The organism is Streptomyces sp. NPDC051561 (genome assembly GCF_044454195.1).
In the GTDB taxonomy this organism is placed as follows: Bacteria; Actinomycetota; Actinomycetes; order Streptomycetales; family Streptomycetaceae; genus Streptomyces.
Window position 1 is genome coordinate 1 of record NZ_JBITDM010000024.1, and the last position, 57,671, is coordinate 57,671.

At 70.3% G+C, this 57,671-nt stretch carries 45 protein-coding genes, 1 tRNA gene, 1 rRNA gene and 1 pseudogene (1 of these 48 running past the window's edge); 28 read left to right on the forward strand and 20 right to left on the reverse strand.

The window, feature by feature from the left end; translation table 11 throughout:
* Window positions 1–81: ribosomal RNA gene (gene rrf, locus ACIA73_RS34650) — 5S ribosomal RNA — on the forward strand; the annotation flags it as partial.
* A gap of 70 nt (window positions 82–151) precedes the next feature.
* Here the strand turns inward: rrf and ACIA73_RS34655 are convergent.
* Window positions 152–1,081 (reverse strand): alpha/beta hydrolase family esterase, encoded by a 930-nt coding sequence (locus tag ACIA73_RS34655; protein WP_399442910.1) that lies wholly within the window; start codon window positions 1,079–1,081, stop codon window positions 152–154.
* A 116-nt stretch (window positions 1,082–1,197) separates the two neighbouring features.
* Here ACIA73_RS34655 and ACIA73_RS34660 point away from each other — a divergent pair.
* Window positions 1,198–1,270: transfer RNA gene (locus ACIA73_RS34660), tRNA-Thr, on the forward strand.
* 94 nt (window positions 1,271–1,364) lie between these two features.
* Here the strand turns inward: ACIA73_RS34660 and ACIA73_RS34665 are convergent.
* Entirely contained in the window at window positions 1,365–4,004 is a 2,640-nt protein-coding gene (locus ACIA73_RS34665) for a SpoIIE family protein phosphatase (protein WP_399442911.1), read from the reverse strand.
* Window positions 4,005–4,389: 385 nt separating this feature from the next.
* Between ACIA73_RS34665 and ACIA73_RS34670 the strand changes: the two genes are divergently transcribed.
* From ACIA73_RS34670 to ACIA73_RS34710, 9 genes are all read left to right on the forward strand, one after another.
* A complete protein-coding gene (locus tag ACIA73_RS34670; protein ID WP_399442912.1) occupies window positions 4,390–9,795 on the forward strand; it encodes a HAMP domain-containing protein in 5,406 nt (1,801 codons plus the stop codon).
* A gap of 285 nt (window positions 9,796–10,080) precedes the next feature.
* A complete protein-coding gene (locus tag ACIA73_RS34675; RefSeq protein WP_399442913.1) occupies window positions 10,081–10,764 on the forward strand; it encodes a two-component system response regulator in 684 nt (227 codons plus the stop codon).
* Window positions 10,765–10,967: 203 nt separating this feature from the next.
* On the forward strand, window positions 10,968–13,820 hold the full coding sequence (locus ACIA73_RS34680) for a DNA translocase FtsK (RefSeq protein WP_399442914.1): 2,853 nt from the start codon (window positions 10,968–10,970) through the stop codon (window positions 13,818–13,820).
* 242 nt (window positions 13,821–14,062) lie between these two features.
* Window positions 14,063–14,932, forward strand: a complete 870-nt coding sequence (locus tag ACIA73_RS34685) for a helix-turn-helix domain-containing protein (RefSeq protein ID WP_399442915.1) — start codon at window positions 14,063–14,065, stop codon at window positions 14,930–14,932.
* 147 nt (window positions 14,933–15,079) lie between these two features.
* The gene (gene rimO / locus ACIA73_RS34690; protein ID WP_399442916.1) at window positions 15,080–16,588 is read left to right on the forward strand and encodes a 30S ribosomal protein S12 methylthiotransferase RimO; all 1,509 of its coding nucleotides are present in this window, start codon (window positions 15,080–15,082) and stop codon (window positions 16,586–16,588) included.
* On the forward strand, window positions 16,585–17,262 hold the full coding sequence (gene pgsA / locus ACIA73_RS34695) for a CDP-diacylglycerol--glycerol-3-phosphate 3-phosphatidyltransferase (protein WP_399442917.1): 678 nt from the start codon (window positions 16,585–16,587) through the stop codon (window positions 17,260–17,262). The genes rimO and pgsA overlap by 4 nt, the downstream gene beginning before the upstream one ends.
* An 83-nt stretch (window positions 17,263–17,345) precedes the next feature.
* Window positions 17,346–17,891 carry a CinA family protein gene (locus ACIA73_RS34700; RefSeq protein ID WP_399442918.1) on the forward strand — a complete coding sequence of 182 codons (546 nt, stop codon included), beginning with the start codon at window positions 17,346–17,348 and terminating at the stop codon, window positions 17,889–17,891.
* Window positions 17,892–18,000: 109 nt separating this feature from the next.
* Window positions 18,001–18,396 carry a helix-turn-helix domain-containing protein gene (locus ACIA73_RS34705; RefSeq protein WP_399442919.1) on the forward strand — a complete coding sequence of 132 codons (396 nt, stop codon included), beginning with the start codon at window positions 18,001–18,003 and terminating at the stop codon, window positions 18,394–18,396.
* Between the two features lie 219 nt (window positions 18,397–18,615).
* The gene (locus ACIA73_RS34710; protein ID WP_399442920.1) at window positions 18,616–19,086 is read left to right on the forward strand and encodes a Dps family protein; all 471 of its coding nucleotides are present in this window, start codon (window positions 18,616–18,618) and stop codon (window positions 19,084–19,086) included.
* 437 nt (window positions 19,087–19,523) lie between these two features.
* On the opposite strand, the gene ACIA73_RS34715 is transcribed toward ACIA73_RS34710, so the two are convergent.
* The 3 genes from ACIA73_RS34715 to ACIA73_RS34725 all read right to left on the reverse strand — a co-directional run bounded on the left by ACIA73_RS34715 (window position 19,524) and on the right by ACIA73_RS34725 (window position 26,603).
* Entirely contained in the window at window positions 19,524–20,444 is a 921-nt protein-coding gene (locus tag ACIA73_RS34715) for an SDR family NAD(P)-dependent oxidoreductase (protein WP_399442921.1), read from the reverse strand.
* Window positions 20,445–20,476: 32 nt separating this feature from the next.
* Window positions 20,477–21,346, reverse strand: a complete 870-nt coding sequence (locus ACIA73_RS34720; protein ID WP_399442922.1) for a DNA-formamidopyrimidine glycosylase family protein — start codon at window positions 21,344–21,346, stop codon at window positions 20,477–20,479.
* A 547-nt stretch (window positions 21,347–21,893) separates the two neighbouring features.
* The gene (locus tag ACIA73_RS34725; protein WP_399442923.1) at window positions 21,894–26,603 is read right to left on the reverse strand and encodes a DEAD/DEAH box helicase; all 4,710 of its coding nucleotides are present in this window, start codon (window positions 26,601–26,603) and stop codon (window positions 21,894–21,896) included.
* An 89-nt stretch (window positions 26,604–26,692) separates the two neighbouring features.
* On the opposite strand from ACIA73_RS34725, the gene ACIA73_RS34730 reads away from it, so the two are divergent.
* From ACIA73_RS34730 to ACIA73_RS34740, 3 genes are read left to right on the forward strand one after another with little or no spacing between them, the layout of a single operon-like run.
* Complete coding sequence (locus tag ACIA73_RS34730; RefSeq protein ID WP_399442924.1) at window positions 26,693–27,595, forward strand: AraC family transcriptional regulator; 903 nt, start codon at window positions 26,693–26,695, stop codon at window positions 27,593–27,595.
* Between the two features lie 10 nt (window positions 27,596–27,605).
* Entirely contained in the window at window positions 27,606–28,388 is a 783-nt protein-coding gene (locus ACIA73_RS34735; protein ID WP_399442925.1) for an AzlC family ABC transporter permease, read from the forward strand.
* The gene (locus tag ACIA73_RS34740; protein ID WP_399442926.1) at window positions 28,385–28,693 is read left to right on the forward strand and encodes an AzlD domain-containing protein; all 309 of its coding nucleotides are present in this window, start codon (window positions 28,385–28,387) and stop codon (window positions 28,691–28,693) included. The genes ACIA73_RS34735 and ACIA73_RS34740 overlap by 4 nt, the downstream gene beginning before the upstream one ends.
* A 72-nt stretch (window positions 28,694–28,765) precedes the next feature.
* On the opposite strand, the gene ACIA73_RS34745 is transcribed toward ACIA73_RS34740, so the two are convergent.
* The gene (locus ACIA73_RS34745) at window positions 28,766–29,704 is read right to left on the reverse strand and encodes a hypothetical protein (protein WP_399442927.1); all 939 of its coding nucleotides are present in this window, start codon (window positions 29,702–29,704) and stop codon (window positions 28,766–28,768) included.
* Between the two features lie 79 nt (window positions 29,705–29,783).
* Here ACIA73_RS34745 and ACIA73_RS34750 point away from each other — a divergent pair, with 79 nt between their 5' ends.
* On the forward strand, window positions 29,784–29,978 hold the full coding sequence (locus tag ACIA73_RS34750; protein ID WP_399442928.1) for a DUF3046 domain-containing protein: 195 nt from the start codon (window positions 29,784–29,786) through the stop codon (window positions 29,976–29,978).
* A gap of 191 nt (window positions 29,979–30,169) precedes the next feature.
* Complete coding sequence (locus ACIA73_RS34755) at window positions 30,170–31,318, forward strand: AI-2E family transporter (RefSeq protein WP_399443000.1); 1,149 nt, start codon at window positions 30,170–30,172, stop codon at window positions 31,316–31,318.
* Between the two features lie 69 nt (window positions 31,319–31,387).
* On the opposite strand, the pseudogene ACIA73_RS34760 reads toward ACIA73_RS34755, so the two are convergent.
* A pseudogene (locus ACIA73_RS34760) lies at window positions 31,388–31,630 on the reverse strand (MMPL family transporter); the annotation flags it as partial.
* A 668-nt stretch (window positions 31,631–32,298) separates the two neighbouring features.
* Between ACIA73_RS34760 and recA the strand changes: the two are divergent.
* Both recA and recX read left to right on the forward strand, forming a co-directional pair.
* Complete coding sequence (gene recA / locus ACIA73_RS34765) at window positions 32,299–33,429, forward strand: recombinase RecA (RefSeq protein ID WP_399442929.1); 1,131 nt, start codon at window positions 32,299–32,301, stop codon at window positions 33,427–33,429.
* Between the two features lie 3 nt (window positions 33,430–33,432).
* Window positions 33,433–34,338 (forward strand): recombination regulator RecX, encoded by a 906-nt coding sequence (gene recX, locus ACIA73_RS34770; protein ID WP_399442930.1) that lies wholly within the window; start codon window positions 33,433–33,435, stop codon window positions 34,336–34,338.
* Between the two features lie 165 nt (window positions 34,339–34,503).
* Here the strand turns inward: recX and ACIA73_RS34775 are convergent, their stop codons facing one another.
* The 9 genes from ACIA73_RS34775 to ACIA73_RS34815 all read right to left on the reverse strand — a co-directional run bounded on the left by ACIA73_RS34775 (window position 34,504) and on the right by ACIA73_RS34815 (window position 42,279).
* Entirely contained in the window at window positions 34,504–34,908 is a 405-nt protein-coding gene (locus tag ACIA73_RS34775) for a rhodanese-like domain-containing protein (RefSeq protein WP_399442931.1), read from the reverse strand.
* Window positions 34,905–35,444: a cysteine dioxygenase gene (locus tag ACIA73_RS34780; protein ID WP_399442932.1), complete on the reverse strand. Its 540-nt coding sequence runs from the start codon at window positions 35,442–35,444 to the stop codon at window positions 34,905–34,907. Before ACIA73_RS34780 ends, ACIA73_RS34775 begins: the two co-directional genes overlap by 4 nt.
* A 109-nt stretch (window positions 35,445–35,553) precedes the next feature.
* Window positions 35,554–35,640, reverse strand: a complete 87-nt coding sequence (locus ACIA73_RS34785; protein ID WP_399443001.1) for a putative leader peptide — start codon at window positions 35,638–35,640, stop codon at window positions 35,554–35,556.
* 32 nt (window positions 35,641–35,672) lie between these two features.
* Complete coding sequence (locus tag ACIA73_RS34790) at window positions 35,673–37,325, reverse strand: FAD-dependent monooxygenase (protein WP_399442933.1); 1,653 nt, start codon at window positions 37,323–37,325, stop codon at window positions 35,673–35,675.
* Window positions 37,326–37,562: 237 nt separating this feature from the next.
* Window positions 37,563–38,483, reverse strand: a complete 921-nt coding sequence (locus ACIA73_RS34795; RefSeq protein WP_399442934.1) for a glutamate ABC transporter substrate-binding protein — start codon at window positions 38,481–38,483, stop codon at window positions 37,563–37,565.
* A gap of 463 nt (window positions 38,484–38,946) precedes the next feature.
* Complete coding sequence (locus ACIA73_RS34800; RefSeq protein ID WP_399442935.1) at window positions 38,947–39,825, reverse strand: amino acid ABC transporter permease; 879 nt, start codon at window positions 39,823–39,825, stop codon at window positions 38,947–38,949.
* Entirely contained in the window at window positions 39,822–40,496 is a 675-nt protein-coding gene (locus ACIA73_RS34805) for an amino acid ABC transporter permease (protein ID WP_399442936.1), read from the reverse strand. The genes ACIA73_RS34800 and ACIA73_RS34805 overlap by 4 nt, the downstream gene beginning before the upstream one ends.
* Before the next feature lie 78 nt (window positions 40,497–40,574).
* The gene (locus tag ACIA73_RS34810; protein ID WP_399442937.1) at window positions 40,575–41,399 is read right to left on the reverse strand and encodes a glutamate ABC transporter substrate-binding protein; all 825 of its coding nucleotides are present in this window, start codon (window positions 41,397–41,399) and stop codon (window positions 40,575–40,577) included.
* Window positions 41,400–41,493: 94 nt separating this feature from the next.
* A complete protein-coding gene (locus ACIA73_RS34815) occupies window positions 41,494–42,279 on the reverse strand; it encodes an amino acid ABC transporter ATP-binding protein (RefSeq protein ID WP_399442938.1) in 786 nt (261 codons plus the stop codon).
* A 294-nt stretch (window positions 42,280–42,573) separates the two neighbouring features.
* Here ACIA73_RS34815 and ACIA73_RS34820 point away from each other — a divergent pair, with 294 nt between their 5' ends.
* Window positions 42,574–43,320, forward strand: coding sequence for a response regulator transcription factor (locus ACIA73_RS34820; RefSeq protein WP_399442939.1), 747 nt, complete (start codon window positions 42,574–42,576; stop codon window positions 43,318–43,320).
* A gap of 6 nt (window positions 43,321–43,326) precedes the next feature.
* A complete protein-coding gene (locus tag ACIA73_RS34825; protein WP_399442940.1) occupies window positions 43,327–44,718 on the forward strand; it encodes a sensor histidine kinase in 1,392 nt (463 codons plus the stop codon).
* Window positions 44,719–44,761: 43 nt separating this feature from the next.
* On the opposite strand, the gene ACIA73_RS34830 is transcribed toward ACIA73_RS34825, so the two are convergent.
* Window positions 44,762–45,760 carry a TAXI family TRAP transporter solute-binding subunit gene (locus ACIA73_RS34830; protein WP_399442941.1) on the reverse strand — a complete coding sequence of 333 codons (999 nt, stop codon included), beginning with the start codon at window positions 45,758–45,760 and terminating at the stop codon, window positions 44,762–44,764.
* A gap of 103 nt (window positions 45,761–45,863) precedes the next feature.
* On the opposite strand from ACIA73_RS34830, the gene miaB reads away from it, so the two are divergent.
* Entirely contained in the window at window positions 45,864–47,348 is a 1,485-nt protein-coding gene (gene miaB, locus ACIA73_RS34835; RefSeq protein WP_399442942.1) for a tRNA (N6-isopentenyl adenosine(37)-C2)-methylthiotransferase MiaB, read from the forward strand.
* 209 nt (window positions 47,349–47,557) lie between these two features.
* A complete protein-coding gene (locus tag ACIA73_RS34840) occupies window positions 47,558–48,271 on the forward strand; it encodes a hypothetical protein (RefSeq protein WP_399442943.1) in 714 nt (237 codons plus the stop codon).
* A gap of 177 nt (window positions 48,272–48,448) precedes the next feature.
* Here the strand turns inward: ACIA73_RS34840 and ACIA73_RS34845 are convergent, their stop codons facing one another.
* Both ACIA73_RS34845 and ACIA73_RS34850 read right to left on the reverse strand, forming a co-directional pair.
* Entirely contained in the window at window positions 48,449–48,697 is a 249-nt protein-coding gene (locus tag ACIA73_RS34845; protein ID WP_399442944.1) for an antitoxin, read from the reverse strand.
* 54 nt (window positions 48,698–48,751) lie between these two features.
* A complete protein-coding gene (locus ACIA73_RS34850; RefSeq protein ID WP_399442945.1) occupies window positions 48,752–49,063 on the reverse strand; it encodes a hypothetical protein in 312 nt (103 codons plus the stop codon).
* A 182-nt stretch (window positions 49,064–49,245) separates the two neighbouring features.
* Between ACIA73_RS34850 and miaA the strand changes: the two genes are divergently transcribed.
* From miaA to hflX, 6 genes are all read left to right on the forward strand, one after another.
* Window positions 49,246–50,184, forward strand: a complete 939-nt coding sequence (gene miaA, locus ACIA73_RS34855) for a tRNA (adenosine(37)-N6)-dimethylallyltransferase MiaA (RefSeq protein WP_399442946.1) — start codon at window positions 49,246–49,248, stop codon at window positions 50,182–50,184.
* Window positions 50,185–50,291: 107 nt separating this feature from the next.
* Window positions 50,292–50,831 (forward strand): hypothetical protein, encoded by a 540-nt coding sequence (locus tag ACIA73_RS34860; RefSeq protein ID WP_399443002.1) that lies wholly within the window; start codon window positions 50,292–50,294, stop codon window positions 50,829–50,831.
* A 167-nt stretch (window positions 50,832–50,998) separates the two neighbouring features.
* Entirely contained in the window at window positions 50,999–51,895 is an 897-nt protein-coding gene (gene dapF / locus ACIA73_RS34865; protein WP_399442947.1) for a diaminopimelate epimerase, read from the forward strand.
* Window positions 51,896–52,058: 163 nt separating this feature from the next.
* On the forward strand, window positions 52,059–54,206 hold the full coding sequence (locus ACIA73_RS34870) for a RelA/SpoT family protein (protein WP_399442948.1): 2,148 nt from the start codon (window positions 52,059–52,061) through the stop codon (window positions 54,204–54,206).
* Window positions 54,207–54,315: 109 nt separating this feature from the next.
* A complete protein-coding gene (locus tag ACIA73_RS34875) occupies window positions 54,316–55,794 on the forward strand; it encodes a M1 family metallopeptidase (RefSeq protein ID WP_399442949.1) in 1,479 nt (492 codons plus the stop codon).
* Between the two features lie 199 nt (window positions 55,795–55,993).
* The gene (hflX, locus tag ACIA73_RS34880) at window positions 55,994–57,472 is read left to right on the forward strand and encodes a GTPase HflX (protein ID WP_399442950.1); all 1,479 of its coding nucleotides are present in this window, start codon (window positions 55,994–55,996) and stop codon (window positions 57,470–57,472) included.
* 155 nt (window positions 57,473–57,627) lie between these two features.
* Here hflX and ACIA73_RS34885 read toward each other — a convergent pair whose 3' ends face one another.
* A protein-coding gene (locus ACIA73_RS34885) for a trypsin-like serine peptidase (RefSeq protein WP_399442951.1) crosses the window boundary here: on the reverse strand, window positions 57,628–57,671 show its 3' end. Its footprint extends 1,150 nt past the window's final position; 44 of the gene's 1,194 nt are visible here — the last part of the coding sequence; its start codon lies off the right edge, out of view — the gene reads right to left on this strand; it ends in the stop codon at window positions 57,628–57,630.

A 57,671-nucleotide genomic window follows, 5' to 3' on the forward strand; every position in this document is an offset into this window, starting at 1 on the left:
ATTCCGAACCCGGAAGCTAAGCCTTTCAGCGCCGATGGTACTGCAGGGGGGACCCTGTGGGAGAGTAGGACGCCGCCGAACAATTATTGTGGGAATGCCCCGCACCAGGTAACTGGTGCGGGGCTTTTCTGCGTTTACAGGGTTTAGGGTTTTACGGCTTCTTCTTGGAGTGGGCGGCGAAGAAGTCCCACATGAGGTCGGTGGCGCTGACGCCTGCTTCGGGGTCGCCCATTCCGCCGGCCCCACCGGGCCAGGCGTGGCCCATTTCGGGGATGCGGTAGGCGACGAAATCGGAGTTGTCGCGGCACTTGGCGGCGGTCCTCGTGATGCTGTTCCTGAGCTTCTGCGGCTTGGAGGGCTTACAGCTCAGGCGGTCCTGCCAGTACGTCACCCCCTCTTCCGCAGGCCCCTGGACATCGTCCTTGCCGCCGATGAACGTCATGACGGAGACAGGGGACTTGGGAGCGTAGGCCGGGGTGGCCGGGTCCGAGCCGGCGAAGGCGCCGCTCACCGGGGCCACCGCGGCGAACCTGTCGTGGAGTTCGACGGCGACCTTGAAGGACATGTCGGCGCCGTTGGAGATGCCCGTCGCGTAGATGCGGTTCGGGTCGGCCTTCCACGTGGTGGTGATGCGGTCCAGGACGAGGCGCAGGAAGCCGATGTCGTCCTCGGCGCCGCAGCAGGTGAGGGCGTTGAAGCCGCCGCTGAAGCCCTCGGGGTAGACGGCGAGGAAGTTCTTGGCGTCGGCCTTCTTGTCGAGGTCGCTCAGGTTGGCGATGGCGTCCGCGGTACCCGGGAACATATGCATTGCCACGACCACGGGGAGCTGCTGGCCCGCGGTGAAGCCGGGAGGGGCGTGGACGGCGTAGGTGCGCTGCTTGCCTTTCCAGGTCAGGGTGACCCTCTGGTCACCGGGGCGGGGCACCTCGGGAGGTGCGGGGGTGGCTGTGGGCGTCGACGGCTGCTTCGCCGGCGGGGACTTGTCGGCGTCCCCGCCGCAGCCGGTGGCAGCCACCAGCAGGGCCGCCGCGAGTAACGGGCCGAGTGTGCGGGTCAGGGCCTTTCCGGGGCGAGTTGGCATGCGCGCATGGTGGCAGGGGGGATCCGGCCGGTCCAGAGGAATGGGCGGTTCGGAGTTCCGCGATTTTGTGGGTATGATCTACCTTGTTGCAGCCGAGCACAGCGAAGCGCAACAAGGCCCCTATAGCTCAGTCGGTAGAGCGTCTCCATGGTAAGGAGAAGGTCTGCGGTTCGATTCCGCATGGGGGCTCAGGAAGAAGGACGAAAGGCCCCCCGCCTACTGGCGGGGGGCCTTTCGCATGTCCGGGGAAGGAAGGCCCGAAGGGGCCCTCCCCGTGCGGGAGTTACTGCTGGAGAGGCTCGGGGACGCGCATCACGAGAATGGCCATGTCGTCGGAGGCGGGCTCGGCGGCGAAGCGTTCGACGGCGCGCAGGACACGGGCGGCGACCGCGCCGGCCGTCAGGCCCGTACAACCGGAGAGGACCTCGGCGAGGCCGTCGTCGCCGAGCATGCGGGTGCCCTCGCGGCGTTCGGTGATGCCGTCGGTGACGCAGAGCAGGACGTCGCCCGGGTCGAGGGTGATGGTCTCCTCGTAGAGCTCCAGGTCGTCCATCACGCCGAGGAGGGGCTGGGGTTCGGCGGCGGGGGTGACCGTGCCGTCCTGGCGGAGGCGGAGCGGGAGCGGATGGCCCGCGCAGACGATCTTGAGGATGGAGCTGCCGTCCTCCTGGGGCCACAACTCGCCGTAGAGGAGGGTCAGGAAGCGGCTGCGTTCGCCCTCGTCGAGGATGGCGGCGTTGAGGCGCTCCAGGACGGCGGGGCCGCCGAAGCCCTCGCGGGCGAGGAGGCGCAGGGCGTGCCGGGCGAGGCCGGTGACGGCGGCTGCCTGGGGACCCGTACCGCAGACGTCTCCGATGGCGAAGCCGTAGGCGCCGTCGCGGATGGGGAAGAGGTCGTAGAAGTCGCCGCCCACCTCGTTGCCCTCGCCGGCGGCGCGGTAGATGACCTCGACCTCGACGTTGGGGACGTGCGGGAGCTCCGGGGGGAGCAGGCTGCGCTGGAGGGACTGGCTGATGGCCATGCGCTCGGAGTAGAGACGGGCGTTGTCCAGGGCGAGGGCGGCGCGGCGGGAGAGGTCCTCGGCGAGTTCGAGGATTTCCTGCCGGAAGTGGTCGTCGGTGGGCTTGCCGAGGGTGAGCATCCCGATGACGCGGTTGCGGGCGACCAGCGGGAGGACGACCGTCTCGCCGCCGACTGCGGCGGCGGTGGCGAGGGTGGTGCCGATTCCCGAGGTCAGGTGGGGGGTTGAGCTGAGGCCGAGGCTGCGCATCGAGGTGCGCAGGGCGGCCTGGTGGGCGGCCTCGCTGGGGGCGTTCCAGATGCGGGCGCCGGGGGTGGGGACCGGGTCCGGCGGGCTGATACGGGCGAGGAGGGCCTTGAGGCCGTCGATGCGTTCCTCGTCCTCGTGCAGGACGTAGGAGAGATAGGGGTCGGAGGCCTGGTCGGCGATGGTGTAGACGGCGCACCAGGTGGCCAGGGTGGGCACCGTCATCTGCGCCATCAGGGCGAGGGTCTGGTCCCGGTCCAGGGTGCCGGCCAGCAGGTCGGAGGCTTCGACGAGGAAGGAGAGGGAACCCCGGCGGAGGCGTTCGAGTTCGCCGAGGCGGGCGGACTCGACGGCGAGCGCGATGCGGTCGGCGGCGAACTGGAGACGCAGGGCCTCCTCGTTGGTGTAGCGGCCGGAGGCTTCGGCGGCGACGCCGAGGGAGCCGGTGAGGCGGCCCTCGACCTTGAGGGGGACGGTGACCACCGAGCGCATTCCGGTGCCGTTGAGGAGGGGGACGGCGCCGGGGACGGCGGTCAGGTCCTCGTGGACGGCGGGCATCCTGGCCGAGCCGTATCTGCCGGTGCCGGCTTCGACCGGGACGCGGGCGAAGCGCTGGCGGGCGGAGGGAAGGCCGGTGGTGGCGCGGACTTCGAGTTCGGTCTCGTCGTCGGTGGCGAGCAGGAGGAACGCGGAGTCGGCGTCGAGCATGTCGCGGGCGCGCTCGACCGTGCGCTGGAGGAGGCCGTCGAGGTCGTCGGGGGCGGGGGAGCCGATGAAGACTTCGAAGGGGTCGGTGGCGCGTCCGTCACCCGAGGTGCCGGAGGGGGAGTCGACGGAGGGCTGGCGCTGCGGTGTCTGGAGTACGGCGCGGTCGACGTCCCGTACCAGCAGACAGATGGTGGAGGGCTCGCCCTCGTTGTCCCGTACGCGCAGGTGGGAGGCGTAGACCGGGATGACGCGGCCGTCCTTGCCCTGGATGCCGTAACTGCCCTCCCAGCGGGACATCTGGAGGGCCTCGGCGATGCCGGTGCCGATGCCGGGGGTCTGTGGCCAGGCCGTGAAGTCGGTGAGGGGTTTGCCGGTGACCTGCTCGGCGGCGTAACCGAAGAGGTCCTCGGCGTCCTCGTTCCAGGAGGCGATGGCGCCGGTGCGGTCTATCTGGACGACGGCCACGCGGATGCGGCCGTCGGCGACCGGAAGGAGGCCGTCCGGGAGGACCGGGCCCGCGACGCGGGTGCCGACGGGGCGCTGGGGGAGATCGAGTTGGAACCAGACCTGCTTGAGGGTGGGGGTGTACTCGACGCCCCACTTGGAGGCCAGGGCCGCGCACAGGAGCAGTCCGCGGCCGCCCTCGCGGTCGGGACCGCCCAGGTTCATCCCGGTGCCCTGGAGCGGCACCTCGCGTTCCGGGTAGCGGTCGCCGACCTCGACGCGGATGCCGTCCTCGGTGCGCAGGCACAGCACGTCGGCCTGGGTGCCGGCGTGGACGACGGCGTTGGTGACCAGTTCGCTGGTGAGGACGACAGCGTCGTCCACCAGCTCGGAATGGCCCCAGCCCTGGAGGGTGTCCCGGACGAACGCGCGGGCAGTCGCGACCGACCGCCCGACAGGGTCGAAAGTGGCAGCCGCCCGCGCCGTGATCACAGCACTCCCCATGTGGTGTTCGTCGCTTCCCCGAGTCCTGTGCCCGTTTCTCGCGGCTTCGATACGCCCTGCCAGGCTAGACCGTCGGCGGTCGTGATGTGCCACTGCGTCCGGGGTAGGTACGAGGCGGGCATGCGAGGGGGAGGTCGCGGCGCCTTGGCTGTACCCTTCAACGATTTGACGCCGGGGGCGTCACGCCTTGACTGTCGGACACAGCGGTGCGTCAAGGTGGAAGACTGGGAAAGCTTCCAGCGAAGACCTGGGAAGTACGGTCGATCCCTGCGGGAGGGACACGGTGGAGTCTGGCGTGGCGGCGCGGGGCAAGAGCACGCGCACAAAAGGCGGACGGTCCCGGAGCAATGGGACCACCGAGGTCGACACAGCTGCGTTGAACCGCATGCTGACGGCCTTGGTGTCGATGCGGGACGGCAACTTCAGGAAGCGGCTGACGGTCTCCGGGGACGGAGTGATGTCGGAGATCGCCGCTGTTTTCAATGAGGTTGCCGATCGGAACCTGCATCTGACGGGAGAACTGGCGCGGGTACGGCGCATGGTCGGCCGCGAGGGAAAGCTCGCGGAGCGACTGGAGACCGGGGCCTGCGAGGGGTCGTGGGCGGCGGCGATCGACGCCTCGAACGCCCTGGTGGAGGATCTCGTACGACCGGTTTCCGAGGTTGGCAGGGTGCTGTCCGCGATGGCGGAGGGCGACCTGGAGCAGCGGATGGAGCTGCGGTCGCAGGGGGGTGACGGCAACGGGCATCCACTGCGGGGCGAGTTCCTCAAGGTCGGCCGTACGGTCAACAACCTGGTCGACCAGCTGTCCGCGTTCACCGACGAAGTGACGCGGGTCGCACTGGAGGTCGGTACCGAGGGCAAGCTGGGCGGGCAGGCCCAGGTGCGCGGTATGTCCGGTTCGTGGAAGGACCTCACGGACTCGGTCAATACGATGGCGTACCGGCTGACCGCGCAGGTCCGGGACATCGCGCTGGTGACGACGGCGGTCGCCAAGGGCGATCTGTCGCGCAAGGTCACCGTGCACGTGGCCGGTGAGATGCTCCAGCTGAAGAACACCGTGAACACGATGGTGGACCAGCTGTCGTCGTTCTCCTCCGAAGTGACGCGGGTGGCGCGTGAGGTGGGTACGGAGGGCGCGCTGGGCGGGCAGGCCCAGGTGCCCGGCGTGGCCGGTGTGTGGAAGGACCTGACGGACTCCGTCAATACGATGGCGGGGAATCTCACGTCGCAGGTGCGCGGGATCGCCGAGGTGACGACGGCGGTCGCCAACGGTGATCTGTCGCGGAAGGTCACGGTGAACGCGCGCGGCGAGGTCGCCCAGCTCGCCGAGACCATCAACCAGATGACCGAGACGCTGCGGACCTTCGCGGACGAGGTGACCCGGGTTGCCAGCGAGGTCGGTGGCGAGGGTCAGCTGGGTGGGCAGGCGCAGGTTCCGGGTGCGGCGGGTACCTGGAAGGACCTGACGGACTCGGTCAACACGGCCTTCCGCAACCTCACCGACCAGGTGCGGAATATCGCCCAGGTGACGACCGCGGTCGCCAACGGTGACATGACGCAGAAGGTCACCGTCGATGTGGCCGGCGAGATGCTGGAGCTGAAGAACACCGTCAACACGATGGTGGAGCAGCTCCAGGCCTTCGGTTCCGAAGTGACCAGGGTGGCGCGTGAGGTCGGCGTCGAGGGTCAGCTGGGTGGGCAGGCGCAGGTTCCGGGTGCGGCGGGTACCTGGAAGGACCTGACGGACTCGGTCAACACGGCCTTCCGCAACCTCACCGGGCAGGTGCGGAACATCGCCCAGGTGACGACCGCGGTCGCCAACGGCGATCTCTCGCAGAAGGTCACGGTGGATGTCTCCGGCGAGATGCTGGAGCTGAAGAACACCGTGAACACGATGGTGGACCAGCTGTCCTCGTTCGCCGACCAGGTGACGCGGATGGCTCGTGATGTGGGTACCGAGGGACGGCTCGGCGGCCAGGCGCGGGTGGACGGCGTCAGCGGTACGTGGAAGGAACTGACCGACTCCGTCAACTTCATGGCCGGCAACCTGACTTCACAGGTGCGGCAGATCGCGCAGGTCACGACGGCCGTCGCGCGCGGTGACCTGTCGCAGAAGATCGACGTGGACGCCCGGGGCGAGATCCTGGAGCTGAAGTCGACCATCAACACGATGGTGGATCAGCTGTCGGCGTTCGCGGACCAGGTGACGCGGGTGGCCCGTGAGGTGGGTACCGAGGGGCGGCTCGGCGGCCAGGCCCAGGTGCCCGGCGTGGCCGGTGTGTGGCGGGATCTGACCGATTCGGTGAACGGCATGGCCGGGAACCTCACGGACCAGGTGCGCAACATCGCGCAGGTGGCGACCGCGGTGGCGCGGGGTGACCTGTCGCAGAAGATCGACGTGGACGCCCGGGGCGAGATCCTGGAGCTGAAGAACACCCTGAACACGATGGTGGACCAGCTCTCGAACTTCGCGGAGCAGGTGACCAGGGTGGCCCGCGAGGTGGGCACGGAGGGCATGCTCGGCGGCCAGGCCGAGGTTCAGGGCGTCAGCGGTACCTGGAAGGACCTCACCCAGTCCGTCAACTTCATGGCGAACAACCTGACTTCACAGGTGCGCAACATCGCCGAGGTGACGACTGCCGTCGCCAAGGGTGACCTGTCGAAGAAGATCACGGTGGATGCGAAGGGTGAGATCCTGGATCTCGTCACGACCGTGAACACGATGGTCGACCAGCTCTCCAATTTCGCCGACGAGGTCACCAGGGTGGCCCGTGAGGTGGGTACCGAGGGAATTCTGGGCGGCCAGGCGCGGGTACGCGGGGTCACCGGCATCTGGAAGGACCTCAGCGACAACGTCAATACGATGGCCAACAACCTGACTTCGCAGGTGCGGAACATCTCCCGGGTATCGTCCGCGGTCGCCAACGGTGACCTGACGAAGAAGGTCACCGTCGAGGCGCGCGGCGAGGTCGCGGAGCTGGCCGACACGGTGAACACCATGGTGACGACCCTTTCGTCGTTCGCGGACGAGGTGACCCGGGTGGCCCGTGAGGTGGGCACCCAGGGCGAGTTGGGCGGCCAGGCGCGCGTACCGGGAGTCGCCGGTACGTGGAAGGACCTCACCGAGTCGGTGAACTCGATGGCGTCCAACCTGACCGGCCAGGTGCGGCAGATCGCGGCGGTCACCACCGCCATCGCCAAGGGCGACCTCACCAAGAAGATCGACATCGACGCACGCGGTGAGATCCAGGACCTGAAGGACACCATCAACACGATGGTCGACCAGCTCTCCTCGTTCGCGGACCAGGTCACCAGGGTGGCCCGCGAGGTGGGTACCGACGGTCAGCTGGGCGGCCAGGCGCGGGTGCGGGACGTCGACGGTACGTGGCGCGACCTCACCGAATCCGTGAACGAGATGGCCGGGAACCTCACCCGGCAGGTGCGTGCGATCGCAAAGGTCGCGACCGCGGTGACGCGGGGCGACCTCAATCTGAAGATCGATGTGGATGCCGCCGGAGAGATCCAGGAGCTCCAGGACAACATCAACACGATGATCTCCAACCTGCGTGACACCACCCTCGCCAACGAGGAGCAGGACTGGCTGAAGGGCAACCTGGCCCGGATCTCCGGCCTGATGCAGGGGCGCCGGGACCTGGACGACGTGGCCTCGCTGATCATGAGCGAGCTGACGCCGGTGGTCTCCGCGCAGCAGGGCGCGTTCTTCCTGGCGATGGCGTCGGGGGCGGGCGCGGCCAAGGGCGCGGAGGTCGGCGCCGTGGTGGACAGCCCGTACCAGCTGCGGATGCGCGGGAGTTACGGGTACTCGACGGGCGCCATGCCGACCGTCTTCCGGCCGGGGGAGACCCTGATCGGTACGGCGGCCGAGGAGAAGCGGACCATCCTGGTCAAGGTGCCGCCGGGCTACCTGCGGATCTCCTCCGGGCTCGGGGAGGCGCCGCCGGCGCATGTGATCGTGCTGCCGGTGCTCTTCGAGGGGCAGGTTCTCGGAGTGATCGAACTGGCGTCGTTCCAGCCGTTCACCCACATCCAGAAGGACTTCCTGAACCAGATCGCGGAAATGATCGCGACGAGTGTGAACACGATCAGTGTGAACACCAAGACCGAGGTGCTCCTTGAGCAGTCGCAGGAGCTCACCGAGCAACTGCGGGAACGTTCCGAGGAGTTGGAGAACCGGCAGAAGGCGCTCCAGGAGTCCAACGCGGAGCTGGAGGAGAAGGCCGAGCTGCTGGCCCGGCAGAACCGCGACATCGAGGTGAAGAACACCGAGATCGAGGAGGCCAGGCAGGTCCTGGAGGAGCGTGCCGAGCAGCTCGCGGTCTCCATGCGCTACAAGTCGGAGTTCCTGGCGAACATGTCGCACGAACTGCGCACACCGCTCAACTCCCTTCTGATCCTTGCCAAGTTGCTCGCCGACAACGCCGACGGGAACCTCTCCCCGAAGCAGGTCGAGTTCGCCGAGACCATCCACGGAGCCGGTTCCGACCTGCTCCAGCTGATCAACGACATCCTCGACCTGTCCAAGGTCGAGGCGGGCAAGATGGATGTGTCGCCGACCCGGATCGCCCTGGTCCAGCTCGTCGACTACGTGGAGGCGACCTTCCGGCCGCTCACCGCGGAGAAGGGTCTCGACTTCTCGGTACGGGTCTCCCCGGAGCTGCCCGCCACCCTGCACACCGATGAGCAGCGCCTGCTCCAGGTGCTGCGCAACCTGCTTTCCAACGCGGTGAAGTTCACCGACACCGGCGCCGTCGAGCTGGTGATCCGGCCCGCCAACTCCGACGTACCGCACGCCATCCGGGAGCAGTTGCTCGAAGCGGGGTCGCTGCGGGACGTGGACGGCGACCTGATCGCCTTCTCGGTCACCGACACCGGCATCGGCATCGCGGCCAGCAAGATGAGGGTGATCTTCGAGGCGTTCAAGCAGGCGGACGGGACGACCAGCAGGAAGTACGGCGGTACGGGTCTGGGCCTGTCCATCAGCCGGGAGATCGCGCGGCTGCTCGGCGGCGAGATCCACGCGGCGAGCGAGCCGGGCCGCGGGTCGACCTTCACGCTCTATCTGCCGCTGCACCCGAGCGAGCTGCCGCCGCAGGGCTACCCGCAGTTGGCGCCCGGTGGGATCGAACTGCCGCGCAGGGCGCAGGCGGAGGACCGTTCGGTCGCGGCCGAGGCTCCGCCGACGTACGACATCACCAGCGCACGCGGCGAGTCGCACTCCGGTACCTCCGGGCTGTTCCGGCGCCGTCGCAAGTCGATCGGGGCGACCGAGCAGCGGCCGGCGCTGCCCGGCCAGCCGGTGGCGGCCCCGGCAGCGGCGACGCCGCAGGAGACCTGGGTCGGCCAGCCGGGGCAGGAGAGCGGGCCCGAGGAGCGGCGTTCCTTCGACTTCTCCGGTGAGAAGGTGCTGATCGTCGACGACGACATCCGCAATGTCTTCGCGCTGACCAGCGTCCTGGAGCAGCACGGGCTCTCCGTGCTGTACGCGGAGAACGGGCGCGAGGGCATCGAAGTCCTGGAGCAGCACGACGATGTGACGCTGGTGCTGATGGACATCATGATGCCGGAGATGGACGGGTACGCGACGACGACGGCGATCCGCAGGATGCCGCAGTTCGCCGGGCTGCCGATCATCGCGCTGACCGCCAAGGCGATGAAGGGCGACCGGGAGAAGGCCATCGATTCGGGTGCCTCCGACTATGTGACCAAGCCGGTGGACCCGGACCATCTGCTCGGTGTGATGCAGCAGTGGATGCGCGGCGAGGAGTGAGCCCGGGTGCCGTGCGGACACCGCGGTCACCGTACGGTGGGCGGGTGGCCGTCGGCCGTGGGCAGTCTTGCTGACTGACTGTGGCCGACGGCGTGTGAGAGCACGGTATTCGGGGAACCTTCTGGTCTCCCGATGCGTTTGAGCTACGTGCACAGTGACATCGCGGTGACAGGGTGTGGCGACCGGCGGGGTACGGCTACCATGACCGGCACAAGGACGGGCGACGCAAGGGAGTCGTCCTCCGGGGCGGCGCCCGGTGCACTGCCGGGGCGAGGAGGACGGGCCATGGTGCAGAAGGCCAAGATCCTCCTGGTCGATGACCGGCCGGAGAATCTGTTGGCGCTGGAGGCCATCCTCTCTGCGCTCGATCAGACACTGGTGAGGGCATCGTCAGGGGAGGAAGCGCTCAAAGCACTGCTTACTGATGACTTCGCGGTCATTCTGCTGGATGTGCAGATGCCGGGCATGGACGGTTTCGAAACCGCCGCGCACATCAAGCGGCGGGAGCGGACCCGGGACATCCCGATCATCTTCCTCACCGCGATCAACCACGGTCCGCATCACACCTTCCGGGGTTATGCGGCGGGCGCGGTGGACTACATCTCGAAGCCGTTCGACCCCTGGGTGCTGCGCGCCAAGGTGTCGGTCTTCGTCGAGCTGTACATGAAGAACTGTCAGCTGCGGGAGCAAGCAGCGCTGCTGCGCCTCCAGTTGGAGGGTACGAACCGGGCGGACGCGGGAGCGGTCAAGGAACCGGCGGGTCTCCTTGCCGAACTGTCCGCACGGCTCGCGGCGGTCGAGGAGCAGGCGGAGGCGCTGTCCAAGCAACTGGACGACGACTCGGCGGATGCCGCGGCCGTCGCCACGGCGGCTCATCTGGAGCGCAAGCTCACCGGTCTGCGCCGTGCGCTCGACGCGCTCGAACCCGGCACCGGTGGCGGGACGGGAACGCTTCCGTCGCAGAACTGACCGTCGTACGACTGACGGATCGACAGCCCCGCATCCGATGACACCTCGGGTGCGGGGCTGTCGCATGCCCCGGCCCAGCGGCGCCGGGGCGCGGGGTGGGCGCTGTCGGGGCGTCAATTCGGTGTGGGGCAAAGGGCGACACGGTCGGGTGAAGGGGTGGGCACACGTGTCGGTTGGCGTCTCCACCGGTAACCTCTTGCCCCATGGCCTCACGTACGTCCGGCAAGGGTTCTCAGGGCACGACGGGCACCGCGAAGCCGCGCGCCGGGCGTACTCCGGGCGCTGCGAAGAAAGCGGCGCCCGCCAAGTCCACGGCGAAGCCTCCCGTGAAGAAGACCGTCCCCAAGAAGGCGCCTCCGAAGAAGGCTCCCGCCAAGAAGGCGGTGGCCCGGCCCGCGCCGAAGCCCGCGCCGTCCCCGACCGGGGGCATCTACCGGCTGGTGCGCGGCGCCTATCTCGGCGTCGCACACGCAGTGGGCGCGATGTTCCGCGGCATAGGGCGGGGCGCGAAGGGGCTCGACCCGGCGCATCGCAAGGACGGGCTCGCGCTGCTGCTGCTCGGGCTCGCGCTGATCGTCGCGGCCGGGACTTGGGCGCAGCTGCGCGGTCCGGTCGGCGACCTGGTGGAGCTGCTGGTCACCGGGGCGTTCGGGCGGCTCGACCTGCTGGTGCCGATTCTGCTGGGTGTCATCGGCGTACGGCTGATCCTGCATCCGGAGCGGCCGGAGGCCAACGGACGGATCGTCATCGGGCTCTCCGCGCTGGTGATCGGGGTGCTCGGGCAGGTGCACATCGCGTGCGGTTCGCCGGGGCGCGGTGACGGCGGCGAGGCGATGCAGGACGCGGGCGGGCTGATCGGCTGGGCCGCTTCGGTGCCGCTGACGTTCACGATGGGCGAGGTGCTCGCCGTACCGCTGCTGCTGCTCCTCACGATCTTCGGGCTGCTGGTGGTGACGGCGACACCGGTCAACGCGATCCCGCAGCGGCTTCGGCAGCTCGGTGTCCGGCTCGGTGTCATTGAGCCGAAGCCGGGGGAGCGGGTCGCGAGCGCCGACGGCGCGGCGGGCGACGACGAGCGGTACGACGAACAGTGGCGCGAGGCGCTTCCCGCCGGCGCGCAGCGCCCCTCCGCGCGCCGGAGCGAGGCGCAGGAGTACGACCCGGACGCCGCGGAGGAAGAGGCGCTGGGACAGCGCCGCAGGCCCCGTAGGGCACCTTCCGTGCAGCCCTCGCAGTACGGCAGGCCGCAGGACGCGGTCGATGTGGCGGCCGCCGCTGCCGCCGCGCTCGACGGGGCGGTGATGAACGGGCTGCCGCCGTCGCCGATCGTCGCCGACCTGACCCAGGGCGTCGCCCAGGACCAGCAGGAGCGCACCTCGTCGGTGCCCCCGGCGCGCGAGGAGACGCCGTCGGCCTCGGCCCCGGCCGCTGAGCAGCCCGAGCAGCCCCCCGCGCGGTCCCGTCCGATCGGCGCCCGGCAGTTCGACACCCCGCCGCCGCGCGCGGCCGACCTCACCAAGGCGCCGCCCGAGCCCCCGCAGGTGCTGCCGCCGCGTGCCGAGCAGCTCCAGCTGCGCGGCGACATCACCTACTCGCTGCCCTCGCTGGACCTGCTGGAGCGCGGCGGTCCCGGCAAGACGCGCAGTGCGGCCAATGACGCGGTCGTGGATTCGCTGACCAACGTCTTCATGGAGTTCAAGGTCGACGCGGCCGTCACCGGCTTCACCCGTGGGCCGACGGTCACCCGTTACGAGGTGGAGCTGGGCCCGGCCGTCAAGGTCGAGAAGATCACCGCGCTGGCCAAGAACATCGCGTACGCGGTGGCCTCCCCGGACGTACGGATCATCTCGCCGATCCCCGGCAAGTCCGCCGTCGGCATCGAGATCCCCAACAGCGACCGCGAGATGGTCAACCTGGGCGACGTACTGCGCCTCGCGGACGCGGCCGAGGACGACCATCCGATGCTGGTGGCGCTCGGCAAGAACGTCGAGGGCGGCTACGAGATGGCCAACCTGGCGAAGATGCCGCACGTGCTGGTGGCCGGTGCGACCGGCTCCGGCAAGTCCTCCTGCATCAACTGCCTGATCACCTCGGTGATGGTCCGCGCGACCCCCGAGGACGTACGGATGGTCCTCGTCGACCCCAAGCGCGTCGAGCTGACCGCCTACGAGGGCATCCCGCACCTGATCACCCCGATCATCACCAACCCCAAGCGGGCCGCCGAAGCGCTCCAGTGGGTCGTCCGGGAAATGGATCTGCGCTACGACGACCTGGCGGCCTTCGGCTACCGGCACATCGACGACTTCAACGCGGCCGTGCGCAGCGGGAAGCTCAAGACGCCGGAGGGCAGCGAGCGCGAGCTCCAGGCGTATCCGTATCTGCTGGTGATCGTCGACGAGCTGGCGGACCTGATGATGGTCGCGCCCCGCGACGTGGAGGACTCGATCGTCCGCATCACCCAGTTGGCCCGAGCGGCCGGAATCCATCTGGTGCTCGCCACCCAGCGGCCCTCGGTGGACGTCGTCACCGGTCTGATCAAGGCGAACGTGCCCTCCCGGCTCGCCTTCGCCACCTCCTCGCTCGCCGACAGCCGGGTCATCCTCGACCAGCCGGGCGCCGAGAAGCTGATCGGCAAGGGCGACGGGCTGTTCCTGCCGATGGGGGCCAACAAGCCGACCCGTATGCAGGGCGCCTTCGTCACCGAGGAGGAGGTCGCGGCCGTCGTCCAGCACTGCAAGGACCAGATGGCCCCGGTCTTCCGGGACGACGTGGTGGTCGGCACCAAGCAGAAGAAGGAGATCGACGAGGAGATCGGCGACGACCTGGATCTGCTGTGCCAGGCGGCCGAGCTGGTGGTTTCCACCCAGTTCGGGTCGACGTCGATGCTCCAGCGCAAGCTGCGCGTGGGCTTCGCCAAGGCGGGCAGGCTCATGGACCTGATGGAGTCCCGCGGGATCGTGGGGCCCAGCGAGGGGTCGAAGGCGCGTGACGTCATGGTGAAGCCGGACGAACTCGATGGCGTACTGGACGTGATCCGGGGAGAGTCTCCCTCATAAGGCCTAACGAGACTCACTCGTAAGAGAACACAGGCAACCGTTTCCCTTGCGCGTACGTCCAGTTGAGGGGAGGGAGGCTTTCATGGTCGGGCAGCGATGTTCACGGCTGCGGCGCTGTGGTGCCTTCGGGCTGTCGGGCCCATCCGATGGCGTACAAAGACCGGTCTCCCGATTGCCCCACCCTTTCGCTACCCCCCTAGACTGAACCTCCAGCAGGTGGCTCACGCTCGAAAGGCGCCCCCGTGTCCATCGGCAACTCCCCAGATTCCTCCGGCGGGTCAGACCCCGCCGGCAGCTCGGATGCCCCAGGCAGCCCCGACTCTCCCGAGGACGACCGGCCCACGATCGGTCGCGCCCTCCAGCAGGCCCGGATCGCCGCAGGTCTGACGGTCGACGAAGTCAGTACGTCGACCCGGGTGCGCATCCCGATCGTCCACGCCATCGAGTCGGACGACTTCTCCCGGTGCGGCGGCGACGTGTACGCCCGCGGCCACATCCGCACGCTGGCCGTCGCGGTCGGCCTCGACCCGTCCGCACTGGTCGCGCAGTACGACGGCGCACACGGCGGGCGGCCCGCGCCGACGCCGGCCGCGCCGCTCTTCGAGGCCGAGCGGATCAGGCCCGAGCCGCGCAGGCCCAACTGGACCGCCGCCATGGTGGCGGCGATCGTCGCGGTGGTCGGCTTCGTCGGCTTCACCATGTTCAGCGGCAACGACAAGGAAGCCGGTTCGCGGAGCGTCGCCGAGGGCGCCACCGCCACCGCGCCCGCTCCGAAGCCCACGCCGACCAAGCCCAGGCCCACCCAGACCAAGCCGGCTCCGTCGGACAGCGCCATCGCGGCCGCCCCGGCGGACCGGGTGACGGTCAAGATGGTGGCGACCGGCGCGAAGAGCTGGGTCTCGGCCCGCGCCCACAACGGGCGGCTGCTCTTCGACGGATTCCTCAAGCAGGGCGAGTCCAAGACCTTCACCGACCCCAAGAAGCTCGATGTTGTACTCGGCGACGCCGGAGCGGTCCAGCTCTTCGTGAACGGCAAGGAGGTCGAGGACGACTTCAGCCCCGGTCAGGTCGAGCGCCTCACCTACACCAGGGGTGACCCGGAAGCAGGCTGATCCGGACAGTTTCAGCGCAGGGCCGGGTACGTGCATTCGTACCCGGCCTTCTGCGTCTTCGCAGGTCAAAAGGGGTAGCAGGGAGGGGCGGGCCGGGGCGGCCCCTCGCGGGGCGGGCGTGCGCCGGGACAAAGTAGTCTTGAGACCATGCCCGAACGCCGCACCGTCGCCCTTGTCACTCTTGGCTGCGCCCGTAACGAGGTGGACTCGGAGGAGCTTGCAGGCCGCTTGGCAGCGGACGGCTGGGACCTCGTCGAGAACGCCGCGGACGCGGACGTCGCAGTCGTCAACACCTGCGGATTCGTCGAAGCCGCCAAGAAGGACTCCGTCGACGCCCTGCTCGAAGCCAATGACCTCAAGGACCACGGCCGCACCCAGGCCGTCGTCGCCGTGGGCTGCATGGCCGAGCGGTATGGGAAGGACCTCGCCGAGGCACTCCCCGAGGCCGACGGCGTGCTCGGGTTCGACGACTACTCCGACATCTCCAACCGCCTCCAGACCATCCTCGCGGGTGGCTCCGTCGAGGCGCACACCCCGCGCGACCGCCGCAAGCTGCTGCCGATCAGCCCCGCCGAGCGCCAGGACGCCAGCGTCGCGCTGCCCGGCCACGCACAGGAGGAGCCCGCCCCGGCCCCCGCGGACCTGCCGGACGGTGTCGCTCCGGTGTCCGGGCCGCGTGCACCGCTGCGCCGCCGGCTGGGCAGCAGCCCGGTCGCCTCGGTGAAGCTGGCCTCCGGCTGCGACCGGCGCTGCTCGTTCTGCGCCATCCCCTCGTTCCGCGGCTCCTTCATCTCCCGCCGCCCCAGCGATGTGCTCCAGGAGACGCGCTGGCTGGCCGAGCAGGGCGTCACGGAGGTCATGCTGGTCTCCGAGAACAACACCTCGTACGGCAAGGACCTGGGCGACATCCGCCTCCTGGAGACCCTGCTGCCCGAGCTGGCCGAGGTCGACGGCATCCAGCGGGTGCGGGTCAGCTACCTCCAGCCCGCCGAGATGCGGCCCGGCCTGATCGACGTACTGACGTCGACGCCGAATGTCGTCCCGTACTTCGACCTGTCCTTCCAGCACTCCGCGCCCGGTGTGCTGCGCGCGATGCGCCGCTTCGGGTCCACCGAGCAGTTCTGGCAGCTTCTGGAGACCATCCGGGCGAAGGCCCCGAACGCCGGTGTGCGGTCGAACTTCATCGTGGGCTTCCCCGGCGAGACCGAGGAGGACTTCGCCGAGCTGGAGCGTTTCCTCACCGGCGCCCGGCTGGATGCCATCGGCGTCTTCGGCTACTCGGACGAGGACGGCACCGAGGCCGTGACGTACGAGAACAAGAACGACGCGGACGTGATCGCCGCCCGCCTGGAGCACCTGTCGCGGCTCGCGGAGGAGCTCACCGCCCAGCGGGCGGAGGAGCGGCTCGGCGAGACTCTTGAGGTGCTGATCGAGTCGATCGATGACGAGGACGGCGCGATCGGCCGGGCGGCGCACCAGGCGCCGGAGACCGACGGCCAGGTGGTCTTCACGACCAGCCACGGCTTGACGCCCGGTCGTATGGTCTTGGCAAAGGTGGTCGGCACCGAGGGCGTGGACCTTCTTGCCGAGCCGCTGCCTGGTGGGCCCGATGAGGCCAACGGGTCCATCGAGGTTCCTGAGGAGGCGGCCAGATGAGCGGAATCCCGGCGTCTGCGGCGGGCGGTACCGGCAGGGCGACGCCCGTGACCGGCGGCACGCCCGGGTCGGGTGGAAAGCTGGGTGCGGTGGTGGCGAGTCAGGCCAGTCTGTGGAACATCGCCAACATTCTGACGATGGTGCGCCTGGTGCTCGTGCCGGGTTTCGTGATGCTGCTCCTCGCGGACGGCGGGCACGACCCGATATGGCGGGCCTGGGCCTGGGCCGCGTTCGCCGTCGCGATGATCACCGATGTCTTCGACGGTCATCTGGCGCGGGCGTACAACCTGGTCACGGACTTCGGGAAGATCGCCGACCCGATCGCCGACAAGGCGATCATGGCGGCCGGGCTGATCTCACTCTCGGCGCTCGGTGATCTGCCCTGGTGGGTGACCGGGGTGATTCTCTTCCGCGAGCTCGGAATCACGCTGATGCGGTTCTGGGTGATCCGGCACGGGGTGATTCCGGCCAGTCGCGGCGGGAAGATGAAGACGCTCGCGCAGGGCACGGCGGTCGGCATGTATGTGCTGATGCTGGTCGGGCCGCTGGCGACCTTCCGGTGGTGGGTGATGGCGGTGGCCGTGCTGCTGACCGTGGTGACCGGGCTGGACTACGTACGGCAGGCGGTTGTGCTGCGGCGCGCGGGGCTGGCGGCGGAGCGGGCTGCTCGGTGAGCTCGGGGCCGGGTTCTGATTCCGCTCCTGTTTCCGCTTCGGCTTCGGCTTCGGCTTCGGCTTCGGCTTCGGGGGGTGCTGCTGTGTCTTCTGTTACGGCGGTGGCGGGTGCGGTGCTTGCGGCGCTGGGTGCCCGGGGCGAGACCCTGGCCGTCGCCGAGTCGCTGACCGGCGGACTGGTGGCCGGTGAGCTGACCGGGGTGCCCGGGGCCTCGAAGGTCTTCCGGGGGTCGGTGACGGCGTACGCGACCGTCCTGAAGCGGGATCTGCTGGGGGTCGCGCCCGGTCTGCTGCGCGAGCGCGGCGCGGTGGACGCCGAGGTCGCGCAGCAGATGGCGGCAGGCGTACGGCGGGTGCTCGGGGCCGACTGGGGGATCTCCACGACCGGCGTCGCGGGGCCGGAACCGCAGGACGGACAGCCGGTCGGCACGGTTTTCGTGGCCTTCGCCGGGCCCGGCGGGGTGCAGAAAGTGGCGGCGTTGAGATTGAACGGCAGCCGTTCGGACATCCGTAGAGAGAGTGTGCGAGAAGTCCTGGAGTTGCTCGCGGGAGAGCTGGCCGCCCCACCTGCGGATGAACCGACCGGAACGGGGCGGGCACAGGATACGGAACACAACGGGGAGACTTGATGTTTGCAGCCCTGAGTGAACACGACATCGCTCCCCGCACGGCCGCAGCGCGAGGCGGTACGGTGGGGCGTGAAGGATGCGGCTACGCGGTCCGAGGAGGGAGCCACCGATGATTCTGCTCCGTCGCCTGTTGGGTGACGTGCTGCGTCGGCAGCGCCAGCGCCAAGGCCGTACTCTGCGCGAAGTCTCCTCGTCCGCCCGGGTCTCACTCGGCTATCTCTCCGAGGTGGAGCGGGGGCAGAAGGAGGCATCCTCCGAGCTGCTTTCCGCGATCTGCGACGCGCTTGATGTACGGATGTCCGAGCTCATGCGTGAAGTGAGCGACGAACTTTCCCTGGCCGAACTGGCGGCGTCGGCTGCGGCCGGCGAGACGCCGGTGCGCCAGCCAATGCGACCGATGCTCAATGCGGTCTCCGTGACGTCGGTGACCGGTGTGCCCGGTGTGCCAACGGAACGAGTGACGATCAAGGCCCCTGCGGAAGCGGTGGATGTCGTCGCTGCCTAGCGAATGAAGTAGTGCGTAAGTCAGTTTCTGTGGGCCTGAGCCCCGACCGACCTCCTTGAGGCCGGTCGGGGCTCAGGCCTTTCGCGTGGGTGCGCGGGGCAGACGACGTGGAAGTGGGGTCGATTTGGTGATTGGTGACCCCGAATGACCGGATTGGATCGGTTGTGGCAGGGTTGTGAGTGCTGATTCGTTTTGCTTGGATTTCTGAGGAGGATCCGGATGTCTGCTGTGAAGAGCACGCTGCCCGAGGCCGATCTCAAGGTGGTCGGGGAGGCGCTTCAGGGGGCGCTCGTCGATCTGCTGGACCTGTCGCTGGTGGCGAAGCAGGTGCACTGGAACGTGGTGGGCCCGCGGTTCCGGTCCGTGCACCTGCAGCTCGACGAGGTCGTGGACACGGCACGACTGCACTCCGACACGGTGGCCGAGCGGGCCTCCACGCTCGGAGTGAGCCCCGACGGGCGGGCGGCGACGGTGGCTTCGACCAGCGCGATCGGAGAGGTTCCGACGGGGTGGATCAAGGACACGGACGCGGTGCGGATCCTGGTGGACGCGCTCGGTGCGGTGATCGTGCGGATGCGCGAGCGGATCGAGGCGACGGGCGACCCGGACCCGATCAGCCAGGACGTGATCATCGGGCTGACGGCCGACCTGGAGAAGCACGCCTGGATGTTCCAGGCGGAGACCGCCTGAGGCGGATGACTCCGTGAGACGTACGGGGCAGGGTGTGCATCGGATGCGCCGTGAGTGCTCCGGGTGCTTCCGGTGCGCCCTCCCGTACGGGAATGCCCGCGTCTAGCGTCGATCTGGCATCGGCCCGAGGAGGCTAGTCATGGTGCGGCACGACCGCTGGATACGGGGGCGCCGGGGGGTGGCGGGGACTCTGGTGGCGGGGCTGGCTGTGGTGGTCGGGGTGGCGTGGTGGTGGGCGGTACTGCGGATGGCGTTGGTGCCCGGTGGGGCGGGTGTGGTGGAGGCGTCGGTTGTTGCCGGGGGATGGGGCCTGAGTCTGCTGCCGGTGCATGTGGTGGCGCATGGGCCCCGGCGGATGCGCGGGGTGCTTCGGGCGGGTGGGGCAAGCGCGGGGGCTGAGGTTCCCGGGGAGGGTGCGGTCGGCGAGGTGCCGGAGGTTACCAGGGCATCGCGACGCCGCCGTTGGGGCGGAAGATCTGGCCGGTCGTGAAGCGGGCGGCGTCCGAGGCGAGGTGCAGGATCGCGTGGGCGACCTCCTCGGCCTCGCCGACTCGGCCGAGCGGGGTGATGCGGGCCATGGTGGCTTCCGCCCTGTGCTGGAGGGTGGCGTCGTGGCGGGCGGTCATGGGGGTGCGGATCCAGCCGGGGGCGACGGTGTTGACGCGGATGCCCTGCGGGCCGAGTTCGGTGGCGAGGGTCTTGGTGAGCTGGATGATGGCGGCCTTGGTGGCGCTGTAGGCGAACAGGCCGGCGTTGGCGCTGTCGGCGGCGCCGGAAGCGAGGGTGACGATGCTTGGGGCGACGGTGCTTGGGGCGTTGGGGTGGGAGGGATCGGTGGGGTGGGAGGCGTCTTTGGAGGTGGAGTTGCCGGTGCCGATCGTGGTGAGCATGAGCTGGGCGGCTTCCTGGCAGGCGTAGAGGGTTCCCTTGAAGTTGACGGCGAGGATGCGGTCGAGGTCTTCGTCGGTGGTCTCCAGGACGCTGCTGGAATGCATGATCCCGGCCGCGGTGACCAGGATGTCGAGCCGGTCGAGGGTGGATATCGCGGCGTTGAGCTGGGGGCGGGAGGTTACGTCGAGGGTGTGGAGGGTGGGGTTGCTGGCAGTGGGGGCGGGGGCGGGGGCGGGGGCGGCGCCGGTGCGGGTGGGGGCGGTGCCCCCGGTGGATTTGGTGATCTGCCGGGCGGTTTCGGCGAGGCCGTCGGGGTCGCGGTCGGCGCAGTGGACGGTGGCGCCGGCTTCGGTGAGGAGTACGGCGGCGGCGCGGCCGATTCCGCTGGCGGCGCCGGTGACGAAGGCGGTGCGGCCGGTGAGGTCGTAGGCGGCCAGGAGGGTGGGGGCGGGTCCGGGGAGAGGCATGGGGCGACCGTACGACTGGATCTGACGGAGCGTCAATTAGTGGGGCCTCGTTGGCAGTTCGGGCACCAGTAGGTGGGGCGGGCGCGGTTTCCGTCGCTCTGGTCGGCCCGGCGGATCGGGGTGGTGCAGCGGAGGCAGGGGCGGGACTCACGACCGTAGACATAGAGAGGGGTGGAGGTGCGGGCGGTGCTGGGGGTGGGGGTGCCAGCGATGGGGGAAGAGGTGCTTTTGGTGCGGGGGAGGGTGGTGGTGCGGCGGTCGGGGTGGTCCTTGTTGATGTCCAGGAGGCGGTGGGCGGTGGCTACCAGCCGAGCGGGGACGTCGGGGGGCAGTGCGGCGACCGGGAGCCAGGGGGTGACGCGGGCGAGGAAGCAGAGTTCGGACTTGTAGACGTTGCCGATGCCCGCGAGATGGCGCTGGTCGAGCAGGGCGGGGCCGAGGGGGCGGTCGGGGTCGGCAAGGAGGTTGGCGACCGCACGGTCCCGGAGGGCGGGGTCCTGGTCCCAGTCGGGGGCGAGGAGGTCGGGGCCGAGGTGCCCGATCGCGGTGTGTTCCTCGGTGGTCCGCAGGAGTTCCAGGACGGGGAGGCGGTAGCCGACGGCGGTGGCGTCCGTGTTGCCCAGGATGGCGCGGATCTGGTGGGAGGGGCCGCCGCGCCAGGGTTCCCCCGGGGCGAAGACGCGCCAGGTGCCGTCCATCCGGAGGTGGGAGTGGAGGGTGAGGCCGCCTTCGATGCGGGTGAGGAGGTGCTTGCCGTACGAGGTGACGTCGAGGACCTCGCGGCCGGTCAGGTCCGCGGTGGCGAAACGGGGCACGCGGAGGTCGGCGTGGGTGAGGACGCGGCCGGCCAGGGCGGTGTGGAGGCGGCGGGCGGCCTGCCAGACGGTGTCTCCTTCGGGCATGGGTCCCATGATGGGGGATTCGGTGGGGCGAGTGGGGTGGCCTGCGCGGGGTGCGTCGGGGGTGCGGTGTGGGTGTGGGTGGCGGGCGGCGGTGGGGCCCGGCGCCGGTCGTGGTCCGGGTCCCGCCTCGGGCGGGGTCCGGTCCTGGGCGGGGTCCGGTCCGGCTTCGGGTGGGGCTCCGGTCCCGGACGGACCTGGTCTCGGACGGGCCTGGTCCCGGACGGGCCCTGGCCCGGCTCGGGCGTGGCTTCGGGCTGGTCGGGGCTTGGGCCGCAGGGGATTTTCGGCGCGTGTACGGCCGACCGGGGGACGGCGCGGATCGGGCCCGGGGCGGTCGTGGTCCGCGGGTTCTCGGGTTGTCTCCGGGCAGCCCGCGAAAGCGACGCTGCCTGAGCCGTCCTTGGCGGACGGGTGCTGCGGGTCGGACAGGTGCTGCGGGTCGGACAGGTGCAGCCGGTCGGTGGATTCCCGGCGGAAGCGTGCCCGGCGCGCTCCAGCGTGCCGCCGTGGTGGCCGGGGTCGAGGCGCGACCGGTGGGTGGTGTGGTTCAGGGGCGGATGCGGAGTCCCTTGGGGGTGGCGTGGAAGCCCGCGGTTTCCAGGGTGCGGCCCTCGGGGGAGGTCAGGGCGGGGACGTTGTTGATGCGCTCGACGGTCAGGGTGCCCAGGGTGCCGGCACGGGCGGCGGCGGCCAGGGCTGCGGAGGCCGCCTGGAGGGGGGCGTCGTCGGAGTCTGCGGTGAGAGCCGAGGGACCGGTGGCGGAGGCCTGGGCGTCGGCGGGGTGGTTCGGCCAGGCGAGGAGGGACTTGCCGCCGCGTTCCATGTAGAGGGTCAGTTCGCCGTCGACGAGGACGACCAGGGAGCCCGCCTTGCGGCCGGGTTTGTGGGTGACACCGGCGGGGGGCTCGGGCCAGGGGAGGGCGGCACCGTACGCGTTGGCCGGGTCGGCGGCGGCCAGGACGACGGCCCGGTGAGGGGCGTCGCCCTCGCTGCGGTCGCGGGCGGTGGCTGCCGCGCGGAGGCGGTCCACCGCACCGTCCATGGCGAACTGGGCGGCCCCCAGCCCCTCGACGACGTAACCCCTGCGCGCCTGCCCGCTGTCCTCGAAGGCGGCGAGGATGCGGTACGTGGCGGAGAAGCCGCCCTCCACTCCCTCCGCGGCGACCGCGCCCCTGGTCACCACGCCGTGCCGGTCCAGGAGGGTGCGGGCGAGGGCGTGGGCGCGGTGGGTGGGGTCCGGTTCCGGGGCGGGGAGGAGGGACCAGCGGCCCGCGACGGTGGGGGGGCCGGTACGGGAGACGGGGCGGGTGGCGCCGGTGAGGGAGCCGTAACGGCCGCGCGGGATCGAGCGCTTGGCTCGGTGGGCGGTGGCGCCCGCGGTGCGGCCGGAGCCGAGGAGGGCGCGCAGCGGGGCCAGGGTGTCATTGGTGAGGCGGCCGGACCAGGCCAGGTCCCAGAGGGTGTCGGCCAGTTGGGGGTCGGTGGCGTCGGGGTGGGTGGTGGCGCGCACCTGGTCGGCGATCTGACGGAAGAAGAGGCCGTAGCCGCCCGAGAGGGTGGTGAGGACGGACTCGTGGAGGGCGGAGAGTTCGAGAGGGTGCGGCGGCGGGAGGAGGAGCGGGGCGGTGTCCGCGAGGTAGAGGGAGACCCAGCCGTCCTTGCCGGGGAGGGCACCCGAGCCGGACCACAACACCTCGCCGGTGGTTGTGAGTTCATCGAGGAGGGCAGGGGTGTAGCCGGCCACCCGGTTCGGCAGGACGAGCTTTTCCAGGGCGGAGGCCGGGACCGGGGCGCCCTGCAACTGCTCGATGGCGCGCACCAGTCCGTCGATTCCACGCAGCCCGCCGCTTCCGTAGCTCTGCCACTGCGGGAGGAAGGTGGCGAGGGCGGCGGGGGCGACCGGTTCGAGTTCCTGGCGCAGAGCGGCCAGGGAGCGGCGGCGCAGGCGGCGCAGGACGGTGGCGTCGCACCACTCCTGGCCGATCCCCGCCGGATGGAACTCCCCCTGTACGACACGGCCGCCCGCCGCCAGCCGGTGCAGTGCGCCGTCGGTGACCGCCGCGCCCAGGCCGAAGCGCTCGGCCGCCGCGGCGGAGGTGAAGGGACCGTGGGTGCGGGCGAAGCGGGCGAGGAGGTCACCGAGGGGGTCCTTGACCGGTTCGGTGAAGGCTTCCGGGACGCCGATGGGCAGTGCCGTGCCGAGGGCGTCGCGCAGCCGCCCCGCGTCCTCGATGGCCGCCCAGTGGTCGGCGCCCGCGATCCGCACCCGGATCACCCGGCGGGCCTCGGCCAGCTCGTCCGCCCACTGCGGCTGGGCACCCCGGGCCGTCAACTCGGCCCCGGTGAGCGGCCCCAGCACCCGCAGGAGGTCGGCGACACCCTCCACGTCCTTGATCCGGCGGTCCTCGGCCAGCCACTGGAGCTCCTGCTCCAGCTGCGTCAGCACCTCCGCGTCCAGCAGTTCGCGCAGCTCCGCCTGGCCGAGCAGCTCGGCGAGCAGCCGGGAGTCCAGCGAGAGCGCCGCCGCGCGTCGCTCCGCGAGCGGGGAGTCGCCCTCGTACAGGAACTGCGCCACATAACCGAAGAGCAGCGAGCGTGCGAACGGCGACGGCTCGGTGGTGGTCACCTCGACCAGGCGCACCCGGCGCGCCTCGATGTCGCCCATCAGCTCGGTCAGCCCGGGTACGTCGAAGACGTCCTGTAGACACTCGCGGACCGCCTCAAGGACGATCGGGAACGAACCGAACTCGCTTGCCACCTGCAGCAGTTGGGAGGCCCGCTGGCGCTGCTGCCACAGCGGGGTGCGCTTGCCCGGACTGCGGCGCGGCAGCAGCAGCGCACGCGACGCGCACTCCCGGAAGCGAGCCGCGAACAGGGCGGACCCGCCCACCTGGTCGGTGACGATCTGCGCGACCTCCCCCTTGTCGAAGAGGGTGTCGGCGGCGCCGATCGGGGCCTGGTCGTTGTCGTACTCCGCGCCGAGCGGCTTGTCCGGGGCGGCGGGCGAGGGGGCGGAGGCCGGGTCGAGCGGATCGAGCCCCATGAAGTCCAGGCCCATCAGATCCGCGTCCGGCAGCCGCAGCACGATGCCGTCGTCGGCATGCATCACCTGGGCGTCCATGCCGTACTTCTCGGACAGCCTGGCCCCCAGCGCCAGCGCCCACGGGGCGTGCACCTGCGCGCCGAACGGCGAGTGCACCACCACCCGCCAGTCGCCCAGCTCGTCGCGGAACCGCTCCACCACGATCGTCCGGTCGTCCGGCACATGACCTGCGGCCCTGCGCTGCTCGTCGAGGTACGACAGCACGTTGTCGGCGGCCCACTCGTCCAGCCCCGCCGCCCCCAGCCTGGCCCGCGCGTCCTCCGCCTTCAGCCCGCCCAGCTCCCGCAGGAACGCGCCCAGCGCACGGCCGAGTTCGAGCGGGCGGCCCAGCTGGTCGCCCTTCCAGAACGGGAGCCGCCCCGGCACACCGGGCGCGGGGGAGACCAGCACGCGGTCGCGGGTGATGTCCTCGATGCGCCAGGACGTCGTACCCAGGGTGAAGACATCGCCCGCGCGGGACTCGTAGACCATCTCCTCGTCCAGCTCGCCCACCCGGCCGCCGCCCTTCTTCGGGTCGGACCCGGCGAGGAAGACACCGAACAGGCCCCGGTCGGGAATGGTCCCGCCGGACGTGACGGCGAGCCGCTGCGCGCCCGGCCGGCCGGTGACCGTACCGCCGACGCGGTCCCAGACCACTCGCGGCCTCAGCTCGGCGAAGGCGTCCGACGGATAGCGCCCGGCCAGCATGTCGAGGACCGCGGTGAAGGCGGACTCCGGCAGCGACGCGAAGGGCGCCGCCCGCCGGGCCAGCGAGAGCAGGTCGTCCGCCTGCCAGGAGTCCAGCGCGACCATCGCGACGAGCTGCTGCGCCAGTACGTCCAAGGGGTTGGCCGGGATGCGCAGGGACTCGATGGACCCACTGCGCATCCGCTCGGTGACCACCGCCGCCTGCACCAGGTCGCCCCGGTACTTGGGGAAGACGACACCCGTGGAGACCGCCCCCACCTGGTGCCCCGCCCGGCCCACCCGCTGGAGGCCGGAGGCCACCGACGGCGGCGACTCGACCTGGATGACCAGGTCGACCGCACCCATGTCGATGCCGAGTTCCAGGCTGGAGGTGGCGACCACGGCGGGCAGCCGGCCCGCCTTGAGGTCCTCCTCGACCAGGGAGCGCTGCTCCTTGGAGACCGATCCGTGGTGGGCGCGGGCGAGCAGCGGGGGAGCTCCTTGGGCCGCGCCGGACTGGCCCATCAGCTCGGCCGGGGAGGCGTCGGCGGGGAGTGCCTCGCCGGTGGCTCTCTCGTAAGCGATCTCGTTCAGCCGGTTGCAGAGGCGTTCGGCGAGCCGGCGGGAGTTGACGAAGACGATCGTCGAGCGGTGTGCCTGGACCAGGTCGGCGATGCGCTCCTCCACCTGGGGCCAGATGGACGGCTTGTCGCCCTGGTCGTCGTCCTTGGCGGGGGAGCCGCCCAGCTCGCCCATGTCCTCGACGGGGACGACCACCGACAGGTCGAAGACCTTAGTGGACGGCGGCTGGACGATCTCGACCCGGCGCTGCGGGGACAGGAAACGGGCGACCTCGTCGACCGGCCGGACGGTCGCGGACAGGCCGATCCGGCGGGCGGGCCGGGGCAGCAGCTCGTCCAGACGCTCCAGCGATACGGCGAGGTGGGCGCCGCGCTTGGTGCCCGCGACGGCGTGCACCTCGTCCAGGATCACCGTCTCGACGCCCTCCAGGGCGGTGCGGGCCGAGGAGGTGAGCATCAGGAACAGCGACTCGGGGGTGGTGATCAGGATGTCCGGCGGCTTGTTGGCGATCGACCGGCGCTCGGCGGGCGGGGTGTCGCCGGAGCGGATGCCGACCCGGATGTCGGGTTCGGGCAGCCCGAGCCGTACCGCCTCCTGACGGATACCGGTGAGGGGGCTGCGCAGATTGCGCTCGACGTCCACCGCGAGGGCCTTGAGCGGGGAGATGTACAGCACCCGGCAGCGCTTCTTGGCGTCGGCGGGCGGTGGCGTGGACGCCAGGTCGTCGAGCGAGGCGAGGAACGCGGCCAGCGTCTTGCCGGATCCGGTCGGGGCGACGACCAGGACGTCGGAGCCCTCCCCGATGGCCCGCCAGGCGCCCTCCTGAGCCGCCGTGGGCGTATCGAAGGCCCCCGTGAACCAGCCCCTGGTCGCGGGGGAGAACGAGTCGAGCGCGTTCCTCACCATGGGCCCATCGTGCACCCCACCACTGACAATCACCGGTCCACGGGATGGACGCGCAGGTCAGAGGCGGTTCGAGGGCGCACAATGGCCGGATGGAAGAGGAGGAGCAGGGCAGTACGGCGACCCGCAGGGACGGCGAGTGGGCACGGCACTGGCAGTGCCCGGGAGTGCCGGGACTCGATCTGCTGCGCGCCCGCTATGTGCGGCACTCCTTCCCCCGCCACAGCCATCAGGGGTACGTCCTCGGCGCGGTCCGCCGGGGCATCGAGGACGTACACATGCCCGACGGCACCCTCAGTGCCGCCCCCGGCAGCGTCGTCATGATCAACCCGGAGGTGCCGCACGCGGCCAGGGCCGGGGCCCCCGAGGGCTGGTCGTACGCCACTCTCTACCCGTCCCGGGAACTCGTCGCGGAGGTGGCGGCCGAAGCCACCACCCTGCGCGGCACCCCCGGCTTCGCCGAGAGCATCGTCGACGACCCCGACACCGCACGCCTCATCCACGAGGTGCACAGGGCCGCCGAGGAGGGCAACGCGCTCGCCGCCGACACCATGTTCCGCACCGCGATCGCCCGGCTGCTGCTCCGCAACGGCCGCCTCCTGCCCGCCCCCGGACCGGTCGCCGCCGCCCGCACGGCCGCTCTCGCCCGGGAGATCCTGCGCGACCGGATGACTGCTCCGCCCTCCCTGGAAGCCCTCGCCCGGGAAGTCGGCACCAGCCCCTTCGCCCTGCTCCGCGCCTTCAAGGCCGCGTACGGAATGCCCCCGCACACCTGGCTCACCGCGGCGCGGGTGCGGCACGCCCAACTCCTCCTGGAAGCCGGGACGACGCCCGCCGACGCGGCCCACACGGTCGGCTTCACCGACCAGCCGCACCTCAACCGGCACTTCACGCGGATAGTGGGGGTGCCGCCGGGGGCGTACCGGCGCGAGCGCAGCACGGGGCCGGGCCGCGGGTGCAAGAACGTACAAGACCGGGGCACCCCGTCCTCGTAACGTCGGGCACGTGGCAGATCAGACAGCATCCGCGGAACGTGCGGACATACCCAGCGCGGTTGTGGACGTACCCACCGCACCCTCGCTCGCCGAGCCCAAGCCCGACTCCGCCGTCGTCCGCGACGCGCTCGGTGTCGGCGTCGCCGTCGGCCTCTCCGGCTTCGCCTTCGGGGTGACCTCGGCAGGCGCCGGGCTCACCCTCTGGCAGACCTGTGCGCTCAGCCTGCTGGTGTTCACAGGGGCGTCCCAGTTCGCCCTCGTCGGGGCGCTCGCGGCTGGCGGCAATCCGCTCACCGCCGCCGCCGGAGCCTTCTTCCTCGGCGTCCGCAACACCTTCTACGGGCTGCGGCTCTCCCAACTCCTCGCCCTGCCCCCGCTGCTGCGCCCGCTCGCCGCGCAGGGCGTCATCGACGAGAGCGCCGCCGTCACCCTCGCCCAGCCCACCCGCCGCAGCGCCCGCATCGGCTTCACCGTCACCGCCCTCACGCTCTACGTGCTGTGGAACCTCACCACCTTCCTCGGCGCGCTGGGCGCCGAAGCCATCGGGGACACCAAGGCCTGGGGCCTGGACGCGGCCGGCCCCGCTGTCTTCCTCGCGCTGCTCGCGCCGATGCTGCGGACCACCGCGGAGCGGACGGTCGCCGGTATCGCGGTCCTGCTGGGGCTGGGCCTGCTGCCGGCACTGCCCGGTGGCGTTCCGGTCCTGGCAGCTGCCATGGCCGCACCGCTGGTGCTCTTCGTCAAGGGGCGCAGTGCACGACGTACGAACACCCCGGAGGGAGAGGTCCGATGAGCGTCTGGATCGCCATCATCGCCACGGCGGTCGGCTGTTACGCCGTCAAGCTGCTCGGTCTGCTCGTCCCCGCGAGCGCGCTGGAGCGGCCCCTCGTGCAGAAGCTCTCCGCCTTGCTGCCGGTCGCCCTGCTGGCCGCGCTCACCGCGCAGCAGACCTTCGCCACCGGGCAACAGCTGGTACTGGACGCCAGGGCGGCGGGCCTGGTCGCGGCGGCGGTCGCGCTGGTGCTGCGGGCACCGTTCCTGGTCGTCGTGGCGGCCGCGGTCGTGGTCACGGCGGGGGTACGGGCGCTGGGCGGCTGACCTGCGCGGATCTCAGCCGCCGCGTGCGGCCGTCGGCTGACCCGCGCACACCTCACCCGACCCACGCACCCATCAGGTGATCTCCCTCCCGTACGCCCGCAACGTCAGCAGCGCCTCGATCGTCACCAGCGGTCGCGCCTCCAGCTCCACCCCCGGCGCCCACACCCGCCACCGCACCGGCCACCCGCCGTCCTGCTGCTGCTCGGCCGCCAGGAAGTCCAGCGCGCGTCCCATCTCCTGGTCGGTGAACCAACCGCGCGCCAGCGAGTGCGGCGTCCGCGCGTAGTCGTGGGGGAAGTGGTGCTCGGCCGGGGCGTAACCGGGCGCCACGGGGAACTCCGCGCGCCGCGCCGGATCAAGCACCGCGAGCCCCTGGGCGCGCACCAGCCGCCCCAGCCGGTCCGCGGCGGCCTGGGCGCGCGAGCGGTCCGGGACGCCGTCCAGGAAGGCGACGGCGGCCTGGACCTCGTACGGATGAGAGACCTCCAGGGCGTCCACCGCGGCCCAGCAGAAGTCGGTGGCCCGGAACAGCCAGGCGTGCCACACCTCGTTGCGGTGCAGCAGACCGACCACCGGGCCGGTGGCAAGGAGCTCGCTCGGCGGATCGTCCACCACCGGGATGAAAGGCGCCGCCGGATACCCCCGCTGCGAGGGATGCACGGCGGGCAGCGCGCCGTCCCTGCCCGACACCTCGGTCAGATAGCGGCACACCCGCTCCACCCGGGTGCCGCCGCACCGGCCGATCGACTCCAGCACCCGCAGGGCGTGCCCGGTGTGCAGCGGCTGGCTCACCGGGCCCCGCAGATCGGGCTCCAGCGCGTGACCGAAGCCGCCGTCGTCGCCCAGATACGCGTTCAGCGCGGTCTCGACCGGGTCCGCTGCGCCGCCGAGGAAGTGGTACGCGAACCGTCGCTGCTCCAGCACCCGGGCCGTCAGCCACACGAAGCGCTCGGCACGGGCGAGAGGAGACGCGGAAGAGGACTCGGGCAGGGATGCTCCATTTCCAGCCATGTGCCGACGGTAGGGCTCAAAGCGTCCATGGCAAGGGGTGCGGACCGCTCTGCACTCTCAGGGGCGGGATACTGATGTCATGCGGTTGACGATTTTCTGGGAGCGGATGGCGGAGCACTTCGGTGCGGGGTACGCCGATTCCTTCGCCCGCGACCATGTGATGGCCGAACTCGGCGGACGTACGGTCCACCAGGCGCTGGACGCGGGGTGGGACGCCAAGAGCGTGTGGCGCGCGGTGTGCACGGCGATGGACGTTCCGTACGACAAGCGGTGAACCGCCCGGCGGGCGACGCGAGTACAGCGCTGTCGTACCCATAGGTGACACTTGGCCCCGTGGCCCCGACTGATGAGACCGCCCAGGACCAGGCAAAAGCCCAGGAACCCGATGCCCGGGAGCCCGCGGCCCAGGAACCCGGCGGGCCGAGCACCGCGCCACCCGCCGCGGCGCCCACCGGCCCCGCCCGGATGCCCCGGTGGCTGCCGCGCGCCATGGTGCTCGCGCTCGCCCTCTACGCCTGCTTCCAGCTCGGCGACTGGGCGTTCCACCAGCTCATCACGCTGCTCCTGAACATCCTGATCGCCTTCTTCCTCGCCCTCGCCGTCGAGCCAGCGGTCGGCCGGATGGCGGCCCGCGGCATGCGCCGCGGTCTGGCCACCTTCCTGGTCTTCTTCGGCGTGATGATCGCGGGCATCGGCTTCGTGGTGCTGCTCGGGTCGATGCTGGCCGGGCAGATCGTGGAGATGGTCGACGAGTTCCCGAAGTACCTGGACTCGGTGATCCACTGGATCAACCTGACCTTCAACACCGAGCTGTCCAGGGTCGAGGTGCAGGACAGCCTGTTGCGCTCGGACTGGCTCCAGAAGTACGTCCAGAACAGCGCGAGCGGCGTCCTGGACGTCTCCACCACCGTCCTCGGCGGCCTGTTCAAGGTACTGACGATCTTCCTGTTCTCTTTCTACTTCGCGGCCGACGGGCCCCGGCTGCGCCGCGCACTGTGCTCCGTACTGCCCCCCGCCAAGCAGACCGAGGTGCTGCGTGCCTGGGAGATCGCCGTCGACAAGACCGGCGGCTACCTCTACTCGCGCGGCCTGATGGCGCTGATCTCGGGCATCGCGCACTACATCCTGCTGGTGATCCTCGGTGTGCCGTACGCCCCGGCGCTCGCGGTCTGGGTCGGCCTGATCTCACAGTTCATCCCGACCATCGGCACCTATCTGGCGGGCGCGCTGCCGATGCTGATCGCCTTCACGGTCAACCCCTGGTACGCGCTGTGGGTGCTCGGATTCGTGGTGGTCTACCAGCAGTTCGAGAACTACCTGCTGCAGCCCAAGCTCACCGCCAAGACCGTCGACATCCACCCCGCCGTCGCCTTCGGCTCGGTCGTCGCGGGCACCGCGCTGATGGGCGCGGTCGGCGCGCTGATCGCGATCCCGGCCGTCGCCACGCTGCAGGCCTTCCTGGGCGCGTACGTGAAGCGGTACGACGTGACCGACGACCCCCGCGTCCACGGCCACCGCAGCCGCCGCGCCTCGGCGCTGGCCCGGATGCGGACCGCGCTGCGCCGCGACCGGAACGCGCAGCCGCCGTCCCCTCCGGCGGAGGACGGCGACTGAGCGGTTACTTCGGTACGTCGCGGGGGCGCGCGGTGGTGAACACAGGCGCGTGCCCGGCGGCGTACACGCCTACTGACGCTCCCACTCCACCTCGGGCAGCACCCGCCGCAGCGGCGACGGCAGCCACCAGGCGCGGCGGCCGAGCAGTTGCATCACGGCCGGCACGATCAGGCAGCGGATGACGACCGCGTCCAGCAGGATCGCCACCGCCAGGCCGAGGCCGAACTGCTGGAGCATCCGGTCCGGGCTGAGGATGAACGCCGCGAACACCACGATCATGATGGCCGCCGCTGCCGTGATCACCTTGCCGGTGCGGATGCCGTTGTGCTGGAGGCACTCGCCGAAGCCGGCCGCCAGCAGCGTCACGCCACCCAGGGCCACGGCGGCCGCGAGCCTGCCCTCCGCCGACGTCGTGTGGAGCGCCAGCGCGAAGGTGATCATCAGTGGGCCGTCGTAGACGCTCAGCGGGTAGTACGCCGCACTGGCGAGCAGCGTGACGACCGCCACGCCCACCGGCCACCTGCGGCGGAAGTAGAGCGCGCCGCAGCCGACGGCGATCAGTGCCCAGCCCGCCAGGACGAAGTGCGCGGGCCCTCCTTCGTGGAGCCGCATCGCGATCAGGGTCGGGACGACCACGACGACTGCGACGACGAGGGTCACGGTGGCGTCCGTCGCGTGCCAGGACGGCCATCCGGGCGCGCGGGGCCCGCGGGGGCGCGCGGGGCCCGCGGGGGCGGGCGGGGAGGGCCATGGCACGAAGGATAGGCGGGGGCTGCCGACGGGGATGGTGGGCGTGGCTCGCTTGACAAGGAAATCGAACATCCATTCACATTGGGAGTCCGGCCTTGTGATCCCAGGGGTTCACGAGGGATCCGTGTGGAGTTATCCACAGGTCAGGAGGACGCCGAGGCCGATTGTCAGTGGCAGGCGTTAGCGTCTTTGACGTGAAGCGATCGACTCAAGCAAATCGGGTGGAACCCATGGCAGCAGGCACCGACCGCGAGAAGGCTCTCGAAGCCGCTCTCGCACAGATTGAACGGCAATTCGGCAAGGGCGCGGTGATGCGCCTCGGCGACCGGCCGAACGACCCCATCGAGGTCATCCCCACCGGATCGACCGCCCTGGACATTGCGCTGGGCGTCGGCGGTCTGCCGCGCGGCCGTGTGGTGGAGGTGTACGGACCGGAATCCTCCGGTAAGACCACCCTCACCCTGCACGCGGTGGCCAACGCGCAGAAGGCCGGCGGCACCGTCGCCTTCGTGGACGCCGAGCACGCGCTCGACCCCGAGTACGCCAAGGCGCTCGGCGTCGACACCGAGAACCTGATCCTCTCCCAGCCGGACACCGGCGAGCAGGCACTGGAAATCGTGGACATGCTGGTCCGCTCCGGCGCCATCGACCTGATCGTCATCGACTCCGTGGCGGCGCTCGTGCCGCGCGCGGAGATCGAGGGCGAGATGGGCGACTCGCACGTCGGTCTCCAGGCCCGGCTGATGAGCCAGGCGCTCCGGAAGATCACCAGCGCGCTCAACCAGTCCAAGACCACCGCGATCTTCATCAACCAGCTCCGCGAGAAGATCGGTGTGATGTTCGGCTCGCCGGAGACCACCACCGGTGGTCGCGCGCTGAAGTTCTACGCCTCGGTCCGGCTCGACATCCGCCGCATCGAGACCCTCAAGGACGGCACGGACGCGGTCGGCAACCGCACCCGCGTCAAGGTCGTCAAGAACAAGTGCGCGCCGCCCTTCAAGCAGGCCGAGTTCGACATCCTCTACGGCCAGGGCATCAGCCGCGAGGGCGGTCTGATCGACATGGGCGTCGAGCACGGCTTCGTCCGCAAGGCCGGTGCTTGGTACACCTACGAGGGCGACCAGCTCGGCCAGGGCAAGGAGAACGCCCGTAACTTCCTGAAGGACAACCCCGATCTCGCCGACGAGATCGAGCGGAAGATCAAGGAGAAGCTGGGCGTCGGCGTGAAGCCGGCCGCTCCCGAGGCGGAGCCCAAGGAAGGCGCGGACGCGGTGAGCGGCGTCGTCGCCACCGACGCGAAGGCCGTTCCGGCCCCGGCGGCCAAGGCGAAGTCGGCCAAGACCGCGGCAGCCAAGGGCTAGTCCATGACCCGGAGAACGGACTGGCCGGGCAGCACGGACGACGAGTACGACGCGTACGGAGACGGGAACGGGGCCGGGCGCGGAGACGCGCGCGGGCCCGGGGGCAGGCGCGGGTTCGGGGACGGGCGTAGGTCCGGTTTCGGCGACGGGCGTACGCCCGGGTACGGGACCGCGTCGACGCCGGGGTACGGGTCCGCGTCGGCGTCCGGCGGAGAAGGTGTCGCCGGGCGTCACGGGGGCGACGAGGACGCGGGGGAGGCCGGGGGAGTGCCCCGGCTCCCCTGGTCCTCCCGGGACCTTCCTCCGGAGGCCGGGGGCACCGGGGAAGACCCGGGGCCCCGGCGGTCCGGGCGGGGCCGCCGGGGCGGTGCCGCCGATGGCTCCCGCCGTGGTGGCCAGGAGCCACCGCAGGATCCGGCGGAGCGGGCGCGGTCGATCTGTCTGCGTCTGCTCACCGGTACCCCGCGCACCCGTAAGCAGCTCGCGGACGCCCTGCGCAAGAAGGAGATCCCCGAGGAGATCGCGGACGAGGTGCTGTCCCGCTTCGAGGAAGTGGGGCTGATCAACGACGCCGCGTTCGCGGACGCGTGGGTCGAGTCGCGCCACCACAGCAAGGGGCTGGCCCGGCGTGCGCTGGTCCAGGAGCTGCGCACCAAGGGCGTCGAATCCGCCCTGATCGACGACGCCGTCGGCCGGCTCGACTCCGACCAGGAGGAGGACACCGCCCGCGAACTGGTCGCCCGCAAGCTGCGCTCCACACGGGGGTTGGAGCGCGACAAGCGGCTGCGCCGCCTCGCGGGAATGCTGGCCCGCAAGGGCTACCCGGAGGGCTTGGCGATCCGAGTGGTGAGACGGGCACTGGAGGAGGAGGGCGAGGACACGGAGGACATCAACGAGCAAGGCTTCTGAGGAGTCGCCCTCCTCCTGGTAGTCCGCTTCGGCGGTGGGGCCGCCTGCCCTCCCGACCCTGGTAGTCCGCTTGGGCGGCGGGCCCGCCCTCCGGGGATGGAACGGGCGGGCAAGGGGGGCCCGACGGAGTCGCAGCCCCTGCCGTCCCGGCCCACCCCGACCCCGCTACCGCGTGACCGGCAGTCCCGCCCCCCTCCACGCCTGGAAGCCCCCCTCCAGGTCCGTCGCCCTGCGCAGTCCCAGTCCCCGCAGCGACACCGCCGCCAAGCTCGACGCATAGCCCTCGTTGCAGATGACGATGACGTGACGGTCATGCCCCGTCGCCTCGGGCGAGCGGTGGCTCCCCCAGGGATCCATCCGCCACTCCAACTCGTTGCGTTCCACCACGAGTGCCCCCGGGATCACCCCGTCCCGCTCCCGCAGGGCCGCATACCTGATGTCCACCAGGAGCGCGCCCGACTCGGCCGCCGAATACGCCTCGTACGGCCCGACCCGGTCGAGTCCCTCCCGTACCCGCTCCAGCAATTCATCGATCCCCACCGGCTCCGGCGTACCCGCATCCGCGCTCACTGCCACTCCTCCGCCCGCTCCACCTGCTCCAACCGCAGCACCGCACCCGTCCGGCTGTAGCGTCGCATCAGTGGCAGCGGCGGGTAGTAGGCGTGCACCGAGATCGCATGCGCGTGGGCCGACTCGTTGAGGACCTGATGGACGTGGTGCTCCCCGAAGGCCCGTCCCTGACCGGACGTCAACTCCCTTTCCCTGTCGACCCCGTCGGCCAGTTCCAGGGTCTTCCAGCCCTCGGTGGGCAGCCGGGCCGCGAGCGACTGCTCGGTCAGGGCGCCCGCCGCCGCGGCGAACGCGCCGTGCGACCCGCCGTGGTCGTGCCATCCGGTGCCGGTCCCGGGGGGCCAGCCGATCAGCCACGCCTCGCTCCCGCCCGGCCCGTCGAGACGTACCCAGGTACGCCCTTGTGGATCGAGCGGCAGAGAAGCCACCAGCGCCGCGTCGGCCGCGGTCCGGCGTACGAAATCGAGGAGTTGAGCGGGAGTGGGCGCGGCCGTGCGGGCAGGCGCGGGGGTCCGTACGGGTACGGGAACAGACACGGGAAGCCGTCCTGAGAGGTTCGCGGACGCGCACGGGCGCCGCACCAACTCCCACGGAAGACGGGGGAGCGGCAGGTAGCAGACCGCGCGCGAGGAGAAAAGGGGCGAATCAGCAGGACGGGCGACAGACGCAGCCCGCGTAGCGGACCAGGTCCATATGGACCCTCCGCCACAGGCACACACGGGTGTCGCTCACGTTTTGGAGTACACCATGTGTGCCTGTGGCGGTCAATTGATGTCCGCGGTCCGGTCGGTGTGGTCGGAGTGCACCAGGGCGCCCGAAGCGTCGCCCAGCGCCTCCACGGCCCCGGGCGCACCCCCGCGCGCCGCGTCCGCCGCCGCGTACAGCTCTTCGGGACGCACCCCGTCGAAGGCCGCCACCAGATGCCCGTCGGGCCGCACCAGCAGCACGGTGTGCGCGGTGGCCCCGGGGTACCCCTCGGCGACCAGCAGTTCCGCGGGTACGGGCAGGGCGGTGACCGCGGCCGCCAGCCGGGGCATCACCCCCGCGGTCATCCAGTGCCGCCGGTCCCACACCCCGGTCCCCGGCGCGACCAGCACCACCAGCAGATGTCCCTGCCCCAGCCGGTCCCACAGCGCGGCGACTGTGCCGTCGGGAGCGGTCACCCGTACGTCCTCGACCAGCGCCCCCGGTGCGGTCGCCACCTCGGTCTCCGCCTCGCCGTCCCCGTACGTCCCCGGGGCGAGCGGCGAGTGCGGGTACGCGGGCAGGGCGCCGAGCGCGCCACCACCCAGATGGCCGTCCATGAGCAGGCTGTCGTGCCCGCGCGCCGAGCCCGGAAGGGCCGCCCGCAGACCGCCGCTGTTGCGCAGTATCGGCAGCACCTGGTCAGCGGCGCGCAGCCGGGCGGCCACCGCGGTCCGCCGTTCCGCCTGGTAGCTGTCCAGCAGGGCTTCGGAGGCGTCGTGATGCAGGGCATGGGCCAGCTTCCACGCCAGGTTCGCCGCGTCCCGCAGACCCTCGTCGACGCCCTGCGTGCCGAGCGCGCCCAGCAGGTGGGCCGCGTCCCCGGCGAGGAACGACCGCCCCTCGCGCCAGCGTTGGGCCAGGCGGTGGTGCAGCGTGTAGACGCCGGTGTCGATGAGTTCGTAAGGGGGTGTCTGACCGCCGCACCAGCCGGCCAGGGTGTCCCGGATCCGGGTGATCAGCGCATCGGGCGTGACCAGGTCTCCGCGCGGCGGCAGCAGCCAGTCCAGCCGCCATACGTCGTCGGGCAGCGGACGGGCCGTCACCTCGGGGCCGCCGCCGCGCCATGGTGGTTGACGGTGCATCAGAACGGTTTCGGGCCAGGGGAGTTCGGCTTGCAGGGCGGCGACGGCGTGCCGTTCCACCGCTGTACGGCCGGCGAACCGGATGCCGAGGAGCTTGCGGACGGTGGAGCGGGCGCCGTCGCAGCCGACCAGGTAACTGCCGCGCCAGTACAGGTATCCCGGCTCGCGGGTGTGCACGGTGACGCCCTTGCCGTCCTGCTCGATGGTGTCCACCCGCGCCTGCGTCGCCAGCTCGATGAGGGGGTGCGCGGTGGCGGCGGCGTACAGGCCGCGGGTGAGGGCGTGCTGCGGAAGATGCACGGGGGCCGGGAACTCACTGTCGTCACCGAGCGTTAGTTCTGTGACGACCTGCTTGCGCCGCATCGACCGCCATCCGGACCAGAGCGCCCCCTCGTCCCAGACGGTGGTGCAGCCGAGCCCCTCGACCAGGGCAGCGGTGTCCGGCCGCAACACCACGGTCCTGGCCGTGCGCGGTTCCTGGGTGCCGTCCCCCTCGTCAAGGACGACGGACGAGACGTGCTGCGCGGCGAGGGACAGCGCGAGCGTGAGCCCGACCGGTCCGGCGCCGACGACGATCACCGGGTCCACGACGCGCGACCTCCGCTCCGTACGGACAAGCGGAAAGCTGCACACGCGGCAGTGGACACAAGGTGCTCGATCACAGAACGTATGCAACCCACTGCGGGTGCTTGCGTCAAGTGACGGAGGCAGCGACGCGGGGCCGCTGCCTCACAAAACGTCAGATTGCCGTGCGCGGGGGCGCTTTGGGGTGCCCCGGCGCGGGCTGGGTACCGGGGGCCCCGTTGCGGACGACGACGGCTGAGGTCAGTAGTTGTTGACGGCCGGCGGCTCGGTGTACATGGAGCCCGAAAGGCCCAGTGTCGAGTTGTAGATCTTCTTGTAGGTGCCGTCCTTGACGTGCTTGGTGAGCGACTCGTTGATCGCGGCGCGCAGTGCCTTGTCCTGCTTGTCGACGCCGATGCCGTACAGCTCGGTGGTGAACGGCTCGCCGACGACCTTCAGCCGGGTCGGGTCCTGGGCGGCGAACCCCTTGAGGATCGAGTCGTCCGTGGTGACGGCGTCGATCCGGCCGGCCAGGAGCTGCTTGACGCAGTCCGTGTAGTTGCCGAGCTCGACGACCCTGGCGCCGTACTCCGGCTTCTGGATCTCCTGGAGCGGGGTCGAGCCCTTGATGGAGCAGACCTTCTTGCCGGTAAGGGAGGTCTTGCCCGTGATGTCCGCCTCGTCCTTGCGGACCAGGAGGTCGGCACCGGCCTTGTAGTAAGGGCCCGCGAAACCGACCTTCTTCTTGCGCTTGCTGTTGATGGAGTACGTACCGACGTAGTAGTCGACCTGGCCCTGGGCGATGGCCGTCTCGCGCTGGTCGGAGTTGAACGACTTCCACTGTATTTGGTCGGGGGTGAAGCCCAGATCGGCAGCGACCATGGTGGCGATCTCGATGTCGAAGCCGGAGCGCTTCTTGGTCGCCTGGTCCTCGAAGCCGAGGTACGGCTGGTCGGACTTGGCCCCGATGATCAGCTTGCCGCGCGCCTTGGCGGCCTTGAAGGCCGGGGAGCCTTCGACCTGTGCGTCCTTGGCGACGGGGTACTTCCAGGTCTTGGCCGATTCGGTGGCCGCGGGGGCCTTCGCGTCATTCCCGGCCGAGCTGTTCTCGCCTCCACAGGCGGTTGCCGTCAGCGCGAGAGCGGAGACGGCTGCCATGGCAGCTGACTTGCGGAACTTCATGGTGAATATCCCTTACATCGGTAAGCCGTTGGCCGGGAACTCTCGGCGTACGGCGAGTCGGCGGGGGCGCCGATGGGCTGTCAGCGGTGAAGGATCTTCCACAGGAAGCCCTTGGTCCGGTTACTACGAGAGTGGCGGAACAACCGTGCGGGCGTGGGCACTTCGGCGATCTTCAGGTGAATTGGCAGGGTGAGGAGAGAGTGAGAAGCCCGATTGGTGCCGAGGCCGTGCGCGTTGCCGGGGGGCAGGGGAAATGGCAGGACCTGATGCGGCTGCACGAGTGCCGTGTACCTGTGGAAGTTCGGCAGTAATGTACTCGCTTACCCACGGTAGAAATATCGCCGAATGATTAAGATTTCGGCGCTCGCGATTGTTTTCTTCGGGAACAAGAAAATCGGGCTTTCCGGAGACGATCCGGAAAGCCCGATTTCGAATCGGTGCGCGGTGGCTCGGGTCGGAGAACTCAGCCGCCGAGCGCGCCACCGGCGTCCACAGCCGTCCTGTCGACAATGGCGCCCGTACTCTTCTTGCCCTTGCGGAGCCGATTCTCCAGCCAGCCGGCGAAACTGGTGAGGGCGAAGTTGACCAGGATGAAGAGGAGCGCGACCACGGTGAGGGCGGCGATGGTGTTGGCGCCGTAGTTCGCCGTGATGGTGCGCACCTGGAAGAGCAGCTCGGTCAGGCCCAGTACGGCGCCACCCAGTGCGGTGTCCTTGACGATGACGACCAGCTGGCTGACCAGCGCGGGCAGCATCGCGGTGACGGCCTGCGGCAGCAGTACGGAGACCATCATCTGGCCCTTGCGCATGCCGATGGCCTTCGCCGCGTCCGTCTGACCGCTGGGCAGGGACTGGATTCCGGCTCGTACGATCTCGGCGATGACCGAGGCGTTGTAGAGCACCAGACCCGTTACCACGGCGTACAGCGGGCGGACCTCGGAGTCGACGCTGGTGAACTGCACGAACAGCTGGCTGGCGAACACCATCATGATCAGTACTGGGATGGCCCGGAAGAACTCGACCACCACACCGACCGGAATCCTCACCCAGGCGTGGTCGGAGAGCCGGCCGATGCCGAGGATCGCGCCCAGCGGCAGGGCGATCACCAGCGAGAGGGCCGCAGCCGTGAGGGTCTCCCCGAGGCCGGGCAGCAGGAAGGTGGTCCACACCTGGGAGTCCGTGACGAACGGGCTCCACTTGTCCGCGTCCAGTTGGTCCTTCTCCGCCATGATGCCCAGCACCCACCAGGCGAGCAGGGCGAAGACGGCGAGGAAGACGACCGTGTAAATGATGTTGCGCCGCTTGGCGCCGGGCCCGGGGGCGTCGTACAGGACTGAAGTCATCGCTTGACCGCCACTCGCTTGGACACCCAGCCGAGCAACAGACCGGTGGGCAGGGTGAGAACGACGAAGCCGAGGGCGATGACACCGAAGACGGCGAAGAGCGCGTCGGCCTCGTTCTCGACCATGTTCTTCATCAGCAACGAAGCCTCGGCGACGCCGATCGCGGCCGCCACCGTGGTGTTCTTGGTCAGCGCGATCAGCACATTGGCCAGCGGAGCGACGACCGTGCGGAAGGCCTGCGGAAGGATGATCAGCGTCAGGACCTGGGTGAACCCGAGACCCAGGGCGCGGGCTGCCTCCGCCTGTCCGACCGGGACGGTGTTGATGCCCGAACGCAGTGCCTCACAGACGAAGGTGCCGGTGTACGCGACCAGTGCGAGGACAGCGAGCCGGAAGCCGATGTTCTCGAAGGTGTTGCCACCGAGCTTGAACTCCAGCGTCTGGTTCAGCCCGAGGAGGGAACCGACCATGATGATCGTCAATGGGGTGTTACGGACCACGTTCACATAGCCGGTGCCGAAGGCCCGCATGAGGGGAACGGGACTGACCCGCATCCCGGCCAGCACGGTTCCCCATATGAGGGAGCCGACGGCCGAGTAGAGGGTGAGCTGAACCGTCACCCAGAAGGCACCGAGCAGGTCGTACCGCCCGGAAGTAAGAAAGTCGAACACGATGCCCCGCGATCTCTCCTTGTTGGATCGTGGCGCGCGCCGCCGACCGGGGCCGGCGGCGCGTCAGTCACTGCTGGCTCACTTTTCGGTGATCTCGGGGGCGGCCTCGTTCTTGTAGTTGGCCGGGCCGAAGTTGGCCTTCACGGCCTTCTCCCAGGAACCGTCCGACTTCATCTTCTCGAGCGCCTTGTTGATCTTGCCCTGAAGGTCCTTGTCGCCCTTCTTGATACCGATGCCGTACTTCTCGTCGCTCAGCTTGAGACCGGCAAGCTTGAACTTGCCCTGGTGCTCCTTCTGCGAGGCGTAACCGGCGAGGATCGAGTCGTCGGTGGTCAGCGCGTCGACCTGCTTGCTCTGCAAGCCGTTGAGGCACTCCGAGTAGCCGCCGAGGGTCTGGAGGTCCGCCTTGGGGGCGAGCTTCTCCTTGACGTTCTGCGCCGAGGTGGAGCCGGTCACCGAGCAGAGCTTCTTGGCGTTGAGGTCCTCGGCCTTGGTGATGGACGTGTCGTCCGCGCGGACCAGCAGGTCCTGGTGGGCGAGGAAGTAAGGGCCGGCGAAGTCGACCTTTGCCTTGCGCTTGTCGTTGATCGAGTAGCTCGCCACGATGAACTTCACGTCGCCGTTGGAGAGTGCGTTCTCACGCTCGGCGCTGGGGGTCTGCTTGAACTCGATCTTGTCGGCCGCGTAGCCGAGCTCCTTGGCCACGTACGTGGCGACGTCGACGTCGAAGCCGGTGAACTTGCCGTCCGTCGTCTTCAGACCCAGACCGGGCTGGTCGTACTTGATGCCGACGACGATCTTGTCGCCGTCCTTGCCCTTGTCGGCGCCGCCACCGCAGGCCGAGACGGAGAGAGCGAGAGCCATCGCCGCGACGACGGCGGTACTGACCTTGCGGAGCTTCATGGTGAACATCCCTTGTGTCGGTGGTGCGTTGATCGTCAGAGCTGGGTGCCGGCCGAGTGCTTCCCCGTAACAGCCGTACAGCGAGCGGCAGTTGTCAGTGGTGCAGGATCTTCGACAGGAAGTCCTTGGCCCGGTCGCTACGAGGGTTACTGAAGAACTGGTCCGGCGTGGCCTCTTCGACGATCTTGCCGTCCGCCATGAAGACGACCCGGTTCGCCGCAGAGCGTGCGAAGCCCATCTCGTGCGTGACGACCACCATGGTCATTCCGTCGCGGGCCAGCTGCTGCATGACCTCCAGAACCTCATTGATCATCTCCGGGTCGAGCGCCGAAGTGGGCTCGTCGAAGAGCATGACCTTGGGTTCCATGGCCAACGCCCGCGCGATGGCGACGCGTTGCTGCTGACCGCCGGAGAGCTGCGCGGGGTACTTGTCCGCCTGGGCGCCGACGCCCACGCGGTCGAGCAGGGCGCGCGCCTTCTCCTCCGCGGCCTGCTTGTCCATCTTGCGGACCTTGATCTGGCCCAGCGTGACGTTCTGAAGAATCGTCTTGTGGGCGAAGAGGTTGAACGACTGGAACACCATGCCGACGTCGGAGCGCAGCCTCGCCAGCTCCTTGCCCTCCTGGGGCAGCGGCTTCCCGTCGATGCGGATGTCGCCCGAGTCGATCGTCTCCAGGCGGTTGATCGTGCGGCACAGCGTGGACTTCCCGGACCCGGAGGGTCCGATGACGACGACGACCTCGCCACGGGCGATGGTCAGGTCGATGTCCTGGAGCACATGCAGCGCGCCGAAGTGCTTGTTGACGTTGCTCAGGACCACCAGGTCCGTCGACGCGGGTACCGCGTCCTCGGCGCCCTTGGTCACTGAAACTCCGCTCATCGGCTTTTGCTCCGTCCTCCTCGGTTGGGAGGACCCTAGTCACCCAGTGCGACCAGCGTCATTACATCTGAGCGGAAATTGAGCATAACGATCCGGCCGCAACCGGACACTCTGCGTGAACGGGACGCGGGAAGGGGATACCGGCTCCATAACGGAACAAGGCCGTGATGAGAAGGGTCTTGACGTGCACTGTCCGGATCGGCGTGGATGCCATGAGAGCAAATGCCCGCAACCGGGCAGGCGCTCGGACCCGCACATCGACAAGACCAAAGCGCGCACCGGAGGGGGGACCAGTTGAGACTGCTGCTCGTCGAGGACGACAACCACGTCGCCGCCGCACTGTCCGCCGTCCTCACCCGGCACGGCTTCCAGGTCGTTCACGCCCGCAACGGCGAAGAGGCACTCCAGGCATTCCTGCCCGACGACCGGGCCCCCGAGGGGCAGGAGCCCTTCGGGGTCGTCCTGCTCGACCTCGGTCTGCCCGACCAGGACGGCTACGAGGTCTGCGGCAAGATCCGCAAGCGCACCAGTACTCCGGTGATCATGGTGACGGCGCGGGCCGACGTCCGCTCCCGCATCCACGGCCTCAACCTGGGCGCGGACGACTACGTCACCAAGCCGTACGACACCGGTGAACTCCTCGCCCGTATCCACGCGGTGAGCCGGCGCAACGCGTCCGGGGAGGCCTCCGCCGCCCCCGGTGACACCACCGTCGACCTCGGCCCCGTACACATCGAACTCCCCACCCGCCGGGTCAGCGTCGAGGGCAGCGATGTGCAGCTCACCCGCAAGGAGTTCGACCTGCTCGCGCTGCTCGCCCAGCGGCCCGGCGTCGTCTTCCGGCGGGAGCAGATCATCAGCGAGGTGTGGCGGACCAGTTGGGAAGGGACCGGCCGCACGCTGGAGGTCCATGTGGCGTCGCTGCGCTCCAAGCTGCGGATGCCCGCACTGATCGAGACGGTGCGCGGGGTCGGCTACCGGCTGGTCGCGCCGGACACCTCGGGGGCGGCGGGCGGCCCCGGCGCACCCAGGGACACGTAACTCCCCGTGCGCACCCGCCTCCTGCCGCTCCTCATCATCCTGCTCGCGGGCATGCTGATCGCCTTCGGCTTCCCGCTCGCCGTACGCGTGGCCGCCGCCCAGCAGCAGCAGGTGGTGGTCGACCGGATCGACGACACCGCCCGCTTCGCCGCCCTCGCCCAGTTCGTCACCGAGCGCACCGCCACCAAGGACGAACGCCGCGCCACCCTCGGCATCGAACTCGACCGCTACCACGCGGTGTACGGAATCCGCGTGGGTGTCTTCTACCGGGACGGCGGCGTGATGGCCGCAGCCCCCGGGGACTGGCTGGTGCAGACCGCTGGGGACCTGGGGAAGGAGGCGTTCCAGGAGGCGCTGGCCGGGCGCCGCAGCCATGACCCGCCGCAGGTCTGGCCCTGGCAGGAAAACACGCTGGTGGTGGCCTCACCGGTGGTGCGGGACGGGGACGTGGTCGCCGTGGTGGTCACCGACTCGCCCACCGGACAGTTGCGCTCGCGCATTCTGCACGACTGGCTGCTGATCGCGGCGGGTGAGTTCGCCGCCCTCTTCCTGGCGATCGGCGCGGCCTTCCGGCTGACCGGCTGGGTGCTCCGTCCGGTACGTGTCCTGGACGCCGCCACCCACGACATAGCGACCGGCCGGATGAAATCCCGGGTCGCCCCCTCCGGTGGCCCACCCGAACTGCGGCGGCTGGCACGGTCGTTCAACGAGATGGCCGACAACGTCGAGTACGTACTGGAGCAACAGCGCGCCTTCGTCGCCGACGCCTCCCACCAGCTGCGCAACCCACTGTCCGCCCTGCTCCTGCGCATCGAGCTGCTCGCCCTCGAACTGCCCGAGGGCAACGAGGAGATCGCCTCCGTGCGCACCGAGGGCAAACGCCTGGCCCGAGTCCTGGACGATCTCCTCGACCTGGCCCAGGCCGAACACGCCCCGGCCGACCTGAGACTGACCGACCTCGGAGAGATGGTCACCGAACGCGTCGCGGCCTGGTCCCCGCTCGCCGACGACAAGGGGGTTCGTCTGCTGCGCGGCGGACCCGAGGCGGTCACCGCGTGGGCCGACCCCGTCGCCCTGTCCAGCGCACTGGACGCGGTGATCGACAACGCCCTCAAGTTCACCCCCGCCGACGAACAGGTCACCGTGGAGGTCGCCTCTGACGGCGACATCTGCACCGTGGTCGTCTCCGACGGCGGCCCCGGCCTCACCGAGGACGAACTCGCCCGTGTCGGCGACCGGTTCTGGCGCAGCAACCGCCACCAGAACATCAAGGGCTCGGGGCTCGGCCTCTCCATCTCCCGCGCCCTGCTCCTCGCGGGCCGGGGCACGATCACCTACGAGGCCAACACTCCCCACGGACTGCGCGTGACGGTCACCGTCCCACGCACCGAGCCCTGAGGCGGCCTCCCACCGGGCCCGACGGCGCCTGCTCCCCGCCGGGCTACGGCTTCGCCGACCGGTAGTACTCCGCCGCGCCGTCGTGCAGCGGCAGCGGATCCGTGTAGATCGCGGTCCGCAGATCCACCAGCTGGGCCGCGTGCACCTGCCGGCCGATCCGGTCCCGGCTCGCGATCACCGTCTCGGTGAAGCGCTTCGTCAGCTCCGGGTCGGTCAGGTCCGTGGTCACCAGCAGGTTCGACACGGCGACCGTCGGAACGGCCGCATGGTTGCGCGCCTTGCCATAGGCATCGGCGGGCATCACCGCGGACCGGTAGTAGCGGGTGATGTCGCCGGGCTTCTGCAACGCCTTCACCAGATCGGGACCGAGCGGAACCAGCCGTACCGGCATCCGCTCGGAGAGATCGCGCACCGCGCTGGTCGGCAGCCCGCCCGACCAGAAGAACGCGTCGATGGTGCCCGCCTCCAGGCGCCCCGGCATGGTGTCGATCCCTATCGACACCGGCTCCACGTCCCGCTCGGGATCGAGCCCCCCTGCGGCCAGCAGGCGGTTGGACACCAGCCGCACCCCCGACCCCTCCTGGCCGACGGCGACCTTCTTCCCGCGCAGATCCCCGATGGACCGGATCCCCGAACCGTCGGGCACCACCAGCTGCACGTAGTCGTCGTACAACCGGGCACAGCCACGCAGCCGGTCCGCCCCCTCCCGGTGATTCCGTTGGTACGTGGCCACGGCATCGGCGGTCGCGATCGTGAAGTCGGCCTCCCCGGTCGCCACCCGGGTCAGGTTCTCCTGTGACCCCTGACTGGTCTGCAGCGTGACGTCGACCTTCGGCAGCTGCCGCCGCAGCGCCTCCTCAAGCAGCACCCCGTACCGCTGGTACACCCCGGTCCGCACCCCCGTACTGAACGTGACCTTCCCCTCCGGGGATGGCGCACCTCGCGGCAGCAGCCACCACAGCAGCAGCCCGCACACGGCGAGTGCGGCCACCGCCCCTTGCAGGGCACGACGGCGTCCGGGACGGGAGAGCGCGGGGAGCATGCCGCGATCCTGCCAGCTCAACGCCCCCGCGGACCAGAGCTGAGCCGCAGCGGAGACCGCCCGGGGCCCCGAGCACGGCGGGCCCCGTACCCTGGTGGGCGAGATGAGTGAGAAGACATACGAGGTGCGCACTTACGGGTGCCAGATGAACGTCCACGACTCCGAGCGCCTGTCGGGCCTCCTGGAGGGTGCGGGATACGTCCGTGCGCCCGAAGGGTGCGACGGCGACGCCGACGTGGTCGTCTTCAACACCTGCGCGGTCCGCGAGAACGCCGACAACAAGCTGTACGGCAATCTCGGACGGCTCGCGCCGATGAAGACCAAGCGGCCCGGCATGCAGATCGCCGTGGGCGGCTGCCTGGCGCAGAAGGACCGCGACACCATCACCAAGCGCGCCCCCTGGGTCGATGTGGTCTTTGGGACGCACAACATCGGCAAGCTGCCGGTGCTCCTGGAGCGCGCCCGCATCCAGGAAGAGGCGCAGGTCGAGATCGCCGAGTCGCTGGAGGCGTTCCCCTCGACGCTGCCCACGCGCCGCGAGAGCGCCTACGCCGCCTGGGTCTCCATCTCGGTGGGCTGCAACAACACCTGCACCTTCTGCATCGTGCCCGCGCTGCGCGGCAAGGAGAAGGACCGCAGGACCGGCGACATCCTCGCCGAGATCGAGGCCCTGGTCGCCGAAGGCGTCTCCGAGATCACGCTGCTCGGCCAGAACGTCAACGCCTACGGCTCCGACATCGGCGACCGCGAGGCCTTCAGCAAGCTGCTGCGCGCCTGCGGAAAGATCGAAGGCCTGGAGCGGGTCCGCTTCACCTCGCCGCACCCCCGCGACTTCACCGACGACGTGATCGCCGCCATGGCCGAGACGCCGAACGTGATGCCGCAGCTGCACATGCCGATGCAGTCCGGCTCGGACACCATCCTCAAGGCGATGCGCCGCTCCTACCGGCAGGACCGCTTCCTCGGGATCATCGAGAAGGTGCGCGCCGCGATGCCGGACGCCGCCATCTCCACCGACATCATCGTGGGCTTCCCCGGCGAGACCGAGGAGGACTTCGAGCAGACGATGCACGCGGTCCGTGAGGCCCGCTTCGCGAACGCCTTCACCTTCCAGTACTCCATCCGGCCCGGCACCCCCGCCGCCACCATGGAGAACCAGATCCCCAAGGAGATCGTCCAGGAGCGCTACATGCGCCTGGTAGGACTCCAGGAGGAGATCTCCTGGGAGGAGAACAAGAAGCAGGTCGGCCGGACCCTGGAGGTCATGGTCGCCGAGGGCGAGGGCCGCAAGGACGGCGCCACCCTGCGTCTCTCCGGCCGCGCCCCCGACAACCGCCTGGTCCACTTCACCAAGCCCGAGCAGGACGTGCGTCCCGGCGACGTGGTGACCGTCGAGATCACCTATGCCGCCCCGCACCACCTCCTCGCCGAGGGTGAGCCCGGCGCCGTACGCCGCACCCGGGCCGGTGACGCCTGGGAGAAGCGCAACGCCGAACCGCAGCAGGGACCCGGCGTGATGCTGGGCCTTCCGAAGATCGGCGTACCGGAACCGCTGCCGGTGGCCACGGGCGGATGCAGCATCAACTGACCGCGGAGGCAGCCGAGTTTGACGGGGAGGCCCGTGGCCCGCTGAGGGCTGCGGGTGAATGGGCTTTGCCCTTCCCCTGCCGGTTTGCGGTCCGCGTGCCGGCCTGGAGCTGGTCCGCGAGCTGGAGGTAGGTCAGAGGGCGGGATTTGGGCCGGGGCCGTGGACGGGGCCCGGTCAGGTGGCCCCGCCTGCGCGTTAGGCTGCCCGACATGCTCGTAGCCGCCGCCGTATGCCCCTGTCCGCCGCTGCTCGTCCCCGAGGTCGCCGCCGGTGCCGCGGCCGAACTCGACGCCGCGCGCGACGCCTGCGCCGACGCGCTGGGTGTGCTCGCCGCCTCCCGGCCCGATCGGCTGGTGGTGCTCGGACCCGCCGGGCACGCGGACCAGGGTCTCCACCCGCAGGGCGCGAGGGGCAGCTTCGCGGGCTTCGGCGTGCACCTGGAGGTCACCCTGGGGGCGGCGACCGGGGAAGCACCGGACCGGATGCTTCCGCCCTCCCTCGCGGTGGCCGGCCGACTGCTCGCCCGTACGGACTGGACCCACACGCCCATCGAGGGCCTGGGTGTCGGCGAGGAGCTGACCGCCGCCCACTGCGCCGGGACGGGACGGCAGCTCGCGGGCAGCGCGGACCGGGTGGCCCTCCTGGTGATGGGCGACGGCAGCGCCTGCCGCACCCTGAAGGCACCCGGCTACCTCGACGAGCGCGCCGAGGGCTTCGACGTGGAGGCCGCCCGGGCCCTGGGCGCCGCCGATACCGCGGCTCTGCTCGCGCTGGACGAGGAACTCGCGTACACCCTCAAGGTCTCGGGCCGCGCCCCCTGGCAGGTGCTCGCGGGCGCCGCGGACGGGGCGGGCCTGGGCGGGCAACTGCTGTACGAGGACGCTCCGTACGGCGTGGGGTACTTCGTCGCCGCCTGGTCCTAGTCGCGGTTCGGGAACCGGCAGGGAACCAGCGCGGGCAGCATTTCCCCGCTTCTCCGAACGCGTTCTTCCACTGCCTTGTTGAGTTGCCAAGGTGCGTGTCCTGATACGGGAACGGCCGCGGAACCGAAAAGGTTCCACGGCCGTTCCCGTAATTTCGTTACTCGCGCCCGGCGGGCCTCAGGAGGCCGGAGGCGGAGTCGGCGGAGTACCGCCCTCGTCCTTCGTGGAGATGCGGTCCAGGGCACCCTTGGCCTTGCCCGTACCCGACTGGATCTGGCTGCTGTACTTGCCCTTTGTCTTGGAGTCCACAGCCTGAGCGGCCTTGTCGAGACCCTGCTCGATCTTGCCCCCGTGCTGTTGCGCGAGGTCCGCGGCCTTTTCCTTCGCCGGGGCCAGCTTGGCCTTCAAATTGTCCAGGAAGCCCATGGTCCACCTTCCCTCGTGGGGATTGTTTTCGGTTCCGGTGAAAACCGTAACCGGCTACTTGCGGGCGCTTTCACCGACCTCATTGTCCGCCGCTGCCTCGGCGGACTGCTGCTTGGGGATCTCAAGTCCCTCCGCAGCCGGAGTGCCGGCGTCCGCGGAAACCTCGTCGGTGGCCTCCGGGGCATCGGCCTTGGCCTCGGCCGAGACCTCCTCCGGCGACTCGGACCCGGTCTTCGCGGTCTCCGTCTCCTCGGTGGTCACCGACTCCTCGACGACGTCAGCCGTCGGGGTGGCGGCCTGAGCCTCCTCGGTCGACACCTCGACGGCATCCTTGGACTTCCGGCGAAACAGTGCAAAAACGCCCATATCTACTCCATACCGTACTCGTGTAGGCGAAATACCGCGCCGTCCGGTGCGTCCCATTGCGCCGCCCGGAGAAACCGGTCCGTAAACCGGCGTGCGGAACCTCGCAACAGGCAACGACCCCGCTCGCGCGCCGTCACGTCGCTCGTTCGGGGACACCTCCCGAGGTTTGCGAGACTGGGGCGGTGAGAACTGCAGCTCCCGCACCGCGGGTCATCGCCGTCGTCGGACCCACCGCGGCCGGAAAGTCCGATCTGGGCGTCGCCCTCGCCCAGCATTTCGGCGGTGAGGTCGTCAACGCCGACTCCATGCAGCTCTACCGGGGGATGGACATCGGCACCGCCAAGCTGACGCCCGGGGAACGTGGTGACATCCCGCACCATCTCCTCGACATCTGGGACGTCACCGTCACCGCGAACGTCGCCGAGTACCAGCGGCTCGCCCGCAAGGAGATCGACCGGCTGCTCGCCGAGGGGCGCACCCCGGTCCTGGTCGGCGGCTCCGGGCTGTACGTCAAGGGCGCCATCGACGCCATGGAGTTCCCCGGCACCGACCCCGAGGTCCGCGCCCGCCTGGAGGCCGAGCTCGCCGAGCAGGGCCCCGGCGCACTCCATCTCAGGCTCGCCGCCGCCGACCCCGCCGCGGGCAGCGCGATCCTCCCCAGCAACGGCCGCCGTATCGTCCGCGCCCTCGAAGTGATCGAGATCACCGGCCGCCCCTTCACCGCCAATCTGCCCGGCCACGAGTCGGTCTACGACACCGTGCAGATCGGCGTCGACGTCGCCCGCCCGGAGCTCGACGAGCGCATCGCCACCCGCGTCGACCGGATGTGGGAAGCGGGTCTGGTGGAAGAGGTGCGGATGCTGGAGGAACAGGGCCTTCGCGAGGGCATCACCGCCTCCCGCGCCCTGGGTTACCAGCAGGTACTCGCCGCGCTGGCCGGTGACTGCACCGACGACGAGGCGCGCGCCGAGACCGTGCGGGCCACCAAGCGCTTCGCCCGACGCCAGGACTCCTGGTTCCGCCGGGACCCCCGGGTCCACTGGCTGAGCGGCGCCGCCGAGCACCGGGCGGAACTCCCGCACCAGGCGCTGGCGTTGCTCGAACGGGCGGTCACAGCCTGATCACGTGATGGCATCGGGACGCTCAGCCCGTCAATCCGGTGCCCACACGCGTGCCATCATCGAGCTTCGATCGACTGTTGGAGTCCGAGTGGGGAGGGCGCGTGGCGATGGAGGCCGGCCCTCGCGACACAGCACAGGAAGAACCGGAGCGGTTGAGTCCTGACGGGCCCGAAGACCAGCCCAAGAGGCCGGGAGACATCCCCGCGGGCAAGCGCGAGTCCGGGGCGATCTCCCCGGAGGAGCTGGCGGACGACTCGCTGTCCGACGTTCCGGAGATTCCCGAGGTTCCGGGGCTCCCGGACACCGAGGCCGAGGTCGAGGTGGAACTGCGTCCGCAGCGCCGCCTGCGGATCTGGCAGCTCGCCCCGATCGTGATGCTCGCCGCCGTCGGCTCCCTGATGTTCGCCTTCCCGCTGGCCTTCGAGATCGGCGACGGCGGCGCGGTCGTCGCCATGCTCGGCCTGCTGATCAGCGGCTGCGCGGCCGGCTGGGGCATGACGGCCGCCCGCCGTGTCGGTTACACCTGGCCCGGACTGCCCGCCCGTGGCTCCCGCGAACGCGCGGACTGGCGGGTGGCCGCCCTCTACGCGGCGATCTGCGCCACCCTCGTCGCCCTGGCCGTCTGGCGCGTGGCCCGCCTCCGCTGACGGGCCGCGTCCTTCCCTACGCCCGATTCTCGTGCTCTCGGCGGTCCGTACCGCCCAGTGGTTGTCCGTACCGCCCGGCGGTCCGCATGTGCCCGCCCGGCGGTCCGCATGTGCCCGGAAGCGCCCTCGAAGATCCGTTGTCGGACCCTCCCCTTACGATGGATCGCGTGACCACCACACCCGCCGCCTCCGCACCGATCGCCTTCCTCAAGGGCCACGGCACCGAGAACGACTTCGTGATCGTTCCCGACCCGGACAACACCCTCGACCTGCCCGCGTCCGTCGTCGCGCGGCTGTGCGACCGCCGGGCCGGCATCGGCGGTGACGGACTGCTGCACGTGGTGCGGTCCGCCGCGCACCCCGACGCGCACGCGATGGCCGAGCGGGCCGAGTGGTTCATGGACTACCGCAACGCGGACGGCTCCGTCGCCGAGATGTGCGGCAACGGCGTTCGCGTCTTCGCCCGCTACCTCCAGCACGCCGGACTGACCGACGGCGGCGACCTGGACATCGCCACCAGGGGCGGGATCAAGCGCGTCCACCTCGACAAGAGCGGCCAGGTCACCGTCTCGATGGGCCGCGCCGCCCTGCCCGAGGGCGAGGTGACCGTCTCCGTCGACGGGCGCACCTGGCCCGCCCGTAACGTCAACATGGGCAACCCGCACGCCGTCGCCTTCGTCGAGGACCTCGCGCACGCCGGAAACCTCTACACACCGCCGCCGTTCAGCCCGGCGAGCGCCTACCCGGACGGGGTGAACGTCGAGTTCGTCGTCGACCGGGGCCCGCGGCACGTCGCGATGCGGGTGCACGAGCGCGGCGCCGCCGAGACCCGTTCCTGCGGCACCGGTGCCTGCGCCGTCGCCGTGGCCACCGCCCGCCGCGACGGACACGACCCGGCCGTCACCGGCGCCCCCGTGACGTACACCGTGGACGTCCTCGGCGGACGCCTCACGATCACCGAACTGCCTGATGGCGGCGTGGAGATGACCGGCCCCGCCGTGATCGTCGCCGAGGGGTACATCGACCCGGTATGGCTGGAATCCCTCGAAATCACCGGCGCGTAAACCTTCGCTCGAATGGGTGATCCGGTTCACGCCGGGCAGGACCCGGTCAACGGCCCGTGGTGGGCTCGGTAGCATCAAGCACCGGCCCGGACGGGACACTCCCGACGAAGGCAGCGGGAGTCACCACCTGCCCACCGCCGGTCGAGGCCGCCGGAGGTGCCCCATGACAGCAGAGGCCGCCAACCCCAACGGTATGACCCCGGAGATCCGCCAGCCGGTCCCGCCGGCCGCGCTCCCGCACACCTCGGGGGGCCGCAGGCGCGGCCGCCACCGGATCGATCTGCGCAGGATCGGCCGGGCCGCCCTGCTCGGACCCGCCGCCCGCGGCCGGACCTCCGACGCGATCGCCCATGTGGCCGAGGCCCACCGCGCGCACCATCCGGACGCCGACATCACGATCCTCAGCCGGGCCTACGTCCTCGCCGAGTCGTCCCACCGCGGACAGATGCGCAAGAGCGGCGAGCCGTACATCACCCACCCGCTGGCCGTGACGCTGATCCTCGCCCAGCTGGGCGCCGAGACCACGACCCTGACGGCCTCGCTGCTGCACGACACCGTCGAGGACACCGACGTCACCCTCGACCAGGTGAGGGAGCAGTTCGGCGAGGAGGTCTGCTTCCTCGTCGACGGCGTCACCAAGCTGGAGAAGGTCGACTACGGGGCCGCCGCCGAGCCCGAGACCTTCCGCAAGATGCTGGTGGCCACCGGTAACGACGTACGCGTGATGTCGATCAAGCTCGCCGACCGGCTGCACAACATGCGCACCCTCGGCGTGATGCGCCCCGAGAAACAGGTCCGGATCGCCAAGGTCACCCACGAGGTGCTCATCCCGCTCGCCGAGCGGCTCGGCGTGCAGGCGCTCAAGACCGAGCTGGAGGACCTGGTCTTCGCCATCCTCCAGCCCGAGGAGAACGCGGCCACCCGCGCGCTGATCGACGCCAACGCCGCCCAGGGCGACCCGCTCGCCCCCATCGCGGAAAACGTCCGCAGCGTACTCAAGGACGCCGGCATCACGGCCGAGGTCGTCATCCGGCCCCGGCACTCCGTCTCCGTGCACCGCGTCTCCGGCAAGCGCGGCGAGCTGCGCGGCACCGACTTCGGACGGCTGCTCGTACTGGTGGGGGAGGACGCCGACTGCTACGGGGTCCTCGGCGAGCTGCACACCTGCTTCACCCCGGTGATCTCCGAGTTCAAGGACTTCATCGCCTCGCCCAAGTTCAACCTGTACCAGTCCCTGCACACCGCCGTCGCGAGCGGCGACGGGGCGGTCGCCGAGATCCTCATCCGCACCCACCAGATGCACAAGGTCGCGGAAGCCGGCGTGGTCGCGCTCGGAAATCCGTACGCCCAGCCGGAGACCGCCGACCCCACGGAGGACGGCGACCGCGTCGACCCCACCCGCCCCGGCTGGCTCTCCCGCCTCCTCCAGTGGCAGGAGGACACCCCCGATCCGGACGCCTTCTGGACCTCGCTGCGGGCCGACCTCGCGCAGGACCGGGAGATCACCGTCTTCCGCGCCGACGGCGGCACCCTCGGGCTGCCCGCCGGTGCCAGCTGCGTGGACGCGGCGTACGCGCAGTACGGAACCGCCGCCCACGCCTGCATCGGGGCCCGCGTCAACGGCCGTCTGGCGACGCTCAGCACGGTGCTGCGCGACGGCGACAGCGTGCAGCTGCTGCTGTCCCACGACGCGGCCTCAGGGCCCTCCCCGGACTGGCTCGACCACGCCCGCACCCCCGCCGCCCGGATCGCCATCGCGGGCTGGACCGCCGACCCCTCGACCGCACACGACGCGGGACCGCCGGCCGCCCCCGAAGCGGCCCCGGCCGCAGGTGCCCCCGCGACCCCCTCACGGCACGCCGTGGAGCACGCGGTGACCGACCTGCCGGACGCCACCGTGCGCATGGCGGGCTGTTGTACGCCCGTCCCGCCCGACCGGGTCCTGGGCTTCGCCGTCCGCGGCGGAGTGGTCACCGTCCACCGCGAGGGCTGCGCGGCCGTCAGCAGGATGCGGGCGCTCGGGCGCGAACCGGTCGGGGTGCGCTGGCAGGACACCGCGGACATGCGAGTCACCCTGATCGCTGAATCGTTCGGCCGCCCGCACCTGCTCGCCGACCTCACCGAAGCCATCGCGACGGCCGGCGTCGAAGTGGTCTCCGCCACCGTCGAACCGCCCACGGAGCAACGGGTGCGGCACACCTACACCCTCCAACTCCCGGACGCCACCGGCCTCCCGGCGCTGATGCGGGCGATGCGCGAAGTGCCCGGGGTGTACGACGTCGGCCGCGCCCAGCACCCGGAGGGCGCCTGACCCCGGCCGGACCACCGGTGCCGCCGCGCGCGGGCAGCGCAACCGCTCGTTCGGGTGGCACGCGCGTGCCGTCCCACCGCGGCGCCGCGGGCGCTGATAGCGGTAGTTCATGCTGCTCACCTCCCGGCGCCTGCGTGCCGTTCTGCTGGCCGCCGCCTCTCTCTCGCTCGTCGGAGCGGTGCTGCCCGCACCCGTTCCCCTCGGTATCGGCGACCCGCTCTTCCCTCACCTGGGCAACCCCGGCTACGACGTCCTCAGTTACGACATCGCCCTGACGTACGGCGGCGACAACAGCAAGCCCCTGACCGCCGTCACCACCATCGAGGCGCGCGCCACGGACCGGCTGGAGCACATCAACCTCGACTTCGCCCACGGCACCGTCCAGTCGGTCGTCGTCAACGGTGTCCGTGCGAAGTTCACCGCCACCGGCGAGGACCTGGTGGTCACCCCCGTCAGGACGGTGCACCGGGGCGGACGTACGGTCATCACCGTCAAGCACACCAGCAACCCCGTCGGCAACACCTCCGACGGTGGCTGGGTACGCACCGGAGACGGCCTCGCCATGGCCAACCAGGCGGACGCCGCCCACCGCGTCTTCCCCTGCAACGACCACCCCTCCGACAAGGCGTACTTCACCTTCCGGGTGACCGCCCCCAAGTCACAGACCGTCGTCGCCAACGGGCTGCCGTCCGCGATGCCCCGCGCGGCCAAGGGCCTCAACGGCAAGCAGGACACGCGCTCCTGGACGTACCGCACCAGCCATCCGATGGCCACCGAGCTCGCCCAGGTCTCCATCGGCGACTCCGCGGTACTGCGCAGGACCGGACCGCACGGGCTGCCGGTGCGGGACGTGGTCCCCGCCAAGGACGTCAAGCTGCTGGAGCCGTGGCTGAAGAAGACTCCGGCGCACCTCAGGTGGATGGAGGAGCGGGTCGGGCGCTACCCCTTCGAGACGTACGGGGTGCTCGTCGCGGAGGCCACCACCGGGTTCGAGCTGGAGACACAGACGCTGTCGCTGTTCGAGCGCTCGCTGTTCACCGGCGGCGGCTACCCGCAGTGGTACGTCGACTCGATCATGGTGCACGAGCTGGCCCACCACTGGTTCGGCAACAGCGTCTCGCCCCGTGGCTGGTCCGACCTGTGGCTCAACGAGGGGCACGCCACCTGGTACGAAGCGCTCTACGCGGACAAGCAGCGCCCGCTCCAGGCACGGATGAAGGCCGCGTACGCCAACTCCGACGGCTGGCGCCGCGCGGGCGGACCGCCCGCCGCACCCAAGCCCTCCGGGCCCGGACAGAAGATCGGCATCTTCCGGCCCGTGGTGTACGAGGGCAGCGCCCTGGTGCTCTACGCACTGCGCCAGGAGATCGGCGAGGCCGCGTTCGACCGGGTCGAGCGGCGCTGGGTGCGCAAGCACCGCGACTCGTCCGCCACCACCAGTGACTTCGTGGAGCTCGCCTCCGACGTCGCTGACCGTGACCTCTCCGGCTTCTTCGAGCAGTGGCTGTACGGGGCCAATACGCCGCCGATGCCGGGGCACCCGGACTGGAAGAGCGCGGCGGCCCAGGCCCCTGGGAAGGGCCGGTAAACCCGTGTGACGACGGGGCGGTGCCGTGCGACCATCAACGGGTCGGCGGCGCTGCCCGGGCGGGAATTTTCACCGGGACCTTCGGGAATCATCCGGGATCGTCACGCGTTGTGACTGTCGACGGAAGCTTTTCGGGACCGCCTTTCGGGGCAGCCTCTCCGAGCCTCCCCACACCCTTTGGCGACGACGTAAGGATCCAATGACCCCCTCCACTTCTTCCCCTTCCACGAACGACAACAGCACAGACAGCCTGCGGGCCGATGCCCTGATGGAAGAGGACGTCGCCTGGAGCCACGAGATCGACGGAGAGCGGGACGGCGACCAGCTCGACCGCTCCGAGCGCGCCGCCCTGCGACGCGTGGCGGGCCTCTCCACCGAGCTTGAGGACGTCACCGAAGTCGAGTACCGGCAGCTGCGCCTGGAGCGCGTCGTGCTGGTCGGTGTGTGGACCTCGGGGACCGCCCAGGACGCGGACAACTCCCTCGCGGAGCTGGCCGCGCTCGCCGAGACGGCCGGCGCCCTGGTGCTCGACGGCGTCGTCCAGCGGCGCGACAAGCCGGACCCGGCGACGTACATCGGCTCGGGCAAGGCACTGGAGCTGCGGGACATCGTCCTGGAGACCGGCGCCGACACCGTGGTCTGTGACGGTGAGCTCAGCCCCGGCCAGCTCATCCACCTCGAAGACGTCGTCAAGGTGAAGGTGGTCGACCGGACCGCCCTGATCCTCGACATCTTCGCCCAGCACGCCAAGTCCCGTGAGGGCAAGGCGCAGGTCGCCCTCGCGCAGATGCAGTACATGCTGCCGCGACTGCGCGGCTGGGGTCAGTCGCTGTCCCGGCAGATGGGTGGCGGCGGCGGTGGCGGCATGGCCACGCGCGGTCCCGGTGAGACCAAGATCGAGACCGACCGGCGCCGCATTCGCGAGAAGATGGCGAAGATGCGCCGGGAGATCGCGGAGATGAAGACCGGCCGCGAGCTCAAGCGCCAGGAGCGCAGGCGCAACAAGGTGCCCTCGGTCGCCATCGCCGGGTACACCAACGCGGGCAAGTCCTCGCTGCTCAACCGCCTCACCGGTGCGGGTGTGCTGGTGGAGAACTCGCTGTTCGCCACCCTCGACCCGACCGTCCGCCGTGCCGAGACGCCCAGCGGGCGGCTCTACACGCTGGCGGACACGGTCGGATTCGTCCGGCACCTGCCGCACCACATCGTCGAGGCGTTCCGCTCCACCATGGAGGAGGTCGGCGACTCCGACCTCATCCTGCACGTGGTGGACGGCTCGCACCCGGCCCCCGAGGAGCAGCTGGCCGCCGTGCGCGAGGTGATCCGTGACGTCGGCGCGACCGGCGTACCGGAGATCGTCGTGATCAACAAGGCGGACGCGGCCGACCCGGTCGTGCTCCAGCGGCTGCTGCGGATCGAGAAGCGGGCCATCGCGGTCTCGGCCCGTTCGGGCCAGGGCATCGAGGAGCTCCTGGAGCTCATCGACCGCGAGCTGCCGCGCCCCGCCGTCGAGATCGAGGCGCTGGTGCCCTACATCCAGGGCGCCCTGGTCTCGCGGGCACACGCCGAGGGCGAGGTGCTCTCCGAGGAACACACCGGCGAGGGCACGCTGCTCAAGGCCCGGGTGCACCCGGAACTGGCGGCGGAGTTCGAGGTGTTCACGCCGACCGCGCACTGAGGCCGGCGCGGGGGAGCGTCCCGCGCGGGACGCTCCCGTACGACCGCAGGCCCTGGCGCGCGTACGGCCGTCCGACCCGGCGGCGCCTGCGACCGCAGGAACGGCCGAAGGCCCGTACCTCCACCAGGAGGTACGGGCCTTCGGCCGTCCGGTGCCTAGCGGCTGCCGTACTTCTTGCTCATCATCGTGTAGATCTGCT

What these genes read in the sequence shown, in the direction of transcription:
- ACIA73_RS34705 (WP_399442919.1), top strand. Translation starts at nt 18,001, where the DNA reads ATGATTCTGCTCCGTCGCCTGTTGGGTGACGTGCTGCGTCGGCAGCGC.
- hflX (WP_399442950.1), top strand. Translation starts at nt 55,994, where the DNA reads ATGACCCCCTCCACTTCTTCCCCTTCCACGAACGACAACAGCACAGAC.
- recX (WP_399442930.1), top strand. Translation starts at nt 33,433, where the DNA reads ATGACCCGGAGAACGGACTGGCCGGGCAGCACGGACGACGAGTACGAC.
- ACIA73_RS34840 (WP_399442943.1), top strand. Translation starts at nt 47,558, where the DNA reads ATGCTCGTAGCCGCCGCCGTATGCCCCTGTCCGCCGCTGCTCGTCCCC.
- ACIA73_RS34755 (WP_399443000.1), top strand. Translation starts at nt 30,170, where the DNA reads ATGCCCCGGTGGCTGCCGCGCGCCATGGTGCTCGCGCTCGCCCTCTAC.
- ACIA73_RS34800 (WP_399442935.1), bottom strand. Translation starts at nt 39,825, where the DNA reads ATGACTTCAGTCCTGTACGACGCCCCCGGGCCCGGCGCCAAGCGGCGC.
- ACIA73_RS34730 (WP_399442924.1), top strand. Translation starts at nt 26,693, where the DNA reads ATGGAAGAGGAGGAGCAGGGCAGTACGGCGACCCGCAGGGACGGCGAG.
- ACIA73_RS34665 (WP_399442911.1), bottom strand. Translation starts at nt 4,004, where the DNA reads ATGGGGAGTGCTGTGATCACGGCGCGGGCGGCTGCCACTTTCGACCCT.
- pgsA (WP_399442917.1), top strand. Translation starts at nt 16,585, where the DNA reads ATGAGCGGAATCCCGGCGTCTGCGGCGGGCGGTACCGGCAGGGCGACG.
- ACIA73_RS34680 (WP_399442914.1), top strand. Translation starts at nt 10,968, where the DNA reads ATGGCCTCACGTACGTCCGGCAAGGGTTCTCAGGGCACGACGGGCACC.
- ACIA73_RS34725 (WP_399442923.1), bottom strand. Translation starts at nt 26,603, where the DNA reads ATGGTGAGGAACGCGCTCGACTCGTTCTCCCCCGCGACCAGGGGCTGG.
- ACIA73_RS34830 (WP_399442941.1), bottom strand. Translation starts at nt 45,760, where the DNA reads ATGCTCCCCGCGCTCTCCCGTCCCGGACGCCGTCGTGCCCTGCAAGGG.
- ACIA73_RS34795 (WP_399442934.1), bottom strand. Translation starts at nt 38,483, where the DNA reads ATGAAGTTCCGCAAGTCAGCTGCCATGGCAGCCGTCTCCGCTCTCGCG.
- ACIA73_RS34875 (WP_399442949.1), top strand. Translation starts at nt 54,316, where the DNA reads ATGCTGCTCACCTCCCGGCGCCTGCGTGCCGTTCTGCTGGCCGCCGCC.
- ACIA73_RS34870 (WP_399442948.1), top strand. Translation starts at nt 52,059, where the DNA reads ATGACAGCAGAGGCCGCCAACCCCAACGGTATGACCCCGGAGATCCGC.
- ACIA73_RS34750 (WP_399442928.1), top strand. Translation starts at nt 29,784, where the DNA reads ATGCGGTTGACGATTTTCTGGGAGCGGATGGCGGAGCACTTCGGTGCG.
- ACIA73_RS34845 (WP_399442944.1), bottom strand. Translation starts at nt 48,697, where the DNA reads ATGGGCTTCCTGGACAATTTGAAGGCCAAGCTGGCCCCGGCGAAGGAA.
- ACIA73_RS34720 (WP_399442922.1), bottom strand. Translation starts at nt 21,346, where the DNA reads ATGCCCGAAGGAGACACCGTCTGGCAGGCCGCCCGCCGCCTCCACACC.
- ACIA73_RS34745 (WP_399442927.1), bottom strand. Translation starts at nt 29,704, where the DNA reads ATGGCTGGAAATGGAGCATCCCTGCCCGAGTCCTCTTCCGCGTCTCCT.
- ACIA73_RS34710 (WP_399442920.1), top strand. Translation starts at nt 18,616, where the DNA reads ATGTCTGCTGTGAAGAGCACGCTGCCCGAGGCCGATCTCAAGGTGGTC.
- ACIA73_RS34860 (WP_399443002.1), top strand. Translation starts at nt 50,292, where the DNA reads ATGGAGGCCGGCCCTCGCGACACAGCACAGGAAGAACCGGAGCGGTTG.
- ACIA73_RS34850 (WP_399442945.1), bottom strand. Translation starts at nt 49,063, where the DNA reads ATGGGCGTTTTTGCACTGTTTCGCCGGAAGTCCAAGGATGCCGTCGAG.
- ACIA73_RS34815 (WP_399442938.1), bottom strand. Translation starts at nt 42,279, where the DNA reads ATGAGCGGAGTTTCAGTGACCAAGGGCGCCGAGGACGCGGTACCCGCG.
- rimO (WP_399442916.1), top strand. Translation starts at nt 15,080, where the DNA reads ATGCCCGAACGCCGCACCGTCGCCCTTGTCACTCTTGGCTGCGCCCGT.
- recA (WP_399442929.1), top strand. Translation starts at nt 32,299, where the DNA reads ATGGCAGCAGGCACCGACCGCGAGAAGGCTCTCGAAGCCGCTCTCGCA.
- ACIA73_RS34810 (WP_399442937.1), bottom strand. Translation starts at nt 41,399, where the DNA reads ATGAAGCTCCGCAAGGTCAGTACCGCCGTCGTCGCGGCGATGGCTCTC.
- ACIA73_RS34740 (WP_399442926.1), top strand. Translation starts at nt 28,385, where the DNA reads ATGAGCGTCTGGATCGCCATCATCGCCACGGCGGTCGGCTGTTACGCC.
- ACIA73_RS34670 (WP_399442912.1), top strand. Translation starts at nt 4,390, where the DNA reads ATGCTGACGGCCTTGGTGTCGATGCGGGACGGCAACTTCAGGAAGCGG.
- ACIA73_RS34715 (WP_399442921.1), bottom strand. Translation starts at nt 20,444, where the DNA reads ATGCCTCTCCCCGGACCCGCCCCCACCCTCCTGGCCGCCTACGACCTC.
- ACIA73_RS34675 (WP_399442913.1), top strand. Translation starts at nt 10,081, where the DNA reads ATGGTGCAGAAGGCCAAGATCCTCCTGGTCGATGACCGGCCGGAGAAT.
- miaB (WP_399442942.1), top strand. Translation starts at nt 45,864, where the DNA reads ATGAGTGAGAAGACATACGAGGTGCGCACTTACGGGTGCCAGATGAAC.
- ACIA73_RS34655 (WP_399442910.1), bottom strand. Translation starts at nt 1,081, where the DNA reads ATGCCAACTCGCCCCGGAAAGGCCCTGACCCGCACACTCGGCCCGTTA.